This is a genomic window from Microbacterium sp. NPDC089190, assembly GCF_040701795.1.
Taxonomy (GTDB): Bacteria; Actinomycetota; Actinomycetes; order Actinomycetales; family Microbacteriaceae; genus Microbacterium; species Microbacterium galbum.
Map to the genome: position 1 here is coordinate 618,402 of NZ_JBFBHF010000001.1, position 57,671 is coordinate 676,072.

The 57,671-nt window shown below is 71.5% G+C and carries 44 protein-coding genes and 1 riboswitch (2 of these 45 cut by a window edge); of the genes, 21 read left to right on the forward strand and 23 right to left on the reverse strand.

Annotation, left to right across the window (positions count from 1 at the left end; genetic code table 11):
* Positions 1-1,016 carry the 3' portion of an MFS transporter gene (locus AB0230_RS03110; RefSeq protein WP_315993390.1) on the forward strand. The gene continues 436 nt to the left of window position 1, outside the view, so 1,016 of the gene's 1,452 nt are visible here — the last part of the coding sequence; the start codon falls outside the window, past its left edge; the stop codon is at positions 1,014-1,016.
* Positions 1,017-1,324: 308 nt separating this feature from the next.
* Entirely contained in the window at positions 1,325-3,199 is a 1,875-nt protein-coding gene (locus tag AB0230_RS03115) for an ABC transporter ATP-binding protein (RefSeq protein ID WP_315993391.1), read from the forward strand.
* Positions 3,200-3,338: 139 nt separating this feature from the next.
* Here the strand turns inward: AB0230_RS03115 and AB0230_RS03120 are convergent, their stop codons facing one another.
* On the reverse strand, positions 3,339-5,228 hold the full coding sequence (locus tag AB0230_RS03120; RefSeq protein WP_366373908.1) for a phosphoenolpyruvate carboxykinase (GTP): 1,890 nt from the start codon (positions 5,226-5,228) through the stop codon (positions 3,339-3,341).
* A 117-nt stretch (positions 5,229-5,345) separates the two neighbouring features.
* Between AB0230_RS03120 and AB0230_RS03125 the strand changes: the two genes are divergently transcribed.
* Entirely contained in the window at positions 5,346-6,785 is a 1,440-nt protein-coding gene (locus AB0230_RS03125) for a helix-turn-helix domain-containing protein (protein WP_315993393.1), read from the forward strand.
* Positions 6,786-6,930: 145 nt separating this feature from the next.
* Here AB0230_RS03125 and AB0230_RS03130 read toward each other — a convergent pair whose 3' ends face one another.
* Complete coding sequence (locus tag AB0230_RS03130; protein WP_315993394.1) at positions 6,931-8,403, reverse strand: NAD-dependent succinate-semialdehyde dehydrogenase; 1,473 nt, start codon at positions 8,401-8,403, stop codon at positions 6,931-6,933.
* A gap of 255 nt (positions 8,404-8,658) precedes the next feature.
* Positions 8,659-10,494 (reverse strand): FAD-dependent monooxygenase, encoded by a 1,836-nt coding sequence (locus AB0230_RS03135; RefSeq protein ID WP_366373910.1) that lies wholly within the window; start codon positions 10,492-10,494, stop codon positions 8,659-8,661.
* Between the two features lie 96 nt (positions 10,495-10,590).
* On the opposite strand from AB0230_RS03135, the gene AB0230_RS03140 reads away from it, so the two are divergent.
* The 4 genes from AB0230_RS03140 to AB0230_RS03155 all read left to right on the forward strand — a co-directional run bounded on the left by AB0230_RS03140 (position 10,591) and on the right by AB0230_RS03155 (position 16,238).
* The gene (locus tag AB0230_RS03140; protein WP_315993396.1) at positions 10,591-11,295 is read left to right on the forward strand and encodes a helix-turn-helix domain-containing protein; all 705 of its coding nucleotides are present in this window, start codon (positions 10,591-10,593) and stop codon (positions 11,293-11,295) included.
* A 314-nt stretch (positions 11,296-11,609) separates the two neighbouring features.
* Positions 11,610-13,262, forward strand: coding sequence for a thiamine pyrophosphate-binding protein (locus tag AB0230_RS03145; RefSeq protein WP_366373912.1), 1,653 nt, complete (start codon positions 11,610-11,612; stop codon positions 13,260-13,262).
* Positions 13,259-14,728, forward strand: coding sequence for an FAD-linked oxidase C-terminal domain-containing protein (locus tag AB0230_RS03150; protein WP_366373914.1), 1,470 nt, complete (start codon positions 13,259-13,261; stop codon positions 14,726-14,728). The genes AB0230_RS03145 and AB0230_RS03150 overlap by 4 nt, the downstream gene beginning before the upstream one ends.
* Before the next feature lie 742 nt (positions 14,729-15,470).
* Positions 15,471-16,238: a hypothetical protein gene (locus AB0230_RS03155; protein ID WP_366373916.1), complete on the forward strand. Its 768-nt coding sequence runs from the start codon at positions 15,471-15,473 to the stop codon at positions 16,236-16,238.
* A 256-nt stretch (positions 16,239-16,494) separates the two neighbouring features.
* Here AB0230_RS03155 and AB0230_RS03160 read toward each other — a convergent pair whose 3' ends face one another.
* Positions 16,495-17,877, reverse strand: coding sequence for an MFS transporter (locus AB0230_RS03160; protein WP_363578670.1), 1,383 nt, complete (start codon positions 17,875-17,877; stop codon positions 16,495-16,497).
* A gap of 118 nt (positions 17,878-17,995) precedes the next feature.
* On the opposite strand from AB0230_RS03160, the gene AB0230_RS03165 reads away from it, so the two are divergent.
* The 6 genes from AB0230_RS03165 to AB0230_RS03190 all read left to right on the forward strand — a co-directional run bounded on the left by AB0230_RS03165 (position 17,996) and on the right by AB0230_RS03190 (position 24,966).
* Entirely contained in the window at positions 17,996-19,648 is a 1,653-nt protein-coding gene (locus AB0230_RS03165) for a fumarylacetoacetate hydrolase family protein (protein WP_366373918.1), read from the forward strand.
* Positions 19,645-20,331 carry a GntR family transcriptional regulator gene (locus AB0230_RS03170; protein WP_315993402.1) on the forward strand — a complete coding sequence of 229 codons (687 nt, stop codon included), beginning with the start codon at positions 19,645-19,647 and terminating at the stop codon, positions 20,329-20,331. The genes AB0230_RS03165 and AB0230_RS03170 overlap by 4 nt, the downstream gene beginning before the upstream one ends.
* 73 nt (positions 20,332-20,404) lie before the next feature.
* On the forward strand, positions 20,405-21,925 hold the full coding sequence (hpaE, locus tag AB0230_RS03175; protein WP_315993403.1) for a 5-carboxymethyl-2-hydroxymuconate semialdehyde dehydrogenase: 1,521 nt from the start codon (positions 20,405-20,407) through the stop codon (positions 21,923-21,925).
* 71 nt (positions 21,926-21,996) lie between these two features.
* A complete protein-coding gene (gene hpaD, locus AB0230_RS03180; RefSeq protein WP_366373920.1) occupies positions 21,997-23,145 on the forward strand; it encodes a 3,4-dihydroxyphenylacetate 2,3-dioxygenase in 1,149 nt (382 codons plus the stop codon).
* Positions 23,146-23,395: 250 nt separating this feature from the next.
* The gene (locus AB0230_RS03185; protein ID WP_363393253.1) at positions 23,396-24,181 is read left to right on the forward strand and encodes a fumarylacetoacetate hydrolase family protein; all 786 of its coding nucleotides are present in this window, start codon (positions 23,396-23,398) and stop codon (positions 24,179-24,181) included.
* Positions 24,166-24,966, forward strand: coding sequence for an HpcH/HpaI aldolase/citrate lyase family protein (locus AB0230_RS03190; RefSeq protein WP_315993406.1), 801 nt, complete (start codon positions 24,166-24,168; stop codon positions 24,964-24,966). Before AB0230_RS03185 ends, AB0230_RS03190 begins: the two co-directional genes overlap by 16 nt.
* Here the strand turns inward: AB0230_RS03190 and AB0230_RS03195 are convergent.
* Positions 24,960-25,799, reverse strand: a complete 840-nt coding sequence (locus AB0230_RS03195; protein WP_315993407.1) for a helix-turn-helix transcriptional regulator — start codon at positions 25,797-25,799, stop codon at positions 24,960-24,962. The genes AB0230_RS03190 and AB0230_RS03195 overlap by 7 nt on opposite strands.
* 102 nt (positions 25,800-25,901) lie before the next feature.
* Between AB0230_RS03195 and hxlB the strand changes: the two genes are divergently transcribed.
* Together hxlB and hxlA are read left to right on the forward strand one after the other, a co-directional pair.
* The gene (hxlB, locus tag AB0230_RS03200; RefSeq protein ID WP_366373923.1) at positions 25,902-26,474 is read left to right on the forward strand and encodes a 6-phospho-3-hexuloisomerase; all 573 of its coding nucleotides are present in this window, start codon (positions 25,902-25,904) and stop codon (positions 26,472-26,474) included.
* Positions 26,475-26,503: 29 nt separating this feature from the next.
* Positions 26,504-27,127 carry a 3-hexulose-6-phosphate synthase gene (hxlA, locus tag AB0230_RS03205; protein ID WP_366373925.1) on the forward strand — a complete coding sequence of 208 codons (624 nt, stop codon included), beginning with the start codon at positions 26,504-26,506 and terminating at the stop codon, positions 27,125-27,127.
* A 70-nt stretch (positions 27,128-27,197) separates the two neighbouring features.
* Here the strand turns inward: hxlA and AB0230_RS03210 are convergent, their stop codons facing one another.
* From AB0230_RS03210 to glyA, 3 genes are all read right to left on the reverse strand, one after another.
* A complete protein-coding gene (locus AB0230_RS03210) occupies positions 27,198-27,680 on the reverse strand; it encodes a cytochrome C5 (RefSeq protein WP_366373927.1) in 483 nt (160 codons plus the stop codon).
* Between the two features lie 149 nt (positions 27,681-27,829).
* Positions 27,830-28,711, reverse strand: coding sequence for a bifunctional methylenetetrahydrofolate dehydrogenase/methenyltetrahydrofolate cyclohydrolase (locus AB0230_RS03215; protein WP_366373929.1), 882 nt, complete (start codon positions 28,709-28,711; stop codon positions 27,830-27,832).
* A 255-nt stretch (positions 28,712-28,966) separates the two neighbouring features.
* Positions 28,967-30,241, reverse strand: coding sequence for a serine hydroxymethyltransferase (glyA, locus tag AB0230_RS03220; RefSeq protein ID WP_363578664.1), 1,275 nt, complete (start codon positions 30,239-30,241; stop codon positions 28,967-28,969).
* A 57-nt stretch (positions 30,242-30,298) separates the two neighbouring features.
* A riboswitch (ZMP/ZTP riboswitch) is annotated at positions 30,299-30,384 on the reverse strand.
* A gap of 352 nt (positions 30,385-30,736) precedes the next feature.
* On the opposite strand from glyA, the gene AB0230_RS03225 reads away from it, so the two are divergent.
* From AB0230_RS03225 to AB0230_RS03235, 3 genes are all read left to right on the forward strand, one after another.
* Positions 30,737-31,123 carry a YrdB family protein gene (locus tag AB0230_RS03225; RefSeq protein ID WP_315993412.1) on the forward strand — a complete coding sequence of 129 codons (387 nt, stop codon included), beginning with the start codon at positions 30,737-30,739 and terminating at the stop codon, positions 31,121-31,123.
* Entirely contained in the window at positions 31,120-32,523 is a 1,404-nt protein-coding gene (locus AB0230_RS03230) for an FAD-linked oxidase C-terminal domain-containing protein (RefSeq protein ID WP_363578663.1), read from the forward strand. The genes AB0230_RS03225 and AB0230_RS03230 overlap by 4 nt, the downstream gene beginning before the upstream one ends.
* Positions 32,524-32,647: 124 nt before the next feature.
* Positions 32,648-34,048: a L,D-transpeptidase family protein gene (locus AB0230_RS03235; RefSeq protein WP_315993414.1), complete on the forward strand. Its 1,401-nt coding sequence runs from the start codon at positions 32,648-32,650 to the stop codon at positions 34,046-34,048.
* 381 nt (positions 34,049-34,429) lie between these two features.
* Here the strand turns inward: AB0230_RS03235 and AB0230_RS03240 are convergent, their stop codons facing one another.
* On the reverse strand, positions 34,430-36,649 hold the full coding sequence (locus AB0230_RS03240) for an NADP-dependent isocitrate dehydrogenase (protein WP_363393270.1): 2,220 nt from the start codon (positions 36,647-36,649) through the stop codon (positions 34,430-34,432).
* 114 nt (positions 36,650-36,763) lie between these two features.
* Positions 36,764-37,309 (reverse strand): hypothetical protein, encoded by a 546-nt coding sequence (locus AB0230_RS03245; protein WP_366373932.1) that lies wholly within the window; start codon positions 37,307-37,309, stop codon positions 36,764-36,766.
* Positions 37,310-37,437: 128 nt separating this feature from the next.
* On the opposite strand from AB0230_RS03245, the gene AB0230_RS03250 reads away from it, so the two are divergent.
* Entirely contained in the window at positions 37,438-37,890 is a 453-nt protein-coding gene (locus AB0230_RS03250) for a GNAT family N-acetyltransferase (protein WP_315993417.1), read from the forward strand.
* 328 nt (positions 37,891-38,218) lie between these two features.
* Here AB0230_RS03250 and AB0230_RS03255 read toward each other — a convergent pair whose 3' ends face one another.
* From AB0230_RS03255 to AB0230_RS03270, 4 genes are all read right to left on the reverse strand, one after another.
* Positions 38,219-40,036, reverse strand: a complete 1,818-nt coding sequence (locus AB0230_RS03255; protein ID WP_315993419.1) for an ABC transporter ATP-binding protein — start codon at positions 40,034-40,036, stop codon at positions 38,219-38,221.
* Positions 40,033-41,952 (reverse strand): ABC transporter ATP-binding protein, encoded by a 1,920-nt coding sequence (locus AB0230_RS03260; RefSeq protein ID WP_366373934.1) that lies wholly within the window; start codon positions 41,950-41,952, stop codon positions 40,033-40,035. The genes AB0230_RS03255 and AB0230_RS03260 overlap by 4 nt, the downstream gene beginning before the upstream one ends.
* Positions 41,953-42,238: 286 nt before the next feature.
* Entirely contained in the window at positions 42,239-42,736 is a 498-nt protein-coding gene (locus tag AB0230_RS03265; RefSeq protein ID WP_366373936.1) for a methylated-DNA--[protein]-cysteine S-methyltransferase, read from the reverse strand.
* Positions 42,733-44,541 carry an AlkA N-terminal domain-containing protein gene (locus AB0230_RS03270; RefSeq protein ID WP_366373938.1) on the reverse strand — a complete coding sequence of 603 codons (1,809 nt, stop codon included), beginning with the start codon at positions 44,539-44,541 and terminating at the stop codon, positions 42,733-42,735. Before AB0230_RS03270 ends, AB0230_RS03265 begins: the two co-directional genes overlap by 4 nt.
* 287 nt (positions 44,542-44,828) lie before the next feature.
* On the opposite strand from AB0230_RS03270, the gene AB0230_RS03275 reads away from it, so the two are divergent.
* Both AB0230_RS03275 and AB0230_RS03280 read left to right on the forward strand, forming a co-directional pair.
* On the forward strand, positions 44,829-46,256 hold the full coding sequence (locus AB0230_RS03275; RefSeq protein ID WP_315993423.1) for an NAD(P)/FAD-dependent oxidoreductase: 1,428 nt from the start codon (positions 44,829-44,831) through the stop codon (positions 46,254-46,256).
* 64 nt (positions 46,257-46,320) lie between these two features.
* Positions 46,321-46,836 (forward strand): DUF1697 domain-containing protein, encoded by a 516-nt coding sequence (locus AB0230_RS03280; RefSeq protein ID WP_366373940.1) that lies wholly within the window; start codon positions 46,321-46,323, stop codon positions 46,834-46,836.
* Here AB0230_RS03280 and AB0230_RS03285 read toward each other — a convergent pair.
* From AB0230_RS03285 to nirB, 9 genes are all read right to left on the reverse strand, one after another.
* The gene (locus AB0230_RS03285) at positions 46,817-47,743 is read right to left on the reverse strand and encodes a DMT family transporter (protein WP_366374517.1); all 927 of its coding nucleotides are present in this window, start codon (positions 47,741-47,743) and stop codon (positions 46,817-46,819) included. The two genes, AB0230_RS03280 and AB0230_RS03285, sit on opposite strands and share 20 nt — an antisense overlap.
* A 386-nt stretch (positions 47,744-48,129) precedes the next feature.
* A complete protein-coding gene (gene purH, locus AB0230_RS03290; RefSeq protein WP_315993425.1) occupies positions 48,130-49,740 on the reverse strand; it encodes a bifunctional phosphoribosylaminoimidazolecarboxamide formyltransferase/IMP cyclohydrolase in 1,611 nt (536 codons plus the stop codon).
* A 62-nt stretch (positions 49,741-49,802) separates the two neighbouring features.
* Positions 49,803-50,402, reverse strand: a complete 600-nt coding sequence (purN, locus tag AB0230_RS03295; RefSeq protein WP_363393297.1) for a phosphoribosylglycinamide formyltransferase — start codon at positions 50,400-50,402, stop codon at positions 49,803-49,805.
* Positions 50,403-50,541: 139 nt separating this feature from the next.
* Entirely contained in the window at positions 50,542-52,032 is a 1,491-nt protein-coding gene (locus AB0230_RS03300; protein ID WP_363393300.1) for a DUF6350 family protein, read from the reverse strand.
* A 40-nt stretch (positions 52,033-52,072) separates the two neighbouring features.
* Positions 52,073-52,978, reverse strand: coding sequence for a CbiX/SirB N-terminal domain-containing protein (locus tag AB0230_RS03305; protein ID WP_366373943.1), 906 nt, complete (start codon positions 52,976-52,978; stop codon positions 52,073-52,075).
* On the reverse strand, positions 52,975-54,114 hold the full coding sequence (locus AB0230_RS03310; RefSeq protein WP_366373945.1) for a uroporphyrinogen-III synthase: 1,140 nt from the start codon (positions 54,112-54,114) through the stop codon (positions 52,975-52,977). Before AB0230_RS03310 ends, AB0230_RS03305 begins: the two co-directional genes overlap by 4 nt.
* A complete protein-coding gene (gene cobA, locus AB0230_RS03315; RefSeq protein WP_366373947.1) occupies positions 54,111-55,370 on the reverse strand; it encodes a uroporphyrinogen-III C-methyltransferase in 1,260 nt (419 codons plus the stop codon). The genes AB0230_RS03310 and cobA overlap by 4 nt, the downstream gene beginning before the upstream one ends.
* The gene (gene nirD, locus AB0230_RS03320; protein WP_366373949.1) at positions 55,367-55,897 is read right to left on the reverse strand and encodes a nitrite reductase small subunit NirD; all 531 of its coding nucleotides are present in this window, start codon (positions 55,895-55,897) and stop codon (positions 55,367-55,369) included. Before nirD ends, cobA begins: the two co-directional genes overlap by 4 nt.
* A protein-coding gene (gene nirB / locus AB0230_RS03325) for a nitrite reductase large subunit NirB (protein WP_366373951.1) crosses the window boundary here: on the reverse strand, positions 55,894-57,671 show its 3' portion. Its footprint extends 802 nt past the window's final position; only the last 1,778 of its 2,580 coding nucleotides appear in the window; its start codon lies beyond the right edge, outside the window — the gene reads right to left on this strand; it ends in the stop codon at positions 55,894-55,896. The genes nirD and nirB overlap by 4 nt, the downstream gene beginning before the upstream one ends.

The window sequence follows — 57,671 nt, forward strand, 5'->3', positions numbered from 1 at the left end:
TCGTGGCGACCGAGAACGCTCCGAAGGGCAAGCGCGCCCTGTTCGGCACGTTCCCCCAGCTGGGCGCCCCCATCGGCTTCATCATCGCCAACGGCATCTTCCTCATCATCAACTTCGCCCTGCCGCACCCCGACGGCACGGCGCAGCGCTCCGCGGAGTTCCTCGCGTGGGGCTGGCGCGTGCCGTTCCTCTTCTCGGCCGTCATGGTCATCGTGGGCCTCTGGGTGCGCCTGCGGCTCGTCGAGAGCGAGTCGTTCTCGAAGGCCGAGAAGAGCGGCGTGATCCGCAAGTTCCCGCTCGGCGAGGTCATCCGCCGCAACTGGAAGCAGCTGATCCTCGGCACGTTCATCATGCTGGCGACCTACGTGCTCTTCTACCTCATGACCAGCTTCACGCTGTCGTACGGCACCAAGCCGACCGCCGAGGGCGCGGCGGCCGCCGCGGAGAAGGCCGGAACCGCCTTCGACGCCGCCGCCTACGTTCCGGGCCTGGGCTTCGGCTACACCGACTTCGTCATCATGCAGATCATCGGCGTAGTGTTCTTCGGCGTCTTCACGATGTTGTCCGGGCCGCTCGCCGACCGCTTCGGTCGCAAGCGCCTGCTCATCGTGGTGACCGCGGCGATCATCGTGTTCGGTCTGACCTTCGCGTTCTTCCTGCTCCCGCAGGCCGACGCGACGCTGACCCACGTGTACGTGCAGGCGTTCCTCATCATCGGGTTCCTGCTCATGGGCTCGACGTTCGGCCCCATGGGTGCCGTGCTGCCCGAGCTGTTCCCCACGAACACGCGCTACACGGGTTCGGCCATCTCGTACAACGTCTCGTCGATCCTGGGCGCGGCGCTCGCACCCATCGTCGCCGTCGCGCTGTGGGCCGCCGGTGACGGCAACCCCTGGCTGGTGGGCGTCTACCTGTCGGCGATGGGTGTGCTGACCCTCGTCGCCCTCGTGCTCTCGCCCGAGACGAAGGACGTCGACTACGACGACAACATCGCCGCCGGAGCGACCGCACCGTAACGCGGAGTTCTCGACGACGGATGCCACGGGGCCTCGGCCTCGTGGCATCCGTCGTTCCCGGCGCGGGACTCCTGCTCATCCGGCACCGATGGGTCGTGACGGGCCGGAGGGGCCGCCTTCGCCGGAGGTGTGCGCCGAAGGACCGTTCCGCCGCGATGGGCCCTCCGCCTCGTCGGCGCGGACGGGCGCTGCACTCCTCCCCACCCGGGGCCCCCACCGAGTTCTCCCCCATCACGCCTCGCGGGGGCGAAGCGCACAGCCGCGGAAGGTACGGTCGAAGTACCCCGATCCCTTTCCCGAGGATGAGCATGTCTTCACCCGCTCTCGCGCGCGGTCGGCGCGGCCGCCGCACCCCCGAAGGTCCGCGCGCGTCGTTCCGTCAGCTGCTGCCGTTCCTGCTCGAGCACAAGCGCACGCTCGCTGTGGTCGCAGTCCTCAGCGTCCTCGGGGCGGGGGCGACGCTCGCCCAGCCGCTGCTGGTCGGTCAGGTCATCACGCGCGTGCAGAACAGCATCCCGCTCGGCGCCCTCGTCTGGCTGCTGGTCGCGTTCGTCGTGCTGTCGTCGGTGATCTCGGGCTTCCAGCACTATCTGCTCCAGCGCACCGGCACCGCGGTGGTGTACTCCTCGCGGCGCCGGCTGATCGCGCGCATCCTGCGCCTGCCCATCAGCGAGTTCGACGCGCGTCGCACGGGCGACCTCGTCTCGCGCGTGGGCACCGACACCACGCTCCTGTACGCCGTGCTGACGCAGGGCTTCGCGGATGCCGTGGGCAACGCGCTGATCCTGCTCGGCGCCGTCATCGCGATGGCGTTCATCGACCCCCTGCTGCTGGTGCTCATCGTCGTGGTCGTCGGAGCGTCGCTCGGCATCGTGGTGCTCCTCAGCACGCGCATCCGCGCGGCATCCGCGATCCAGCAGGAGAAGGTCGGCGAGCTGTCGTCCGGTGTGGAGCGCGCGGTCGGGTCGGTCCGCACCATCCGCGCATCCGGCGCGACCGAGCGTGAGACCACCGCCGTGACGGAGAGCGCGACCGCCGCCTACGACGCGGGAGTGCGCATCGCCCGCGTGTCGGCGCTGATCGTGCCGATCGCCTTCGTCGCCCTGCAGGTGTCGTTGCTCGTCGTGCTCGGTGTCGGCGGGTACCGCGTGGCATCCGGGGCCATCGACGTCGCCTCGCTGGTGACGTTCGTGATCTTCCTGTTCCTGCTCGTGCAGCCGCTCGCCTCGGCGATCGGAGCCATCACGTCGGTGAACCAGGCCCTCGGCGCGCTGGGGCGCATCCAGGAGGTGCTCGACCTTCCGCTCGAAGACGACGGCGATCGACCGACGTCGGCGGCGACGGTTCCGGATGCCGCGGCGATCGCGTTCCGCGACGTGCGCTTCCGCTATCCCGACCACGTCGTCCGGGCACGGGAGGCGGCGGCGAAGGAGGCCCGATCGGTGCTCGCCGAGGTGCACCTGGACGCCGCCCCGAGCGAGGCGCCGGCTCCCGAGACCGACCGCGACGTGCTGCGCGGAGTGTCGTTCACCGTGCCGCGCGGCGCGCGCGTCGCTCTGGTCGGGCCGTCGGGGGCGGGCAAGAGCACGATCCTCTCGCTCGTCGAGCGCTTCTACGACCCCACGGACGGGGAGATCCTCGTCGACGGCATCGACGCCCGCGACCTTCCGCGCGACGACCTGCGCGCCCGCTTCGGCTACGTCGAGCAGGACGCCCCGACCCTGGCCGGAACCATCGCCGACAACCTGCGTCTGTCCTCTCCCGACGCGACCGACGCCGACTGCGAGCGCGTGCTGCAGGCCGTGAACCTCGGCGAGGTGCTCGAGCGCAACCCGCTCGGCGTCGACGCCCCCGTCGGCGAAGACGGCGTGATGCTGTCGGGCGGAGAACGTCAGCGCCTCGCGATCGCCCGTGCGCTGCTCGCCGCTCCCCCGGTCCTGCTGCTGGACGAGTCGACGTCGTCACTCGACGGCGTGAACGAACAGCGCATGCGCGAGGCGATCGACGCCGTGGCGACCGGGCGCACGCTGCTCGTCATCGCGCACCGCCTGTCGACGGTCGTGGACAGCGACCTCATCGTGGTGCTCGAGAACGGCCGCGTCGTCGGCCAGGGCACGCACAGCGAGCTGGTGGCATCCACTCCCCTGTACCGCGACCTGGCGAAGCACCAGCTGCTCGTGTGAGCAGCGGCGTGGGGCCGCGGCTCCCTCGAACGCACCGACGCCCCTCCCGCGCGCCAAGAACGGGAGGGGCGTCGATTCCAGGGCTCGCCCCGCGGCGCGGCACGGGTCAGGACCGTGCGGCGCGGCGGGCGAGCCGGTCTCAGGAGCGCTGCAGGCGGTAGCGCAGCGACGCGAGCTCGGCGCGCAGCGCGGCCGGCAGGTGCGCGCCGAAGGTGTCGTAGAACTCCTCGGTCAGCTCGGCCTCCGCCAGCCACGAGTCGCGGTCGATCGCGAACAGTTCGGCGAGGTCGGCGGCGGGCAGGTCCAGGCCCGACAGGTCGAGGTCTTCGGTGCGGGGCAGGCGTCCGATCGGGCTGTCCACGGCATCCACCTGTCCGTCGACGCGACGGATGATCCAGTCGATCACGCGGGCATTGTCGCCGAAGCCGGGCCAGAGGAAGCGGCCGTCGTCGCCCTTGCGGAACCAGTTGACCTGGAAGATGCGCGGTGCGCGGTCGAAACGCAGCTTCTCGCCGACCTTCAGCCAGTGGCCGAAGTAGTCGCCCATGTTGTAGCCGCAGAACGGGAGCATGGCGAACGGGTCGCGGCGGAGCTCCCCGACGGTGCCCTCCTGCGCGGCCGTCTTCTCGCTCGAGACGGTCGAGCCCAGGAAGACGCCGTGCGACCAATCGGTGGCCTCGAGCACGAGCGGGACGTTGGTCGCGCGGCGACCGCCGAACAGGATGACGTCGAGGGGCACGCCCTCGGGGGTCTCCCAGTCCTCCGCGATCTGCGGGCACTGCGCCGCGCCGACGGTGAAGCGCGAGTTGGGGTGGGCGGCGGGGCGGCCCGACGCGGGCGTCCAGGGGTTGCCCTCCCAGTCGGTGAGGTGCGGGGGCGCCTCGTCGGTCAGCCCCTCCCACCAGACGTCGCCGTCGGGACGCAGGGCGACGTTCGTGAAGATCGTGTTGCCCCAGAGGGTCTCGATCGCGGTGACGTTGGTGGACTCGCCGGTGCCGGGTGCGACACCGAAGAAACCGGCCTCGGGGTTGATCGCCCAGAGGCGTCCGTCCTCACCGGGGCGGATCCATGTGATGTCGTCGCCGAGCGTTTCGACGCGCCACCCCGGGATGGTCGGGCGCAGCATCGCCAGGTTGGTCTTGCCGCAGGCCGAGGGGAATGCGGCCGCGACGTGGTACGCCTTGCCCGTCGGGTCGATCACGCGGATGAGCAGCATGTGCTCGGCGAGCCAGCCCTCGTCGCGACCGATGACCGACGCGATGCGCAGGGCGAAGCACTTCTTGGCGAGGATCGCGTTGCCACCGTATCCCGACCCGAACGACCAGACCTCGAGGGTGTCGGGGAAGTGCACGATGTACTTGTCGTCGTTGCAGGGCCACGCCACATCCGCCTGGCCCGGGCCCAGAGGGGTACCGACCGAGTGCACGGTCTTGACCCACGGCGCGCCCTGGGCGATCTGCTCCGTGACGGCCGTGCCGACGCGGGTCATGACGCCGATGGATGCCACGGCGTAGGCGCTGTCGGTGATCTGCACGCCGATGTGGCTGAGGGGGCCGCCGACGGCGCACATCGAGAACGGCACCACGTACATCGTGCGACCGCGCATCGAGCCCTCGAAGACGCCGTTCAGCGTCTCGCGGATCTCGGCCGGCGCGATCCAGTTGTTGGTGGGGCCGGCGTCCTCTCCGCTCTCGGAGGCGATGTAGGTGCGCGACTCGAGGCGCGCGACGTCGCCGGGGTGCGAGCGGGCGAGGTAGGAGCCGGGGCGCCACTCGGGGTTCAGCTTGATGAGCTTGCCCTCGTCGACCATCTCGCGCAGCAGCGCGTCGTTCTCGGCGGCGGAGCCGTCGACCCAGTGGATGCGGTCGGGCTTCGTGAGGGCCGCGACCTGGTCCACCCACGCGGTGAGGGCGGCCAGGCCGGGACCGTCGACGGCCGGCTTCACGCCGTATCCGGGACGGGCGGGGGCTGCGGCGACCGCGGCGGCGCGGCCGGTGGAGCGGGAAGCGAAGATGTCGGCGAGAGCCATGTCGTTCTCCTCGGTTGAGAGCGAATTCGGTGTTCTCCCCCATCTTGAGGGCCTGGTCGCCGGTCTTTCGAGGAAGATTGCGTGTAAGAAACTCGGTTCTTTCGATATGGTCAAGGAATGGCCTCGTCCTTCGAACTCACCACGCTCGGTCACCGCATCCGCCATCATCGACTCGCGCGCGGGTACACCCTCGACGAGCTCGGCGCACTGGTGGGCGTGGCCGGCAGCCAGCTGAGCCTCATCGAGAACGGCAAGCGCGAGCCGAAGCTCTCCCTGCTGCAGGAGATCGCGCGCGCGACCGAGACCGAGGTGACCGAGCTCCTCTCCCGCGAACCTCCGAACCGTCGCGCGGCCCTGGAGATCGAGCTCGAACGGGCGCAGACCAGTCCGTTCTTCCACCAGCTCGGCATCCCGCCCGTCAAGGTCACCAAGGGCACCAGCGACGAGACCATCGAGGCGGTCCTCGGCCTGCACCGCGAACTCCTGCGGCGCGAGCGCGCGACGATCGCGAGCCCCGAGGAAGCCCGTCGCGCCAACACCGAGCTGCGTCTGCGGATGCGCGAGACCGCCAACCACCTGCCCGAGATCGAGCGCCTCGCCGAGAAGCAGCTCAAGGCGGCGGGCCACTCGACCGGCGCTCTCACCCACCGCACGGTGAGCATCATGGCCGAGCAACTGGGCTTCGAGCTCATCTACGTCGCCGACCTCCCGCACTCGGCGCGATCGGTCACCGACCTCGAGCACGGCCGCATCTACCTGCCCCCCGCGTCGATTCCGGGCGGCCACGGCCTCCGCTCCATGGCGCTGCAGGCGATGGCGCACCGGCTCCTCGGACACCGTCCTCCCACCGACTACGCCGACTTCCTCCAGCAGCGGCTCGAGATCAACTACTACGCCGCCTGCTGCCTCATGCCCGAGACCAGCGCGGTGGCGTTCCTCGCGCAGGCGAAGAAGGACCGCAACCTCGCGGTCGAAGACTTCCGCGACGCGTTCGGCGTCACCCACGAAGCCGCCGCGATGCGCATGACCAATCTGATGACCACGCACCTCGGCATCCATCTGCACTTCCTGCGCGTCGACGGCGACGGGGCGATCTCGCGCGTGTACGAGAACGACGGACTGCCGCTGCCCACCGACGTCACGGGCAGCGTCGAAGGCCAGGTCGTGTGCAAGAAGTTCTCGGCGCGCTCCGCGTTCGCCGAGCACAACCGCACGACGGAGCACTACCAGTACACCGACACCCCCGCCGGGACCTTCTGGTGCTCGACGCAGACGGGGAGCACCAGCGACGGGGACTTCTCGATCACCGTCGGCGTGCCCTTCGACGACGCGCGGTGGTTCCGCGGTCGCGACACCGCCAAGCGCGGCGTCTCGCATTGCCCCGACGAGTCGTGCTGCCGGCGCCCCGACGCCGAGGCCGCGGAGCGCTGGCAGGGCAAGGCCTGGCCGAGCGCGCGCGTGCACCGCCACATGTTCTCACCGCTGCCGCGGGGCATGTTCCCCGGCGTCGACGACGCCGAGGTGTTCGCCTTCCTCGACCGTCACGCGGACGGCTGACGCCCCCTTCCGGCGAGTCGCCATTTCTTGTCGCTTCGCACGGCCCGGAAGCGACAAGATCCGGCCACTCGTGCGGGAGCACGGAACGACGGATGCCACGACCCCGGGCCCTCGCGGCGCGCCGGGATCGTGGCATCGAAACGTGTTACGCGTAGGGGTTCGCCGTCAGCGTGTACTTCGTCTGCAGGTACTCGTGGATGCCCTCGTCGCCGCCCTCACGGCCGAGGCCCGACTGCTTCCAGCCGCCGAAGGGAGCGGCGGCGTTGGAGACGACGCCGACGTTCAGGCCCATCATCCCGGTCTCGAGCTTGTCGATCATGCGCTGACCGCGCGAGAGCGACTCGGTGAAGACGTACGAGACGAGACCGTACTCGGTGTCGTTGGCGAGGCGCACGGCGTCGTCCTCGTCGTCGAAGGGGATGATCGCGAGCACCGGCCCGAAGATCTCCTCCCGGAGGATGTCGCTGCCCGGCTTCACGTCGGACACGACGGTCGGCTCGAAGAACGTGCCGGGGCCGTCGATGGGCGAACCACCGACGGTGACGGTCGCGCCGCGCTCGACGGCATCCCCCACCAGCGTCTTGGCCTTGTCGACGGCGCGGTCGTCGATCAGGGGCCCGATCTGCACGCCCTCCTCGGTGCCGCGACCGACCTTCATGCCCTGGACGCGCTCGGTGACGCGTCGGGTGAACTCCTCGACGACGCTGCGCTGCACGATGAAGCGGTTGGCGGCGGTACAGGCCTGGCCGATGTTGCGGAACTTCGCGAGCATCGCACCCTCGACGGCCTTGTCCAGGTCGGCGTCGTCGAACACGACGAAGGGGGCGTTGCCGCCGAGCTCCATCGAGGTGCGCAGCACGCCCGGGGCTGCTTGCTGCAGCAGCTTCACGCCGACCGGGGTCGAGCCGGTGAACGAGAGCTTGCGCAGGCGGGGGTCGGAGATGATGCGCTCCGACACGGGGCCGGTGTTCGTGGTGGTGACGACGTTCACGACGCCGGCGGGGAGCCCGGCATCCTGCAGGATCTGCGCGAAGAAGAGCGTCGTCAGCGGCGTGAGGGTGGCCGGCTTGATGACGACCGTGCAACCGGCGGCGAGCGCGGGGGCGATCTTGCGGGTGGCCATCGCGAGGGGGAAGTTCCAGGGGGTGATGAGGTAGCAGGGACCCACGGGGTGCTGCGAGACGATCATGCGACCCGTGCCCTCGGGGTTCGCGCCGTAGCGGCCCTGGGTGTGGGCGGTGACCTCGCTGAACCAGCGGAGGAACTCCCCGCCGTAGCCGACCTCGCCGCGCGCTTCGGCGAGCGGCTTGCCCATCTCGAGCGTCATGAGCAGCGCGATGTCCTCCTTGCGCTCCTGCAGCAGGTCGAACGCCCGGCGGAGGATCTCGGCACGCTCACGCGACGGAGTGGCCGCCCACGACGGGAACGCCTCGGCCGCGGCATCCATCGCCGCGATGCCGTCGTCGATGGACGCGTCGGCGATCTCGAGCAGGACGTCACCGGTGGCGGGATCGTTCACCGCCACGGTCTTGCGGGCCTCGGCTGTGCGCCACTCCCCGTTGATCAAGAGGCCGGTGGGTACGGATGCCAGCAGTTCGCTCTCGCGCGAATCGGTCATGAATCCTCCTGGATCGGGGCGGGGTGTCCCGCCCATTCTCGTCAGCCCGCGAAGCGGTGCCGATATACGTCGTGTACAAACCGGATGACGCGGTGGCCTCGGTGGACACGCGGAGGGAGCGAACCGGCGCATGCCGCGACACTCCGCCCGAGCGTCTCCTCCCGGGTCGCTCCACGCACCCTGCGCGTGTGAACGCTCCGCACCGGGAGGAACGCCATGTCACCGCGTTTCTGGCTCGGGGGAGCGTTCACAGGGTCAACCCGCCGTCGGCTCCGCCATCGCCCCGGCGAGGAAGCGCTCGAGGCCGGCCGGGTCGGTCAGCGGCAGCACGTGCGCCACGTACTGGTCGGGGCGCACGAGCACCACCGCCCCCTCCGGGCCGATGCCGCGCTCTGCGAAGATGTCGGCGGTCGTCCAGGCCGACGGTGCGGCGGCGAAGACCTTCTCGAGATCGGTCAGGCCCAGCGGCCCCGAGCGCGGGCGGAAGAGCGCGGGCGCGTCGACCACGTCCTCCCATCGGCCGGGGAACACCGCCTTCACGTCGAACACCGCGTCGAGGTCGGCCCCTGCGGGCGTGAACCGCTCGACGATCTCCTGCGCGGCTTCGGCCCAGGCGCGCAGGGCCGAGCCGTCGGCATCCGCGAAGGCATACACGCGCCACCGGCCATCGGCCTTCGCGTGATGGCCGAGGTGCACGGCGTTGCCGTCGCACACCCGCACGACCTCGACGCTCTTGAAGCGCTTGCCGACCGGGAATCCGGATGCCAGGTCCTGAGCGGGCGCGTCGGAGGTGATCGCCGAGGGGGCGTACTGCGTCATGAATCCCGAGGGGAACTCGGCCGTGGCCAGGTAGTAGGTCGACAGCTCCGCGGGGTCGGTGATCTCGCCGGGCTTGCGCGCCATGAGCGATGACCACTCCCGGTCGAAGTCGATGAGCTGCTGGGCCACCGGGCGCCGCTCGTCGTCGTAGGTGCGCAGCAGATCGGCGGGAGCCAGGCCGGTCAGCACGTGACCGAGCTTCCAGCCGAGGTTGAACCCGTCCTGCATCGACACGTTCATGCCCTGGCCCGCCTTGGCGCTGTGGGTGTGGCAGGCATCGCCGGCGAGGAAGACACGCGGGGCGTCGAGGTCGTCGACGAACCGGTCGGTCACCCGGTGCCCCACCTCATACACGCTGTGCCACGCGACCTGCTTCACGTCGATCGAGTAGGGGTGCAGGATCTCGTTGGCCCGCCGGATGACCTCCTCGATCGGGGTCTGACGCACGCGGTGGTCGTCGTCGGCCGCGACCTCGCCGAGGTCGATGTACATGCGGCTGAGATAGCCGCCCTCGCGCGGGATGTGCAGGATGTTCCCCGCCGCGGCGTTGATCGCGCACTTGATGCGCCAGTCGGGGAAGTCGGTCTCGACGAGAACGTCCATCACTCCCCACGCGTGACGGGCGGCGGCTCCGACATGAGTGCGGCCGATCGCCTGACGCACGCCACTGCGCGCTCCGTCGCACCCCACGACGTACCGCGCGCGGACGGTCCGCTCGCCCGCGGCATCCGCCACGCGCACCTCGACGCCGTCGTCGACGACCGTCAGACCGCGGAACTCCACGCCGTAGTCGCGCACGATCCGCGCGGGACCCTGCGCGGCCGCCTCGGCGAAGTAGTCGAGCACGCGCGCCTGATTGACGATGAGATGCGGGAACTCGCTGATCTTCAGGCCGTAGTCCTCGGTGCGCGTCGTCCGCACGATGCGGTCGGGGTTCTCGGGGTCGGGCGCCCAGAAATTCATCCAGCCGATGTTGTACGCCTCGGCGGTGATGCGGTCGGCGAAGCCGAAGGCCTGGAAGGTCTCGACGCTGCGGGGTTGGATGCCGTCGGCCTGACCGAGCGCGAGACGACCATCGCGTTTCTCGATGAGGCGCGTGGTGATCTGGGGGAACTGCGACAGCTGCGCCGCGAGCAGCATCCCCGCGGGGCCCGAGCCCACGATGAGCACGTCGACCTCGTCGGGCACCGCCGCGGGGCGGTCGACGCCGGTGCCTGCGGCATTCTGCACGCGCGGATCGCCAGAGACGTAGCCGTGGTGGTGGAACTGCATCGTTTCTCCTGACGTCGATGTCGGGTTGCGGCACCCTCGTCACTGTTCTATATTCGAACGCAACGTTCCGCTATCGAACGAGAGGCTAACCGACCGATGCCGCCACGGCAAGACGCCGCTCCCGCCTCGCAGACGCTGAGCCGCGGCATCCGCCTGCTCGAAGAGCTCGCCGATGCGCGGACACCGCTGTCGATCGACGACCTCGCAGCCCGCGTCGACCTGCATCGCTCCGTCGCGTATCGATTGCTGCGGACGCTCGAGGACCACGGTCTGGTGAGCCGGGATTCCGCGGGGGCCGTGCGCCTGGGGACGGGCCTGGCGGCGCTGGCCGCCGGGGTCGCCGCCGACCTGCAGGCCGAGGCCCTGCCCGAACTCACCGCGGCCGCCAACGATCTCGGCATGACGTGCTTCCTCGTGGTGCTCGATCACGACGAGTGCGTGACCCTCGCGAGCGTCGAACCCCGGCACACGGTGACGGCGGTGGCGCAGCGGCCCGGGTCGCGGCATCCGGTCACCCGGGGTGCCCCCGGGCGCGCGATCCTCGCGCAGCTCCCGCCGCGCCGCTGGCCCGACGAGGTCGATGCGCGGCTGGCGTCGGAGGTGGCGGATGCCGCGGAGCGCGGCTGGGCGACGAGTCATGACGAGGTGATCCCGTCGCTGCACGCCGTGGCGGTCCCCCTGCAGGTGCAGGGGCGGGAGCCCGCGGCGATCGCCGCGGTGCACGTGGCGACCGACCTCGACGAGGCGGCGATCGCCGCGCGGCTCGGGGCCGCGGCATCCGCGATCCGGGGAGCGCTGTAGGTCGGGTCCCGCACGCGGTGCGCCGCCCGGGTTCTTCGTCCGGAGCCCGCGCCCGGGATCCGCCGGGACGGCATCCTGCTGACGAGCCCGCATCAGCCCGCACGGGCGTGTCGGCGACGAGCGGTCTCGTCTCCGAGGGCGGCAGCCTCGGTCACGCGCCCCGCGGACCCCACGGGGCCCGAGCGATCGTATATGATCGCTCCCGTCAGGCGCACGAGGTCGTGCGTCGCTGCTCGAAAAAGGGGCACGTAGCGCGAGACCCGCGCGAGACACATACGGCTCATTCCCGTTCCTGTTTCGCGAAAGGCTTCCGCATGCCCATCGTCTCCGCGCACGTCGCCCACACCCTCGGCCGCCACCTCGACCACGTCTTCGGCGTGATGGGCAACGGCAATGCGTACTTCCTCGACGCCCTGCACCGGCACACCGATGCCGTCTTCACCGCGATGCGGCACGAGGCCGGCGGGGTCGTCGCCGCCGACGCGCACTATCGCGCGTCGGGTCGCATCGCCGCCGCCACCGCCACCTACGGCGCCGGCTTCACCAACACCCTGACCGCTCTGGCCGAGTCGGCGCAGGCGCGCATCCCCCTGCTGCTCGTGGTCGGCGACGAGCCCACCTCGGGCCCGCGCCCGTGGGGCGTCGACCAGGTCGCGCTCGCCTCGGCCGTGGGCGTGCGCACCTACACCGTCGGCGACCGCGACGCCTCGGCCACCGTGCTCATCGCGCTCGAGCACGCGCTGACGTATCGCGTCCCCGTGGTGCTGGCGATCCCCTACGACGTGGTCACCCGCGAGGCCGGAGAGCTGACGGATGCCGGGACCGTGACGATCCCCGCTCCCCTGGCCCCGCAGGGCCCCTCGGCGAGTGCCGCGCTCGACCGCATCGCCGATGCCCTCGCCGGAGCCGAGCGCCCGTTCCTGCTCGCCGGCCGCGGAGCCTGGCTCGCCGACGCCGGCCCCGCGCTCGGGCGCCTCGCCGAGACGACCGGGGCGATCACGGCATCCACCGCCCTCGGCCGGGGCATCTTCCCCTCGTCCGAGCACGACCTCGGCGTCACGGGCGGATTCGGCGCCGCGGGAGCGATGGAACTCGTGCGCGAAGCCGACGTCGCCGTGGTCTTCGGCGCGGGGCTCAACCAGTTCACGATGCGGTTCGGCGAGCTCTTCGCCCCGGGCACCGATGTCTTCCAGGTCGACGTGGCGACCACCGCGACCCACGCCCAGGTGGGGGGATTCGTGCGGGCGGATGCCGCGGTGGCGGCCGAGGAGATCACCAGCCGCCTGCGCTCCCGCGGCGCGATGTCGTCGGGCTGGCGCGATCGCGTCGACGTCGCCCCGCTGCGCGAGCAGGAGGCGGGCGAGGGCCTCGCGCCGGATGGCCGACTCGACCCCCGCTCCGCCGCCGCACGGATCGGTGAGCTGCTGCCCGAGGACCGTATCGTCGTCTCGGACGGCGGACACTTCCTCGGCTGGTCGAACATGTACTGGCCCGTCGCCTCCCCCGACCGCGTGATGATGGTCGGCACCGCGTACCAGTCGATCGGCCTCGGCTTCCCCTCGGTCGCGGGAGCGATCGCCGCCCGCCCCGACGCGACGGTCGTTCTCACCACCGGCGACGGCGGTGGCCTCATGGCGATCGCCGACCTCGAGAGCGCCGTGCGCACGGCCGCCGGCCACGGCATCGCGGTGGTGTGGAACGACGCCGCCTACGGCGCCGAGATCAACCTCTACGGCCTGAAGGGCCTCGCCCGCGAGCCGATGCTCATCCCCGAGGTCGACTTCGCCGCGGTCGCCCGCGGCTTCGGCGCCGAGGGCGTGGTGGTACGCGAGGTCGCCGATCTCGAGGCGCTGGCGGAGTGGACCCGCCGCGACCCCGCCGAGCGGCCGTTCCTGCTGCTCGACCTGCGCATCAGCGGCGCCGTCATCGCGCCGTACCAGCGCGAGATCATCAAGGTGAACTCGTGAACGAGTCCGCGGCGGGGGCCGGTCCCGTACCGGGCTTCGCGGGCGCCGCCGGACACAGGCCCACGGGTGCTGCCGGCGTAGGGCACGACGCCTCGACCGCGTCCGCCGCGGACACCCCGACCGACACCCTCGGCGACCTCCGCACCGCCCTCGGCGACCGCCTCCTCACCGACGCGGACAGCCTCGCCGCCTACGCCGTCGACAGTTCGCGCGCGCAACCCGAGGGGCTGCCCCTCGCCGTCGTGCGGGCGACCTCGACCGGCGACGTGTCGACGGCTCTCGCGTGGGCGCACGCCCGCGGCATCCGGGTCTCCGTCCGCGGAGCGGGCACCGGGCTCTCCGGCGGGGCCGTGGCGTACGCCGGCGGCCTGGTCGTCTCGCTCGAGGCGATGACCCGCATCGTCGACATCGACGTCGACAACCGTCTCGCCGACGTCGAGGCGGGGGTGATCACCGCGGACCTGGATGCCGCAGCCCTGGCCCACGGCCTGTTCTTCCCGCCCGACCCGGCGAGTGCGCAGTGGTCGACGATCGGCGGCAACATCGCCACGAACGCCGGCGGCCTGCGCTGCGTCGCGCACGGCGTGACCACGGACGTCGTGGCCGCCCTCGAGGTGGTGCTCGCCGACGGCCGTGTCCTGCGCACCGGTGCCCGCACGCGCAAGAACACCACCGGCTACGACCTCGCGAGCTTGTTCACCGGCTCCGAGGGCACCCTCGGAGTGATCACCGCGGCAACCGTGCGCCTCAAGCCCGTGCCGCCGGGGCAGCCGCGTACCTTCCGGGCGAGCTTCGACGACATCGAGGATGCCGGACGCGCGGTCACCGCGATCGTCTCGGGACCGGCCGCCCCCGAAGTGCTCGAGCTGATCGATGCGCGCAGCGTCGAGATCATCGAGGCGTTCCACCCGAGCGGCCTCCCCTCCCCCGTCGCCGCGATGCTCGTCGGCCAGACCGTGGGACTCGCCGCGCCCGAGACCGCGGAGGCCATCGTGGAGATCTGCCGGACGCACGGCGCGGTCGAGACCGAGATCAGCGATTCCGACAGCCTGCTCGAGGCCCGCCGCCTGGCGAACCCCGCGCTCACCGCGCAGGGATTGCGCGTCTCGTGCGACGTCGGCGTGCCGGTCGCGCAGCTCGCGACCGTGTTCCGCGGCATCGGTGAGCTGGCCGAGCGCCACGGCCGACGCATCGCCGTGGTCGCGCACGCGGGTGACGGCAATCTCCACCCCACGGTCGAAGCGGGCGACACCCCCGACGAGTACGCCGCGGCCGAGCTCGTGATCGACGACATCACGCGCCTCGCGCTCTCGCTCGGCGGCACCATCTCGGGCGAGCACGGCATCGGGTCGGTCAAACGCCACGAACTCCCCTGGCAGCAGGACGCCGTGGCTCTCGACGTGCAGCGGGCGATCAAGGCCGCGCTGGACCCGCGCGGCATCCTGACACCGGGGCGGGCGATCTGAGCCCGGGCGTCGGGCCGCCTCTCCCCCTCCTCCCTTGCCGCAGACGGCCGCATCACGACCGTATGAGCGACGAACCGCGGCAAACGACGCTCAGCCACCGACGCTCACCTGACGCAGACGGCCGCACCACGACCGTGTGAGCGACAGACCGCGGCAAACGACGCTCAACCACCGACGCTCACCTGACGCAGACGGCCGCACCACGACCGTATGAGCGACAAACCGCGGCAAACGACGCTCAGCCACCGACGCTCACCTGACGCACACGGCCAGGCACTCGGCAAGAGGCGAGCCGAACCACCCGAGGCGAGGATCATGCGCTCGTCGCGGACGGGCCCGACCGCAAATGGCGCCGACAAGAGTTGAGCAATCGAAGACACGTATTGCCCGCTTGCCGCGCAGGACCGACGCTGAACCAGGGCGACCGACAATCTGAGGCGAACGAAGAAGCGGGCCGCGGCGCCCCCGGTCGAACGAATGGGCGGTTGTCCACAGATCGCGGATGCCGCGCCGCGGGCCACGCGCTCTGTGCGATGTTTCGGGAGTGAGAGCTGCACCCCTGCCCGCCGAGCTGCCCGAGGCCTTCTCGGTCGGTGCGGCAACGCAGCTGGGAGTGTCACGGCGACGACTTCGGGCTGCGGACCTCTCCTCTCCCTTCTCCGGAGTGCGGACGCGTTCAGCCCCGCCGGACGACGCGTTGGAGGCATCCGTTCGGCATCGATCAGCCGCCTACGTCGCACGGATGCGAGAGTGCGAGTTCTTCTGCCTGGTCGCCGCAGCAGTGGCGTGGGGCGCGCCGCTGCCCGCGTCGGTCTTCCACCACCGCGACGGGAACCGGCTCGTCGAGCGTCCCCTCGACGTCGGAGTGTTCCTGCCCTCGCGCGCGAGCAGGGCGCGGGGAGTGCGCGGCACCTCCATCTCGGAGGGGATGGGCAGCGTCCGCACCGAACCCGTGAGCGGGCTGCGGGTGACGAGCCCCGCGACGACCTGGGCCATGATGGGCGCCATGTTGTGCCGGGACGACCTCGTCGCGCTGGGCGACGCCTTCGTTCGCGAGCCCATGCGCAGGGGTGACCCGCCCGCGCTCGCGACGATCGCCGAGCTCGCGGCCTCGCTCGAGGCAGGTCGCCGACGGGGCGCCACGGCGCTGCGCGAAGCGCTCTCCCTGACTCGCACACGCTCGCGGTCGAGGAAAGAGACCGAGACCAGACTCGTGCTCGTGGCCGCGGGTCTGCCCGAACCGTCTCTGAACCATCCCGTGGTCGTCGAGGGGAAAGTGGTGGCGCTCGTCGACCTCGCCTATCCCGACCGCAAGGTCGGCATCGAGTACGAGGGTGAGCAACACCTCACCGACCCACGACAGTGGGCACGCGACATACGGCGCTACGAGATGCTCGCCGACCTCGAATGGCGCATCATCCGCGTGACCGCGTCCGACCTCGCGCAGCACCGCGAGGAGCTCGTGGCGAGGGTGCGCGGGGCGCTCTCCGGTGGAGTGCGCCCCGGTTGACCCGCACCGACGTCGGTAGCCCACGCATTCGTTCGCCTCGAATGGTCGGCCGTCCGAGCAACATCGACCATCTCAGGCAAATCAGCCGGCAGCCTCCGCGCTCACGTGCCGCAGACGGCCGGTCGCTCGCGCAACACCCACCATCTCGGGCAAACGGGCCTCGCCTCGCTGAGAACGGGCGAGCCCGCGCGCTCGAGTGGCAGCACCCACGGAACGGCCCCACCGCGCCGGAGCGCGACAGGGCCGTTCGATCGGGTCAGACCTTCGACAGCCCGCGGATCGGGCTCACCTCCTGCTCGGCCTCGTGATCAGGACCCAACGGGATGCCGCTGCGGTCGCGCAGCAGCAGCGTCGCGACGAGACCGAGCACGGCCATGATCGCCAGGTACACCGTGACCGACACGGTCGTTCCCGTCGCGTCGACGAGCGCCGTCGCGATCGTCGGGGCGAAGGCGCCGCCCAGGATCGCGCCGACGGCGTAGGCGATCGACACCCCCGAGAAGCGGATGGATGCCGGGAACAGCTCGGCGTACAGCGCCGCCTGGGGGCCGTAGGTCAGGCCGAGGCCGACGGTGAGCAGCATGAGGCCGACCGCCAGCAGCACGATGCTGCCGGAGTTGACCAGCGGGAACAGCGCCACGATCGCGACGAGCATCGAGATCCAGCCGATGATGTAGGTGTTGCGGCGCCCGATCTTGTCGCCGAGCCACCCGCCGAGCCACGTGAAGATCAGCCACGTCACGGCCGAGAGCGTCACGGCGCCGAGCACGTCGGCGGTCGCGAGCCCCAGAGGGCCGTCGGGGTTGGTCGCGTAGCGCTGGATGTAGCCGCCGGTGGTCATGTAGCCCACGGCGTTGTTGCCGGCGAAGACGAACGCGGCGATGATCACGAGCAGCGAGTGCTTGCGGAACAGCTGCACGATCGGCATCCGGGTCTGCTCCTTGCGCTCGGAGAGCTCGACGAACACCGGGCTCTCCTCGACCTTCTTGCGCACGTAGTAGCCGACCAGGATCAGCACGAACGACAGCAGGAACGGCACGCGCCAGCCCCACGCGAGGAAGGCGTCACCCGGGGCGATCAGCGCCATGAGCGCGAGCATGCCGCTCGCGAGCAGCAGACCGAGGGGCACGCCGAGCTGCGGCGAAGCGCCGAAGAGGCTGCGCTTGGTCTTCGGCGCATGCTCGACGGCCATGAGCACTGCGCCACCCCACTCGCCACCGGCCGAGATGCCCTGCAGCACGCGCAGGAGGATGAGCAGCACGGGGGCGGCGACGCCGATGACCTCATAGGTCGGCAGCACGCCGATGAGCGTGGTCGAGGCGCCCATCATGATGAGCGTCAGCATGAGCACGACGCGACGACCGTATTTGTCGCCGAGGTGCCCGGCGAGGAAGGCACCGAGCGGACGGAACAGGAAGCTCAGACCCACCGTGAGGAATGACAGGATCTGCGCGATCCCGGGGCCGGCGGGCGCGAAGAACAGCTGACCGAACACGAGACCGGCAGCCGAGGCGTACAGGAAGAAGTCGTACCACTCGACGGTGGTGCCGACGACCGTGGCGAAGACCACCCGGCGGCGGTCCGTGGACGTGGAGATGGTGCCGGTGGGGGTGAACCCCGGCGATTGCGAGCGGGACATGGAACTCCTTCGAGACGTCATCGTCAGACCCCCGGACGTCGTCGTCGGCGACGAGGCGTGGTCTTGCTGGGGTGGGCAACATCGTATACGATTTCGAATACGACGCAAGGGAGCATCTATGACCGACACCGACCCCCGGTTCACCGCCCTCGGTGAGCGCCCCGGCAAGATCGTGGCCGTCCACCTCTCCTACGCCTCGCGCGCCGATCAGCGCGGACGCCGCCCCGCCGCCCCGTCGTACTTCTTCAAGCCGTCGAGCTCGCTCGCCGCGTCCGGCGCCGAGATCGTCCGCCCGGCCGGCACCGAACTCCTCGCCTTCGAGGGGGAGATCGCGCTCGTCATCGGCGAGCCCGCGCGGTGGGTGACCCCGGATGCCGCGTGGTCGCGCGTGGCATCCGTCACCGCCGCGAACGACTTCGGCCTGTACGACCTCCGCGCGAACGACAAGGGGTCGAACGTCCGCTCCAAGGGCGGCGACGGCTACACGCCGATCGGCCCGGCGCTCATCGACGCCCGCGACATCGACCCCGCCGCCCTGCGCCTGCGCACCTGGGTGAACGGCGACCTCGTGCAGGACGACTCGACGGCGGGCCTCATCTTCCCGCTCGCCCAGATCGTCGCCGACCTTTCGCAGCACTTCACCCTCGAGACCGGCGACGTGATCCTCACCGGCACGCCGGCCGGCTCGTCGGTCGTCGTCCCCGGCGATGTGGTGGAGGTGCAGGTGGATGCCGGCTCCCTGACGACCGGCAGACTCCGCACAACGGTGGTCCCGGGCGCCCAGCCCTTCGATCCCGCGATCGGATCCGTGCCCGCGATCGACGAGACGCAGCGCGTCGAAGCCTGGGGCTCGGCCGAAGCGGCCGCCACCGCCGCCTCGAGAACAGGCGATGTCACCGCAACAGGCGAAAACCCGACGGATCAGCCTGTTCCCGTCGCATCCCCTGTCCTCGTGACGGATGCCGCGACGCCCCACGCCGCGCCCGAAACAGGCGATGTCACCAGAACAGGCGGAGATCCAGCGGATCAGCCTGTTCCCGTCGCATCCCCTGTTCCGATGACGGATGCCGCGGCCCCGCGCCTCTCCCCCACGCTCCGCGGCAAGCTCGAGCGCGTCCCGGTCGCCGCCCTCAGCGGACAGCTGCGCAAGCGCGGCCTCAACGACGTCACCATCGACGGCGTGCACGCCCTCACTCCCGGTAGCCGCTTCGTCGGCACCGCCCGTACGCTGCGCTTCGTCCCCCACCGCGAGGACCTCTTCGCCTCCCACGGCGGCGGGCAGAACGCGCAGAAGCGGGCGTTCGACGCGGTCGGCGAGGGCGAGGTCATCGTCATCGAGGCCCGCGGCGAGACCGGCTCCGGCACGCTCGGCGACATCCTCGCGATCCGCGCCCACGCGCGGGGAGCCGCCGCGATCGTCACCGACGGCGGAGTGCGGGATGCCGAGGCCGTCGCCGCTGTCGGCATCCCCGTCTTCACCGCCGGCCCGCACCCGGCCGTCCTCGGGCGTCGTCACGTGCCGTGGGAGACCGACGTCGCCGTCGGCTGCGGCGGCACCACGGTCGAGCCGGGCGACATCCTCGTCGGCGACGGCGACGGCGTGATCGTGATCCCGCCCGCGATCGCCGAGGAGGTGGCCGACGCCGCGCTCGCGCAGGAGACCGAAGACGCGTGGATCGCCGAGCAGGTGGCATCCGGTCACCCGATCGAGGGACTGTTCCCGATGAACGCCGAATGGCGCGCTCGCTACGAGAGCGAGGCCACCCGATGAGCGAGGTCACCGCGAGCAGGAGCAAGTCGCAGCAGGCCTACCACTGGATCAAGCAGCGCATCGCCTCTCAGGAGTTCTCTCCGGGCTACCGGCTCGTGCTCGGCACGATCGCGGGCGAGCTCGACATGAGCGTCGTCCCGGTGCGCGAGGCCATCCGCCAGCTCGAGGCCGAGGGTCTGGTGATGTTCGAGCGCAACGTCGGCGCGCGCGTGTCGATGGTCGACGACACCGCCTACCGGTTCAGCATGCAGGCGCTCAGCCTGCTCGAGGGAGCCGCGACAGCCCTGTCGGCGCGCGCACTCACCGCCGACGACGTGCGGCGCGCGCGTTCCGTCAACGACCTCATGGTCGAGACGCTCGAGCACTTCGACCCGCGCGCCTTCACCGCGCTGAACCAGGAGTTCCACGCGATCCTCTTCGAGAAGTGCGCCAACCCCCGCATGCTCGAACTCGTCCAGGCCGAATGGGCCCGCCTCGGGCACCTGCGCGACTCGACGTTCAGCTTCGTCCCCGGCCGCGCCGCCGAATCGGTGCGCGAGCACGAGAACATCCTCGTCCTCATCGAGAACGGCGCCCCGCTCGCCGAGATCGAGAAGGTGTCGCGCCGCCACCGCTCGGCCACTCTCGACGCCTACATGATCCACGAGCACCCCGATGAGGTGCTCGGCCTTCCCGCTTTCTGACGTTCCGCCCACCCGACATCGCCGTCGCGGATCGCCGGCCGCCGGCATCCACCCCTCCCACAAAGGAGCAGCCATGACCACCCCTCTCACCACCACACGCCGGACCCCGGCCGACCTGCCCGAGCACATCCAGCACTACATCGGCGGATCGTTCGTCGACTCCGTCGACGGCGACACGTTCGACGTGCTCGACCCGGTGACGAACCAGACCTACCTGCGGGCAGCCGCGGGCAAGAAGGCCGATATCGACCTCGCGGTCGCCGCCGCCCGGAAGGCGTTCACGGAAGGCCCCTGGCCCCGGATGCTGCCGCGCGAGCGCTCGCGGGTGCTCCACCGCATCGCCGACATCGTCGAGTCGCGCGACGAGCGCCTCGCGGAGCTGGAGTCGTTCGACTCGGGGCTCCCGATCACGCAGGCCCTCGGTCAGGCCCGCCGCGCGGCCGAGAACTTCCGCTTCTTCGCCGACCTGATCGTGGCGCAGACCGACGACGCCTTCAAGGTGCCCGGCCGTCAGCTCAACTACGTCAACCGCAAGCCGATCGGCGTCGCCGGCCTCATCACGCCGTGGAACACGCCCTTCATGCTCGAGTCCTGGAAGCTGGGACCGGCGCTCGCCACCGGCAACACGGTGGTGCTCAAGCCCGCGGAGTTCACGCCCCTCTCGGCATCCCTGTGGGCGGGGATCTTCGAGGAGGCGGGCCTGCCCGAGGGCGTGTTCAACCTCGTCAACGGCCTCGGCGAAGACGCCGGTGACGCGCTGGTGAAGCACCCCGATGTTCCGCTCATCTCCTTCACGGGCGAGAGCAGCACCGGGCAGCTCATCTTCGCCAATGCGGCTCCCTTCCTGAAGGGCCTGTCGATGGAGTTGGGCGGCAAGAGCCCCGCGATCGTCTTCGCGGATGCCGACCTGGATGCCGCGATCGACGCGACCATCTTCGGGGTGTTCTCCCTCAACGGCGAGCGCTGCACCGCGGGCAGCCGCATCCTCGTGCAGCGCGACGTGTACGACGCCTTCGTCGAGCGGTACGCGGCCCAGGCCGATCGCGTGAAGGTCGGGCTCCCCGACGACCCCGCGACCGAGGTCGGCGCGCTCGTGCACCCCGAGCACTACGCCAAGGTCATGTCGTACGTCGAGCTCGGCAAGACCGAGGGGCGCCTGGTCGCCGGCGGCGGCCGTCCCGAGGAGTTCCCGGAGGGCAACTTCGTCCGCCCCACGGTGTTCGCCGACGTCTCCCCCGAGGCGCGGATCTTCCAGGAGGAGATCTTCGGCCCCGTCGTGGCGATCACCCCCTTCGACACCGACGAAGAGGCACTCGCCCTCGCGAACAACACGAAGTACGGCCTGGCCGCCTACGTCTGGACGAACGATCTGAAGCGCGCCCACCTCTTCGCGCAGAACGTCGAGGCCGGGATGGTGTGGCTGAACTCCAACAACGTCCGCGACCTCCGCACCCCGTTCGGCGGCGTGAAGGCCTCGGGCCTCGGGCACGAGGGCGGCTACCGCTCGATCGACTTCTACACCGACCAGCAGGCCGTGCACATCACGCTCGGCCCCGCGCACAACCCCACGTTCGGCAAGGCGCAGGCGCACTGAGCCCCACCGGTGGCTGAGCCCGTCGAAGCCACCCCCGACCCGCAGAACACTCCACGCAAGGACGCGACCCCATGGCAAAGCACACCGAAGAACAGAAGACCTCCTCCGGGTTCTGGGTGACCGAAGAGGCACCGATCCAGTCGGACAACCCCATCCCCACGCCCACCTCACCGGCGCCCGACATCCTGCGCTGCGCGTACATGGAGCTCGTGGTGACCGACCTCGCGGCATCCCGTGTCTTCTACGTCGACATCCTGGGCCTGCACATCACCGAGGAGAACGACGAGGCGATCTACCTCCGCTCGACCGAGGAGTTCATCCACCACAACCTGGTGCTGCGTCAGGGTCCGGTCGCGGCCGTCGCCGCCTTCTCGTACCGCGTGCGCAGCGCCGACGACCTCGACAAGGCCGTCGCGTTCTACGAGGAGCTCGGCTGCGAGGTGCGCCGCCAGCCGAACGGGTTCACCAAGGGCATCGGCGACTCGGTGCGCGTGGTCGATCCCCTCGGCTTCCCAGTCGAGTTCTTCTTCGACACCGAGCACCAGGAGCGCCTGTCGTGGCGCTACGACCTCTATTCCCCCGGCGAGCTCGTGCGCCTCGACCACTTCAACCAGATCACCCCCGACGTGCCGCGCGCGGTGAACTTCATGCAGTCGCTCGGCTTCCGCGTGACCGAGGACATCCAGGACGAGGAGGGCGTCGTCTACGCGGCCTGGATGCGCCGCAAGCCCACCGTGCACGACACCGCCATGACCGGCGGCGACGGACCTCGCATGCACCACGTGTGCTTCGCCACGCACGAGAAGCACAACATCCTCGCCATCTGCGACAAGCTCGGCGCCCTGCGCCGATCGGATGCCATCGAGCGCGGTCCCGGCCGCCACGGCGTCTCGAACGCGTTCTACCTGTACCTGCGCGACCCCGACGGCCACCGCGTCGAGATCTACACGCAGGACTACTACACCGGCGACCCCGACAACCCGGTCATCACGTGGGACGTGCACGACAACCAGCGCCGCGACTGGTGGGGCAACCCCGTCGTGCCGTCGTGGTACACCGAGGGCTCGCTCGTGCTCGACCTCGACGGCACCCCGCAGCCGGTGCGCGCGCGCACCGACTCGAGCGAGATGGCCGTGACCATCGGCGCCGACGGCTTCAGCTACACCCGCGCGCCCGAAGAGGTCGGTGCCGGCGAGTTCAAGCTGGGCAACCAGCTCTGACCCGCCGCCGCGCCAGCCCTGCCAGCGCCGGCGCCCGCCCACCGATGTCCCACTTATGGCTGGTTGGGCGCCCCTCAACCAGCCGAATTCGGGACACGCTCCACCAAAAGTGGGACGCGCGCACAGCCGCAGCTCGTCCAGCCCATCCATGTCCCACTTCTGGATGGTTGGGCACCCCTCAACCAGCCAGAAGTGGGACACGCTCCACCAGAAGTGGGACGAGGTTCGTGAGACCGACCAAGGAGACCCCATGCTCACCGACGCACAGATCGACGCCATCGCGGCCGAGCTCGCCGAGGCCGACCGCACGCACGCGGTGATCCCGCGGATCACGGCGAGGTATCCGGATGCCGTGGTCGAAGACTCCTACGCGATCCAGGGCCGCTGGCGCGATACGCAGATCGCCGCGGGACGCACCCTCGTCGGGCGAAAGATCGGCTTGACCTCGAAGGCGATGCAGCAGGCGACGGGCATCACCGAGCCCGACTACGGCGTGATGTTCGACGACACGGTCTACCGCTCGGGAGACGAGATCCCGGTCGCCCTGTTCTCGAACGTGCGCATCGAGGTCGAACTCGCGTTCGTTCTGAAGACCCCGCTCGAGGGCCCCGACTGCACGCTCGACGACGCCCTCGCCGCGATCGACTACGCCGTGCCCGCGCTCGAGGTGCTCAACTCGCACATCGAGCTCGAGGGCCGCACGATCGTCGACACGATCAGCGACAACGCCGCCTACGGGGCGATGGTGCTCGGCGACGTGCACAAGCGCCCCGACGAGATCGACCTGCGGTGGGTCCCGGGCGTGCTCAGCCGCAACGGCGAGATCGAAGAGACCGGCGTCGCCGCAGGCGTCCTCGGCCACCCGGCGACCGGCGTGGCGTGGCTGGCGAACAAGTTCCACCAGCACGGCGCGCGCCTGGAGGCGGGCGAGATCATCCTGGCAGGATCGTTCACGCGCCCGATGTGGGTGTCGCAGGGCGACGACGTGCTGTGCGATTACGGACCGATGGGAACGATCTCGTGCCGCTTCGTCTGACCCCGACCTTCCGCGCCGCCCTCGCGGCATCCGATCGCTCCCTCGCGGGCATGTGGGTGTGTTCGGGTAACGCCACGATTACCGAGGTCGCCGCCGGCTCGGGCCTCGACTGGCTGCTGCTCGACATGGAGCACTCGGCGACCTCGCTCGAGTCGGTGCTGACCCAGCTGCAGGTGGCCGCGGCGTATCCGGTCACGCCGGTCGTGCGCGTGCCGTGGAACGACCCCGTGACCATCAAGCGGGTGCTCGACCTGGGTGCGCAGAACATCATCGTGCCGATGGTCTCGACCGCCGATGAAGCCCGCGCCGCAGTCGCCGCCACACGGTACCCGCCGCAGGGCGTGCGCGGTGTCGGCAGCGCCCTCGCCCGCAGCGCCCGCTGGAACCGCGTCGACGGCTACCTCACCGAGGCCGCCCAGCACGTCTCGCTCACGGTGCAGATCGAGACGACGACGGGAGTCGACAACGCGGCTGCGATCGCCGCGGTCGAGGGGGTGGATGCCGTCTTCGTCGGCCCCAGCGACCTCTCGGCCTCGATGGGCCTGCTCGGGCAGCAGTCGCATCCCGATGTCGTGGCAGCGGTGCATCGCGTGTTCGCCGCAGCGGCGGATGCCGGAACCCCGGTCGGCGTGAACGCTTTCGATCCCGCGGTGGCCGAGGCCTACCTCGACGCCGGAGCGGATTTCGTCGCGGTCGGCGCCGACGTCGCTCTGCTGGCCCGCGCGTCCGAGGCGCTGGCGGCGCGGTTCGTCACCGCCCGCGCGGAGCAGCGCGACAGCTACTGAGCGCGCGCCGTCCCGAGGGCCGCGAGCTCGGCCCGCGTGGAGACGCCGGCTTTGCGCAGCAGGTTCGACACGTGGAACTTCGCGGTGTTCTCGCTGATGCCGAGGCGTTCGGCGATCGCGCGATTGCGTGAGCCCGCGACGACCAGGCTGAGCACCTCGCTCTCGCGGGGGCTGAGGTCGACCGCCTCGTCGAGGAAGTCGGGGCGCGGGGGCGGATCGAGCGGCAGCACGACCGACAGCTCCGACCCCCACCCGGGAGTCGAGGCGACGTCGAACGCGCCGTTGAGCGCGCTGACCCGCTCGACGATCGGTCCCAGCGAGTCGTCGTGAGCGGTGAGGGTGCCCGCTCCGTCGTCGCGGATGCCGATGAGCAGGTTCAGCCCGTCGCAGTCCCATTGGATGCGCACGCGGTGTGGAGTGCCCCGGTCGAGTAGGGCGAGCACGGCGCTGCGGACGATCGCCCGGGCCTCGTGCGCGACTTCACCCGGCAAGGCGCGCCCGGTCGCCGGAGGCTCGACGAACTGCACGTCGAGGTCGCCGTGCCGGACGAGCGGACGGAGGTCGGTGCGCAACCGGGCGAAGGCCCCGGTGACGGGCTCGAGCAGGGCGCTGCGCTGCTGATCGGTGGAGGTCCGCAGCACGACGAGGGCGGCGGCCGCGGTCTCCACGGCGAGGGCGCGCGCGGCCCGGTCGTCGAGACGCGTGGACCGCAGGATCGCCAGCACCGATTCGAGCGTCACGGCGTGGCGGTCGGCCTGCTCGGCGACGACGCGTTCGTGCTCGATGACGAGGGCGCGGGACGCGGGAGACGACAACTCGGCGGACGACTTCACCCGCCCAAACCTAGCCGATGGAGCCGAACCTACCCGATCGGGTAGGTCGACCTCTGCCGTCGACCGGCCTCGCGCTCCGCTCCCCCGGCGAAGCATGGACACATGACCTCCCCCGACGCCGGCATCGCGGCATCCCTCACCCGCATCTCGGGCGAGCTGACCTCGGTCGTCGACAGCCTCGCCACCGGCGACGGCGCGGACGACGTGCTCGAGGTGCTGGGCGGCGCCGACCGCGTCTTCGTCCTCGGCGCCGGGCGCTCGGGCCTCGCGCTGCAGATGACGGCGATGCGCCTCATGCACCTCGGCCTCGCCGTGCACGTCGTCGGCGAGACCACCGCCCCCGCGATCCGCGCCGGCGACGTGCTCCTCACCGCCAGCGGCTCGGGGACGACGACCGGCATCGTCCGCGCCGTCGAGACGGCCATCGAGGTCGGTGCGCGCGTCGTTGCGATCACCACCGCGCCCGACTCGCCCCTCGGGCGAGCGGCGGACGCCCTCGTCGTGGTGCCCGCCGCGACGAAGCTCGATCGCTCGGGCACGGCCTCCACCCAATACGCCGGCGGTCTGTTCGAGCAGGCCGTCGTCCTCGTCGGCGATGCGTTCTTCGACGCGCTCTGGCAGCGCTCGGGCCTCTCGGCCGACGACCTGTGGCCCCGCCACGCGAACCTCGAATGACCCTCCACCCCGACAGTCAGGACCCCCGAATGAAGCTGCAGTTCGCCATGGACACCCTCACCACCGAGGCCGCCCTCGACCTCGCCGCCGCCGCGGCGCCGCACGTCGACATCCTCGAGCTCGGCACCCCGCTCATCAAGAGCGAGGGCCTCTCGGCCATCACCGCCATCAAGAAGGCGCACCCCGACAAGATCGTCTTCGCCGATCTGAAGACGATGGATGCCGGCGAGCTCGAGGCCGACATCGCCTTCGGCGCCGGAGCCGACCTCGTGACGGTGCTCGGCAGCGCCGGCGACAGCACGATCGTCGGAGCCGTCACCGCAGCCAAGAAGCACGGCAAGGGCGTCGTCGTCGACCTCATCGGGGTCCCCGACAAGCCGGCCCGCGCCAAGGAGGTCATCGCCCTCGGCGTCGAGTTCGTCGAGATGCACGCCGGCCTCGACGAGCAGGCCGAAGAGGGCTTCACCTTCGCCACGCTGCTGCGCGACGGAGAAGCCTCGGGCGTGCCGTTCTCGGTCGCCGGAGGCGTCAACGCGTCGAGCATCGCCGACGTGCAGAAGGCGGGCGCCCAGGTCGCCGTCGCCGGCAGCGCCATCTACAGCGCCCCCGATGTGGGCGCCGCCGCCGCCGAATTGCGCGCCGCGATCGTCTGAGCGCCGACCGCATCCCGAGAACGACGAAGGGCCGGACGATCGCTCGTCCGGCCCTTCGTGGTGTCGAGGGTCAGTCCTCGTCTTCGTCGTCTTCGTCGTCGTCGCCGACGATCTCGATGTCTTCGACCTCGAGCTCGGGCGTGAGCTGCACGTGCACGAGAGCGTCGGGGAACGAGGTCTGACCGGCGAAGACCACGATGATCGCGTCGACGAAGACGCCCACGCCGATCGCCTCGAGGTCGGTGCGCAGGTCGACGTCGGCATCGAGCTCGTCGTCGTCGAGGGCGTCTTCGATGTCGCTCGCGACCTCTTCGACGATCGCACGCCAGCGCTCCTCGCCGACCGAGAGCACGTCCTTGAGGTTGCTCATGATCGCGTCGAGGTCGGGGGCATCTTCCTCGTCGATCTCGGGGTCGAGGTCGACCTCCACCTCGACGCCGGCGGCATCCAGGTGTCCCGACCCGATGACGCTGTCTTCGTCGATCTGGGCGTCGTCGAGCAGGCCGCTCTCGGTGACGCGGCGGAGGAGGTCGTTCAGCACGGACTCAGTCATGTACAAACTCTGACACGTCCGGAGAGCTCTCGCCTCCCCCATTGCGGGCGATGCTCCGTGTGTTCAACCGGCGGCAGGTCGTGGTTCACCGTTCGGCGGTGGTGAGGGGACGCCGGCGACACCGCCCGGGAGCACGTCGGGCGAGACCGTCAGGCCGACGCGCGCTCCGCCGCCTCGACGACGTTCGTCATGAGCAGGGCGACCGTCATCGGACCGACGCCCCCGGGGTTCGGCGAGACGAACCCGGCGACCTCGGCCACGTCGGGGTGCACGTCGCCGTACACGCGGGACTTCCCGGTCTCGGGGTCGGTCTCGCGCGTGACGCCCACGTCGAGCACCGCGGCGCCCGGCTTGACGTCGGCGGCCTGCACGATGTGCTTCACTCCCGCGGCGGCGACGATGACGTCGGCCTCGCGCAGGTGCTTCGCCAGGTCGGCGGTGCCGGTGTGGGTGAGGGTCACGGTCGCGTTGATCTCGCGGCGGGTCAGCAGCAGCCCGATCGAGCGGCCGATCGTGACGCCGCGGCCGACGACGACGACCTCTTTGCCCTTCAGGTCGTAGTCGTTGCGCAGCAGCAGCTCGATGACCCCGCGCGGCGTGCACGGCAGGGGCGTGTGGATCGGCGCGTTGACGTTGAGCACCAGACGACCGAGGTTCGTGGGATGCAGGCCGTCGGCATCCTTCGCCGGATCGATGCGCTCGAGGATCGCGTCGGTGTCGATGTGCTTCGGCAGCGGCAGCTGCACGATGTAGCCGTGGCAGGCGGGGTCGGCGTTGAGCCGGTCGATGACGGCCTCGACCTCCTCCTGCGTGGCCTCGGCGGGCAGCTCGACCTGGATCGAGTTCATGCCGATAGCCTCGGACTGCTTGTGCTTCATGCCGACGTACAGCTGCGAAGCGGGGTCCGCGCCCACGAGCACCGTGGCGATGCCCGGCACGACGCCGCGTTCGCGGAGTGCCGCGACCCGCTCGGTGAGCTCGGCCTTGATCGCCGCCGACGCGGCCTTACCGTCGAGAATCGTCGCCGTCATGGCATCCCTCGTTCTGTGTGTGTCGTTCGTGTCATGAAGTGCTGCGGTGCCGCGCCCCGCCGCCGCCGGGTGGCACGGCACCGCAGCGATAAACGCTGATCCTCGTGAGACACGCGGCGTCGCACCGTGTTTCGACAGAATCAGCGTTTATCGCGGCCCTGCGCCGGACGAATGCGACGCCGGGGACCGCGCCGCGAAAAGCGGACACCGGATGCCGGGGCGGGGTCGGCTGCGCGACGCCCGCCCCGGCACGGCTCACTGCTGCAGGTCGGGGTACAGCGGGAAGGCCTCGGTCAGCGTCGCCACGCGGGCGCGGAGAGCCTCGACGTCGGCGCCCGGGATCAGCGCGAGGGCGATGATGTCGGCCACCTCGGTGAACTCCACGTCGCCGAAGCCGCGGGTCGCGAGCGCCGGGGTGCCGATGCGAAGGCCCGAGGTCACCATCGGCGGACGCGGGTCGTTCGGCACGGCGTTGCGGTTGACCGTGATGTGGATGTCGTGCAGCAGGTCTTCGGCCTGCTTGCCGTCGATCTCGGCCTCGCGGAGATCGACGAGCACGAGGTGCACGTCGGTGCCGCCCGAGCGCACGGCGATGCCGGCGTTCTTCACGTCGTCCTGGGTGAGACGGTCGGCGAGGATCGCCGCTCCGCGGAGCGTGCGCTCCTGACGTTCCTTGAACTCGGGCGTCATCGCGAGCTTGAACGCCGTCGCCTTCGCCGCGATGACGTGCATGAGCGGACCGCCCTGCTGCCCGGGGAAGACCGCGGTGTTGATCTTCTTGGCGATGTCGGCGTCGTTGGTGAGGATCAGGCCCGAGCGGGGGCCGCCGATCGTCTTGTGCACGGTGGTGGAGACGACGTGCGCGTGCGGGATCGGGCTCGGGTGCACGCCCGCGGCCACGAGACCGGCGAAGTGCGCCATGTCGACCCAGAGGAGGGCGCCTACCTCGTCGGCGATCGCGCGGAACGCTTCGAAGTCGAGCTGACGCGGGTATGCCGACCAGCCGGCGATGATGACCTTCGGCTTGTGCTCGACGGCGAGACGGCGCACCTCGTCCATGTCGATGACCGAGGTCTCGGGGTCGACGCCGTACGCGACGATGTCGTAGAGACGGCCCGAGAAGTTGATCTTCATGCCGTGCGTCAGGTGGCCGCCCTGGTCGAGGGCGAGACCGAGCAGCGTGTCGCCGGGGCGCGCGATCGCGTGCAGCACCGCAGCGTTGGCGGAGGCGCCGGAGTGCGGCTGGACGTTGGCGAACTCGGCGCCGAACAGCTGCTTGGCGCGCTCGATCGCGAGCGACTCGGCGACGTCGACCTCTTCGCAGCCGCCGTAGTAGCGGCGTCCGGGGTAGCCCTCGGCGTACTTGTTGGTCAGCACCGAGCCCTGCGACTGCAGCACCGAGACGGGCACGAAGTTCTCCGACGCGATCATCTCGAGGAAGCCGCGCTGGCGGTTCAGTTCGCGCTCGAGGACCTCGGCGATCTCGGGGTCGACCTCCGAGAGAGGGGCGTTGAAGTACGGATCGGTCATGCGATCTCCTTGACGATGGTTCCGGATGCCGCGGACTCGGCGAGTCCGCGGAGATACCGCATCGACCCAGGCGTGCGGTCGAATACCGTCAAGCGGTCGCTCCCCGGTGGTGTCCCACCTCAACGCCAGTCGCGACGGTGCCACTGTATCGCGTATCACGTGCGCGGCCTCGCGTGACCCGGCATCCACCGTTGCTCCACAGGTTCCTCTCGACGCGGAGGGGGCTGAGCCTGTCGAAGGCGCCACGGTCCGCGTCAGCCCTGTCCGACGCAGAGGTGGCTGGGCTCGTCGAAGCCACCGGGGCCTCCGCGGGTCCCGGTGGCTTCGACAGGCTCAGGGACCTGAGCTGGGCGAGGGGGCTGAGCGTGCCGACGCCGCCGCGGCCGGCGCGGGCCCGGTCTCTTCGACAGGCTCAGGGACCTCGGTTGCGGCGCGATCGGCTCGACGGTGAGCGATCCCGGATGCCGAGCCCGCGGGCCCGCGTAAAATGGCGGGGTGACCGACTCCCCCAACGTCCGCGCGCAGGCGCCCCTCGCTCCCGGCATGCGCCCGCGGCCGACGGCGGTCGAGATCGGCAGCGTCGTCTGCGGCCTCTTCGCCTTCGTGACGCTCGCCATCTGGGGCTTCACCGCGTGGCCGCTGCCGTGGAACATCGTGGCCGGCATCGGCGCCCCGGCCCTGGCCGTGATCGTCTGGGCCCTGTTCGTCTCACCCCGCGCGGTGCTCGCCGTGCACCCCTTCGTGCGCGCCATCGTCGAGCTGTTCGTCTACGCCGCGGCCACCGTGGCGTGGTGGAGCATGGGCCAGGCCTGGATCGGCCTCGGTTTCGCCATCGTCGCCGTCGTCTTCGGCGCCCTGAACGGCCGCCGGCGCCTGGCATGACAGACGAGACGGCGCACCTCACGCCGTCGCAGCGCGCGGGTGACGACGTCCTCGCGCTGCTCCGGGCCGAACTCGGCGCGCGCGTCGACACCGCCCCCGCCGCCCTCGAGGCGGCTCGCGCCGACAAATCGGGCCACGCGGCCGAGGGCCTCCCCCTCGCGGTGGTGCACGCGGCGTCCGTCGCCGACGTCCAGGCCGTCATGCGCATCGCCACCGCCACACGCACGCCCGTCGTGCCGCGCGGAGCGGGGACGGGACTCGCGGGCGGCGCCAACACCGGCGGCGGTGAGATCAGCCTGTCGGTGCGCGCGATGGACCGCGTGCTCGAGGTGCGCCCCGACGATCTGCTGGCCGTCGTCGAACCCGGCATCCTGAACGCCGACCTCAACACCCACCTCGAATCTCACGGAGTCTGGTGGGCCCCCGACCCCGCGAGCCGGGCCATCTCCACCGTCGGCGGCAACATCGCCACCGGTGCGGGTGGCCTGCTGTGCGCGAAGTACGGCGTGGTGCGCGACGCGGTGCTCGGCGTCGACCTCGTGCTCGCCGACGGCCGCCTCCTCCACCTCGGCCACCGCAGCGTGAAGGGGGTGACCGGCCTCGACCTCACCTCGCTCGTGATCGGATCCGAGGGCACACTCGGCGTGGTGGTGGGCGCGACCCTCAAGCTCCGCCGCCTCGTCGAAGGCGAGCGTGTGACCCTGACGGCCCTGTTCGACGGCGTGCGCGCCGCCGCCGTCGCCTGCGCCGCGGTCACGGCATCCGGAGTGCAGCCCGCGATCATGGAGCTGATGGATGCCACGAGCCTCGCCGCCGTGCACCGCCTGCTCTCGCTGCCCACCCCTCCCGCGGGCGCGGCGCAGGTGACGATCCAGACCGACGGCCCCGTCGCGGTCGATGAAGCACGGGCGATCGCCGCGGTGCTGGAGGCCGCGGGAGGACGCGTGTCGGTCGCGGCCGACGCGGCCGAGGGCGAGGAGCTGCTCGCGGTGCGGCGGGCCATGCACCCGGCGATGGAGACGCTCGGCACCCCCCTCATCGAGGACGTGTCGGTACCCCGCAGCGCGCTTCCCGACATGTTCGACGAGATCGCCCGCATCGAACGGCAGTACGGCCTCGTCATCCCCGCCGTCGCCCACGCGGGCGACGGCAACCTGCATCCGAACTTCGTCTTCGAGGGGCCCGAGGTCCCCCCGGTGGTGTGGGAGGCGGCGGAGGAGCTGTTCCGCGCGGCGCTCGCGCTCGGCGGCACGCTCACCGGTGAGCACGGCATCGGCGTGCTCAAGCGACGCTGGCTCGCCGAGGAGTTGGGCGACGATCAGTGGGCCCTGCAACGAGACATCGCCCGCGTCTTCGATCCCCTCGGCATCCTGAACCCCGGCAAGGTGTTCGCTCCCTGAGTCGCGCTTCCCGGCCGGCACGGCCGCGTCGCGCCACGGGCGTGATCAGACCGTGATATTGCTCAGGGCAGACGCGCAGTGTGCGCCTCTACCATTGGAAGACTGACTTCCGGGGGGTTTGACTATGACCGACGGCGCACCTGGCACCGACGGCGCGACGTACGCCTGGGCTCCCGCCGAGCCCCAGCCGCGCAAGAACCGCTCCGGCCTGTGGATCGGCATCCCCGCCGGTGCCACGGCCGTGGCCCTCATCGCCGCGTCGCTCGTGCTGATCGCCCCCGGGGCCTCGGTCGCCGGCGTGCAGATCGGCGGTCTCACGGCCGGCGCTGCGGCGCAGGCCATCGAGTCGCGTCTGGCGCAGACGGCCGTCACGGTCGAGAGCCCCGCGGGCGAGGTCGTCGTGACCGGTGCCGACCTCGGCGCGACCGTCGACGCGGCAGCCCTCGCCGACAAGGCCTTCGCCGACAACCCGATGTGGAAGCCCTCGTCGTGGTTCCCGCAGGGGACGGGCGTGTCCGTCCAGATCGACGAGGCCGAGGCCGCCGCAGCTCTTCGCGACAAGGCCCCCGGCGCGTACCGCGCTCCCGTCGACGCGACCGTCGCGTATGACGCCGGGTCGCAGGCCTACGTGACCACCCCCGCCGAGGCCGGCGAAGGCATCGATGTCACAGCGGTCACCGCGGCGCTGCAGTCGGCATTCGACGCCGGCACCGCTGCGACCACCGTCGAGGCCTCGCTCGTGCCCGTCGACGCCCCCGTCTCCACCGACGAGGCCGCGGCCGCGGTCGGCACGCTCAACGGCATCCTCGATTCGGCCGGCTTCTACGTCGGCGACGAGCGCACCGTCACCGTCGACCGCGCCACCGCCGCCTCGTGGCTCACCGTCACTCCCGACGGCAAGGGCGCGTTCGCGATCTCGGCCGACGAGGCCGCGATCCAGGATGCGGTCGCCGGGCTCCCCGCCGCGGTCGATCGTGGGGCGATCAACGCCGACGTGATCGTCGACACCGGCGGAGAGGTCATCCACACCAACACCGAGGGTCAGACCGGACGCTCGCTCGGCGACACCGCCGGCATCGCCGCGGCCTTCGCCACGCAGCTCGCCGAGGGCAACGGGCGGTACGCGCTGACCGTGGCCGAGACGCCGTTCGAGACGACGAAGACCGAGCGCCGTATCGACGTCAACCTCAGCACGCAGACCACGACGCTCTGGCAGAACGGGCAGGTGTACCGCACCTACACGATCTCGTCGGGCGCGGGCGACCACGCCACCCACACCGGCGAGTTCCGCATCGGCTGGAAGACGGCCATGCAGGACATGGGCTGCGTCCCCGGCTACGACTACTGCACGAAGGACGTCCCCTGGGTCGCCTACTTCAACGGCGACGAGGGCTTCCACGGCACCTACTGGCACAACAACTTCGGTACGCCGATGAGCCACGGCTGCATCAACATGACCATCCCGCAGGCCAAGGAGCTCTACGACTGGGCCTACCGCGGCACCGAGGTGTCGGTCCACTACTGAGCCCGGATCCTTCAGACGAGGGGCGGATGCCATTCGGCATCCGCCCCTCGTCCCGTTTCGGGGCCCCTCCCTCGAGTGGGCGTGCGACAGCCCGTCCGCTCACGCGGGCGCGACATCACGCGGGCCGTCCCCGTGGGCGCGACGCACCGCAGGAGTTTCCCTCCTCGGCCGGCCCGTCCGCCCCGGGATCGGGTCCCTCGCGCGCACAACTCCTGCGCTACGGCTCGGCCGAATGATCATCGCCAGCGGGAGCGGCGGCTCTGCAGGAGCTGTGCACGCCGACCCGGGCCGACGGATCGGCCCAGCGCACGGTCTCGGGGCGGGGCGACGACGAAAGAGGGGCGGATGCCGATGGCATCCGCCCCTCTCGGGATCAGGCGATCAACGCAGCGCGTCGATGACCGCGTTCAGCGTGGCCGAGGGGCGCATGACCTTCTCGACGAGCGCCGTGTCGGGGCGGTAGTAGCCGCCGATCTCGGCGTGGTGGCCCTGGACCGCGTTGAGCTCGGACACGATGGTCTGCTCCTCCGCCTCCAGCTTCTCGGCGACAGGGGCGAAGACGGCGGCCAGGTCGGCATCCGTCGTCTGCTTCGCCAGCTCCTCAGCCCAGTACAGCGCGAGGTAGAAGTGGCTGCCGCGGTTGTCGATCGTGCCGAGCGCACGACCCGGCGACTTGTCGTTCTCGAGGAACGTGCCGGTCGCGGCATCCAGCGTCTGCGCGAGCACGCGGGCGCGGTCGTTGCCCGTCGTGTCGGCGAGGTGCTCGAGAGAGGCCGCGAGGGCGAAGAACTCACCCAGCGAGTCCCAGCGGAGGTAGTCCTCCTCGACGAGCTGCTGCACGTGCTTGGGGGCGGAGCCACCGGCACCGGTCTCGAACAGGCCACCGCCCGCGAGCAGCGGCACGATCGAGAGCATCTTGGCGCTCGTGCCCACCTCGAGGATCGGGAACAGGTCGGTGAGGTAGTCACGCAGCACGTTGCCGGTGACCGAGATCGTGTCCTCACCGCGGCGGATGCGCTCGAGCGAGTACCGCGTGGCCTCGGCCGGAGCGAGGATCTCGATGGTGAGGCCCTCGGTGTCGTGGTCGGCGAGGTACTCGTGCACCTTGGCGATGAGGTTGCGATCGTGCGCGCGGGTCTCGTCGAGCCAGAACACGGCCGGAACGCCGGTCGCGCGGGCGCGCGTGACGGCGAGCTTCACCCAGTCGCGGACAGCCACGTCTTTGGTCTGCGTCGCGCGCCAGATGTCGCCCGTGCTCACCTCGTGCTCGAGCAGCACGTCGCCGTTCGAGGCGACGACCTGCACGCGGCCCGGGGCCGGGATCTCGAAGGTCTTGTCGTGGCTGCCGTACTCCTCGGCGGCCTGAGCCATGAGACCGACGTTCGGTACCGAGCCGATGGTCGCCGGGTCGAGCGGACCGTTGGCGATGACGTCCTCGATGGTCGCCTGGTAGACACCGGCGTACGAGGAGTCGGGGATGACGGCGAGGGTGTCGTCTTCTCCCCCGTCGGCGCCCCACAGCTTGCCGCCGTTGCGGATGAGCGCGGGCATCGAGGCGTCGACGATGACGTCGGAGGGCACGTGCAGGTTGGTGATGCCCTTGTCGCTGTTCACGTACGAGAGGCGGGGGCCGTTCTCGAGACCGGCGCGGATCTCGGCCGCGATGGCCTCGCCGCCCTCGACGTTCGCCAGACCCGCGAGGATCGAGCCGAGGCCGTCGTTCGGGGTGAGCCCGGCGGCCGCGAGGGCGTCGCCGTGACGGTCGAAGACATCGGCGAAGAAGGCCTTCACGACGTGACCGAAGATGATCGGGTCGCTGACCTTCATCATCGTGGCCTTGAGGTGCACCGAGTAGAGCACGTCGTCGGCCTTGGCCTCGGCCAGCGTGTCGGCGAGGAACGCGTCGAGGGCCGCGGCCGAGAGGAACGTGGCATCCACGATCTCGCCCTGGAGGACCTTGAGGCCGTCCTTGAGGGTCTTCGTGGTGCCGTCGGCCGAGACGTGCTGGATGGTGAGCACGTCGTCGTCGGCGATGACGACCGACTTCTCGTTCGAGCGGAAGTCGTCGTGGCCGAGGGTCGCGACGCGGGTCTTCGAGCCCTCGCCGAACGCCTTGTTGCGGTGCGGGTGCTTCTTGGCGTAGTTCTTCACCGCCAGGGGCGCGCGGCGGTCGCTGTTGCCCTCGCGCAGCACGGGGTTCACGGCCGAGCCCTTGATGCGGTCGTACCGGGCGCGGACGTCCTTCTCATCGACGCTCGACGCCTCGTCGGGGTAGTCGGGGATGTCGTAGCCCTGCGCCTGCAGCTCGGCGATCGCCGCCTTGAGCTGAGGGATGGATGCCGAGATGTTCGGCAGCTTGATGATGTTCGCCTCGGGCAGCGTCGCGAGACCGCCGAGCTCGGCGAGGGCGTCGCCCACCTGCTGCTCGGGAGTGAGGCGCTGCGGGAAGGCCGCGAGGATGCGGCCGGCGAGCGAGATGTCGCGGGTCTCGACGTCGACGCCCGCCTGCTTCGTGACGGCCTGCACGATGGGCAGGAACGACGCGGTGGCGAGAGCCGGCGCCTCGTCGGTGTACGTGTAGATGATGGTGGAATCGGGCACGTCAGATCTCTCCGTAGAGGCGGCCAGGGTTGCGAACCAGCCTATCGCACCAGGGCAAAGTCTCTTGATGTCGAGATAGTTCCACTCGGCGCCCCCCTGTCGTGTGGACCCCGTTCAAGCGCGGATGCCGTGCTCCCGGGCCGTCTTCGGATGCGCCATGGTGTCGCGAGGAAGGTCGGCGACGCGCATCCACCCCGGCCCCTCGATCCGGGCGCCCTTCGCGGCGAGACCGTCGATCGCAGCATCCACCTCGCGGGAGATCTCGTCGGCGAGCTGACTGCCGACCACCATCGACACGATCACGCGGCACTCCTCTCGCTCGACGCGCGACGTCACGACGACCACGGCCTTCAGGGAGAACGGTCCGATACGCGTCGTGAAGAGGGACAAACCGGTGTTGTCCAACAGCGCCTCGCTGACGACGTCGCCGCGCTCCCACACCCAGAGGCTCTCGCCCGTCGCCCCCGGATCGGCGGAGCTCGTGCGTTCCGGCGCCGGGCGCAGGTGCGCCCGCGCCAGGGCCGCCGACACCGCGTCGACCGTGGCGCCCTGCGCCTCCCGCGCCACGTGGAGGACGCACGCGCGGGCGATCTTCCATCGGACCGCCGGTCCGTCTTCGGCGCGGGCAGGTCGCGCGGGCGGCGGGGTGGCGGCATCCATCGATTCAGCCTACGGCGGGTGTCCGGGGCGGGGCGGCGGGCGGGCGGGGGCGCGAAAACCATGACGCCGAACGCATGCGGTGGCATGGGATCTTGGGGCCGGGACGACGGTGCCGCTAGCCTGGGCGCATGGCTGACCTGCGTCTCGTCGAACTGTCCGCCGCCACGATCGTGGCCGTGAACAATCTCTCGCTCAAGCCCGGCCAGGAGCAGTTCCTCGCCCCGGTCAGCTACGGCATCGCCGCGACCGTGATGAACCCGTCGACGTCGTGGCAGCGCGTCGTGCTCGACGGCGACGAGGTCGTCGGCTTCGTGAGCGCCAACTTCGACGGCGAGGCGCCCGAGGAGCACTTCCGTTCCGTCCTGTGGCGCATCAACGTCGACGCCGACGACCAGGGCCGCGGTGTGGGCAGCTTCGCGCTCGGGCAGCTCCTCGAAGAGGCGCGCCGTCGCGGCATGGACCACGTCGATGTCATCTACGAGCCCGGCGTCGGCGGCCCGGAGGCCTTCTTCCAGCGCGTCGGCTTCGAGCCCGTCGACGAGACGGAGTACGGCGAGGTCATCGCGCGCGTTCGCGTGTGAGGCGAACCACCTCTGCTTCCCGGGTGAGGTTGTAGCCTCCGGGCGTACGGAGGATCCGCTTCCTCGTACGGTGTCCCCGTGTCCGGACCGTGGTTCTCCATCCCCTTCGGGGTCGCGCTCGCGGCCTACAGCCTCGTTCATCTAGGCTCGACTCCGCACTGGTGGAGCATCGCCACCACGGCCATTCTGCTTTCCGCTGCCGTGATGTCCGTCCTGCGGGGCGTCCTCGACCTACGGGCTCGCCGCCGCGCTCCGCGTGACTGACGACGGATGCCACGCGCCCCGCGTCAGGCGGGGGCGTGGCATCCGATGTTCTCGGCGCCCGGGGTCAGACGAGCGACTCCCGCCAGGCCGCGTGCAGCTGCGCGAACTTGCCCGTCCCGGCGATGAGGGCGGCGGGGGTGTCGTCCTCGATGATGCGACCGTGCTCCATCACCAGCACGCGGTCGGCGATCGCGACCGTCGACAGGCGGTGCGCGATGATGATCGCCGTGCGGTCGGCCAGCAACGTCTGCAGCGCATCCTGGATGAGACGCTCGCTCGGGATGTCGAGCGACGCCGTCGCCTCGTCGAGGATCAGCACCGCGGGGTCGGCGAGGAAGGCGCGCGCGAAGGAGATCAGCTGACGCTGGCCCGCAGAGACCCGACCGCCGCGCTTGTTCACGTCGGTGTCGTAGCCGTCGGGCAGCTTCGAGATGAAGCCGTCGGCGCCCACCGCACGGGCGGCGGCGCGGATCTCGTCCATCGTGGCGTCGGGCTTGCCGAGCGCGATGTTGTCGGCGACCGTTCCGCTGAAGAGGTACGCCTCCTGGGTGACCATGACGATCGCGCGGCGGAGATCCTTCGGGTGCAGGCGACGCAGATCGACCTCGTCGAGGGTGACGGCACCCTGCGTCGGGTCGTAGAAACGCGAGATGAGCTTCGCGAGCGTCGTCTTGCCGGCGCCGGTGGTGCCGACGAGGGCGATCGTCTGCCCCGCGGGGATGTCGAGCGTGAAGTTCGGCAGGATGACCCGACCCTCGGTGTAGCCGAAGGTGACCTCGTCGAAGCGGACGTGCCCGCGGGCACTCCACAGGTCGACGGGGTCGGTCGGGTCGGGAACCGTCGGCTCCTCCTCGAGGACGCCCGACACCTTCTCCAGGGCCGCGGTGGCGGACTGGTAGGAGTTCAGGAAGAACGCGACCTCCTGCAGGGGCGAGAAGAAGTTGCGCACGTACAGCACGGCGGCCGTCAGTACGCCGATCTCGAGCGGACCGGCGATGACGCGACCGCCGCCCCACAGCAGCACGACGGCCACCGAGACGGCGGCAACCGCCATGATCCCCGGCTCGAACGTTCCGAACAGACGGATCGAGCGCATGTTGACGTCGCGGTAATCCGCGGCGAGCGCGCCGAACTCGGCGTCGTTGCGGGGTTCCTTGCGGAACGCCTTCACGGCGCGGATACCCGTCATGGTCTCGACGAACTTGACGATGACCTGCGCACTGATGACGCGCGACTCCCGGTAGATGACCTGCGAGCGCGTGTAGAACCAGCGCATGAGCAGGTACATCGGGATGCCCATGACGGTGAGGATCAGCCCCGACTGCCAGTCGATGAGGAAGAGCGCGGCGAGGGTGAACAGGCCGTAGAGCACCCCCGACACCAGCTCGTTCAGTCCGCCGTCGAGCAGCTCGCGGATGGTGTCGAGGTCGCTCGTCTGACGCGAGATGATGCGGCCGGAGGTGTACGACTCGTGGAATTCGAGGCTGAGCTTCTGCGTGTGCAGGAAGATGCGCTTGCGCAGGTCGAGCATGATCGCCTGCGTCAGACGCGCGGCGACGACCACGTACCAGCCGATCAGCACGGCACCGCCGATGCCCGCGAGCAGGTACACGCCGACCACGCCGTAGGTCGGCATCCAGTCGCTGCGCTCGATGACGGCGGGGAGCGCGTTGTCGATGCCGTAGGCGATCAGCGCGGGACCGGCCACACGCAGTGCCGTCGAGACGACGAGCACGGCCGCAGCCAGCACGAGCTGCCACCGCAGCGGCGACACGAGCGATCCGAGCAGGCGGAGGGAGCGCTGCCGGATGGCCTTGCTCTCGGCGCGCGTGTAGTCGGAGCGGTCTTCGCCGCTGGTCCCGGACACGGTCGCGGTGCTCATCGGGTCGCCTCCTTCTCGGTGAGGGCGTCGTCGGTGGGGGCGTCTCCGGATGCCGTGGCCCGGCGCCCGTCGGTGTCCGCGAAGTCCTCGTCGGGAGCGATGATCGAGATGGCTCCCGTCCGCGCCTCGCGCTCGGCTTCCTCGAGGCTCGAGATGACGTAGCGGTAGTGCTCGCTCTCACGCAGCAGCTCGGAATGGGTGCCGACCGCCGTGACGCGCCCGTCCTCCAGCAGCGCGACGCGATCGGCCAGGGTGACCGTCGAGGGCCGGTGGGCGACGACCAGGGCCGTCGTCTCGCTGAGGACCTCGCGCAGGGCGTCTTCGACGAGGGCCTCGGTGTCGACGTCGAGCGCCGACAGCGGATCGTCGAGCACGAGGACGGCGGGGCGGGCGGCGACCGCTCGCGCAAGGGCGAGACGCTGACGCTGGCCGCCCGAGAGGCTGAGCCCCTCCTCGCCGATGACGGTGTCGACACCGTCGGGCAGGTCGTGCACGAACTGGGCCTGAGCGACCTGCAGGGCTTCGCGCAGGATCTCCTCCGCTTCGGGCGAGCCCGGGACGAGGTCTTCGCGCCCGAGGAGGACGTTGTCGCGCACCGTCTGCGAGAACAGGGTCGCGTCTTCGAAGGCCATGCCGACATGGCGCCGCAGCTCGGCGAGCGACAGCTCGCGCACGTCGACGCCGTCGAGCAGCACGCGTCCGCCCGTGACGTCGTAGAGCCGGCACGGCAGGGTCGTGAGCGTGGTCTTGCCGGAACCGGTCAGGCCCACGAGGGCCATCGTCTCGCCCGGGCGCAGCGTCAGATCGATTCCGTCGAGCAGATCGGGCTCGGTGCCGGCGGCATCCTGATAGCGGAAGTGGGCGCCCTCGAAGGTGAGCTCGCCGCGCGGTGCGGCGATCGAACGCGGGTTCTCCGGGTCGACGATCGTGTTCTGCTCGTCGAACACCTCGAAGATGCGGTCGGTCGCGGTGCGCGCGTCGAGCAGGAACGAGAAGAGGAAGCCGATCGACTCCATCGGCCAACGCAGCACGGTGGCCATGGCGAAGAAGGCCACGAGCTCGGCGACCTGCAGCTGCTCGAGTTGCGCCAGCACGATCCCCGCGCCGAGGCAGACGGCGAAGGCGATGTCGGGCAGCAGCACGAGCCAGAACCAGATCCAGCCGACCGCGCGGGCCTTGTCGATCTCGGTCTCACGCAGCGACTCCGCCTGCCGGGTGAACTTCTGCAGCGCGTGCTTTCCGCGGCCGAAGGCCTTGAGCACGCGGATGCCGTGGACGCTCTCTTCGACGGAGGTCGCGAGGTCGCCCGCCTGATCCTGGCTCTGACGGGTGAGGGCGCCGTACCGCTTCTCGAACCGGAAGCCGACGTAGATCACCGGGGCAGAGGTGACGAGGAACAGTGCTCCGAGCAGCCAGTGCCAGCGGAAGAGCAGGATCGCGCCGATCGCGATCGTCAGCATGTTGACGACGAGCAGGATGACACCGAAGGCGAGCCACCGGCGCAGCATGCTGATGTCCTGCATCATGCGCGAGAGGAGCTGCCCCGACTGCCACCGATCGTGGAAGGCGACGGGCAGCCGTTGCAGGCGCGAGTAGAACGACTGGCGCAGGTCGTATTCGACCTTGGTCGCCGGCGCGAGCACGAACCACCGACGCAGCCACACCATCGCCGCCTCGGCGAGGCCGAGCGCGAGCACGGCGAGAGAGCCCCACACGAGCGCGGCGGGGTCGAGGGAGGCGATGGGGCCCGCGACGATCTGCTCGAGGACGAGCGGGATGGCGAGGGCGAGGAGGCTCGCGATGAGCGCCGTGACGGCGCCCGCGATGAGGCGCGGCAGCACCGGCCGCGCGATGGGCAGCAACCGCGCGAGAGCGCGCGGCGTGGAGAGACGTTTCGGAGTCGTCGAGGTGGTCATGATCCTCAGTGGGTCGAAGCGGGCGCCGGGATCGGGCGCGGACAGGGAAGCCGAGGGCGCGACGGGTTTCGTCGGTCAGGGCGGAAGCGCGAGCGCCGGAGCGCGGACGCGGGCCCTAGGAGCGTCGGCCGGGACGCGTGGCGACGGAGAATGCGGCGGCCGGGGCGACGGGGGCGTCGATCTGGTCCATGGCATCCTCCTTGATCTGGTGAAGCCATCGCCGGGGGAACGACAGCCCTCCAGAGTATCCCTGTGAGAACGCTGAAGGCAAGGGTGTCTTCGCCGCTCAGGCTGCCGCTTCGCGCGCGAGGAGGCTCTGCTTGACCGCGGTGCCCCACGCGAATCCGCCCATCGTCCCGTCTCCCCGCAGAACGCGGTGGCACGGGACGAACAGGGCGACCGCATTGCGGGCGCAGACGGATGCCGCGGCCCGCACCGCGGTGGGCGAGCCCAGCGCCGCGGCGAACCCGGTGTAGGTCAGCGGGGAACCGGGCGCGATACGGCGCAGGCCCTGCCACCCGGCGAGCTGGAGGGCCGTACCGTGCTGCGCGACCTCGACGTCGTCGATCGCCACGACATCGCCCGCGTAGTAGGCGCGGACCGCCACGGCCGCGGCGGTCTCGCCCGGGGACACGAGGTCGGGACGGCGGTCGGGCCGCAGGCGGGCGAGGACGGCGTCGCGGTCGCCGGTCCATCCCGACACGATCACGCGATCGGCGGCGTCGGCGAGGATCGCGAACGGGCCGTCGGGGGTGTCGACGAACTGCAGGGTGGCCGTGGTCATGCGGGGGTCTCGCATTCTGCGTCGGGGGCGGGGATCGGTGCGGGGCGGGCGGGTCGCGCCGCGGCGGGTGCCGCGGTCTCGGGGACCGCGAAGGCAGGTGACGCGGGCGCGAGCACCGCGGAAGCGGGTGACGTGTCGCGAGGTGCGATGGCGCGGGCACCGTGCGGCGCGGATGTCGCGGATGCGCCGCGCGCGGGCGCCGCGGCATCCGGCACGGAGGCGGCGTCGCCGATCGCCACGGCGAGACCGTTCGCGACGACGTCGACCCCCGCGGCGCGGCGCCGCGGCCGGTCGACAGCCGCCGCAGCCGCCGTCTCGGCGGGCGAGCGCCAGGCCTGGGTCACCGGGGCCGCGTACCAGTAGTGCGCCATCGCGTAGCTGCGCCACGGAGCCAGGCGCTGCGACCAGGCGGTGAACCCGGCGGGATCGGACGGCAGACCGAGCTGCGCGGCACCGGCGCGCGCTGCGACGTCTCCGGGGAGCAGCACGTCGGGGTCGCCGAGGACACGCATGCGCACATAGTCGGCGGTCCACGGGCCGATCCCCCGCCGGGCGAGGAGCCGCTCCCGCTGCTCGGCGCCGTCGTCGCCGGGTCCGATCTCGAGTGAGCCGTCGGCCAAGGCTGCGGCGGCCTCGACGATCGCGCGCATGCGCGCGGCCGGCCCCCGCAGCACCTCGAGTCCGCGTTCGGCGATCACGGCCGGCGGGGGGAACAGCGTCATCGGCTCGGGCGCCACGCTCGCGGACTCACCCAGCTCGGCGGCGAGTCGCCCCTGCATGGTGCGGGCCGAGGCGACGCTGATCTGCTGGCCGATCATGGCGCGTAACAGCATCTCGTCGGCATCCATCGCCCCCGGCACCCGGACACCGGGGATCGCGGCGACGGCGGGAGCGAGTTCGGGATGCCGCGCGAGGGCGTCGTCGATCGCGCGCGGGTCGGCATCGAGATCGAACAGTCGCCTGACCCGTGCGATGAGCGTGCCGAGATCGGCGAGCGCGCTCAGCCGCGCGCGCAGGCGCAGCTTGTCGTCGGCGCGGCGCACCTCGAACCACGCGGGGCCACCGGGAAGGCGCACCACCCGTGCGAACGAGCGGTCGTCGCCGACCTCGACACCCGGGATCGCGTGCGCCCGCATCCATCCGAAGAGCCCGACCGTGTCGATGGGCCCGCGTACCGGAAGCGCCAGATCGATCTCGCCCGCCGCCGCCTCGGCGCGCGTGGTCGCCGAACGGCGCGCGCGCAGGGCGCTGGGCGTCATCCCGAACACCTCGCCGATGGTCTCGGTGAATTGACGGACGCTCGAGAATCCGGCCGAGAAGGCCACGTCGGCCGACGACAGGTCGGTGCCCACGAGCAGGGCCCGCGCGGTGTGGGCGCGATGGGCTCGCGCGAGGGCGAGCGGACCCGCACCGAGCTCGGCGGCGAGGAGTCGCGTCAGGTGACGCGACGAATACCCCAGGCGGCGGGCGAGGCCCGGGACGCCCTCGCGGTCGACCACTCCGTCGGCGATGAGGCGCATGGCGCGGGCCACGACGTCTCCGCGTACGTCCCACAGGGGCGAACCCGGGGCGGCCTCGGGCAGACACCTCTTGCACGCGCGATAGCCCGCCTCGTGCGCTGCGGCGGAGGTGGCGTAGAAGGTGACGTTCTCTTCGTTCGGGGTGCGCGCCGGACAGCTCGGACGGCAGTAGATGCCCGTCGATCGCACGGCCGTGACGAACTGCCCGTCGAAGCGCCGGTCGCGCGACTGGATCACGCGGTAGCGCTCGGTGAAGCCCGGCGCGTCGGCGGTGGTGGGGGTCATGGCATCCACCCTGCCATCGACCTCCGACATCGGCTGGCGGAAATCGGACACGGCCGTGGGCGGCCGCGAAAGCGCGGGCGGAGACGGGGTGGCGACAGGTGCGCAGGTGGCCCCGGGGCGACGGAGGTGGCCCTGGGGCCACCCTGCGCCCCGACTCGGCGCGCCCGACTCCCCCCGGGGCGACGGAAGTGACGCCGGGGCGGCCGCGCCGGCCCCGGGGCCATCCAGCGACGAGGCCGTCGCCGCAACCCCTCCCCGATGTCGGTGCCCGTCGCTAGCGTGAGGGGATGAGCGAACGCGAATACGACTTGATCGTCATCGGCGCGGGCCCCGTGGGCGAGAACGTGGCCGACCGCGCCGTGCAGGCCGGTCTCACCGCCGCCATCGTGGAGTCCGAGCTCGTCGGCGGCGAGTGCTCCTACTGGGCATGCATGCCGTCGAAGGCACTCCTGCGCAGCGGCGCGGCCCTCCGCGCCGCACGTGACGTCGACGGCGCGAAGCAGGCGGTCACGGGCGAGCTCGACGTGGCCGCTGTTCTGCGACGCCGCGACACGATGACGAGCAACTGGGACGACTCGGGTCAGGTGCAGTGGCTGCAGGGCGCCGGCATCGACCTCGTCCGCGGACACGGGCGGCTCACGGGCGAGAAGACGGTGCGCGTCACCGCCGCCGACGGCACCACGACCGATCTCGTCGCTCGGCACGCGGTCGCCGTGTGCACGGGTTCCGCCGCGCTCCTCCCCGACATCCCCGGCCTCGCCGACGTCTCGCCCTGGACCAGCCGCGAAGCGACCGCCGTCGAACGGATCCCCGGCTCGCTCGCCATCATCGGCGGTGGCGTCGTCGGTGCCGAGATGGCCACCGCGTTCCAGAGCCTCGGCGCACAGGTCACCATCATCGCGCGCTCCGGACTGCTGGGCGGAAACGAGCCGTTCGCCGGCGAGCTCGTCGCATCCTCCCTCCGCGACCGCGGTGCGACCGTCAAGACGGGGGCGGATGCCGCGTCGGCGCGCCGCGACGACGACGGCCGTGTCGTGCTCGAGCTGTCCGACGGCACGACCGTCACCGCCGACGAGGTGCTCGTGGCGACCGGACGCGTCCCCCGCACCGACGACCTGGGAGTGGAGGCCGTCGGCCTCGTCCCGGGCGAGTGGCTCGACGTCGACGACACCCTCCGCGTGCGGGGCTCGGATTGGCTGTACGCGGTCGGAGACGTCAACCACCGCGCGCTCCTCACCCACCAGGGCAAGTACCAGGCGCGGGCCGCGGGCGACGTCATCGCCGCACGCGCGAAGGGCGACGAGGTCGACGACGCCCCGTGGGGCGCTCACGTCGCCACCGCCGACCACGACGCCGTGCCCCAGGTCACGTTCACCGATCCCGAGGTGGCATCCGTCGGTCTCACCGCCGCGAAGGCGGAAGACAGGGGCCTCAACGTCACGGTGCTCGACTACGACCTGGCCAGCGTCGCGGGCTCGAGCGAGCAGTCCGACGCCTACGTCGGCAAGGCCCGCGCGATCGTCGACACCGATCGCGGCGTGCTCGTGGGGGCGACCTTCGTCGGCCCCGACATCGCCGAACTGCTGCACTCCGCGACGATCGCCGTGGTGGGCGAGGTCCCCGTGAAGCGCCTCTGGCACGCGGTGCCGTCGTACCCGACGGTGAGCGAGGTCTGGCTGCGCCTGCTCGAGACGTTGGGTCGCGACTCGGCGTGAGTCACAGCGCGGTGCTGTCGTCGGCCCCCTTCGAACCGACCGCTCGATGGAGGAGGGCCGCGCCATGTCGCGCGTCGTGGCGCTGATCCGCGGGGTCGGTGGCCCCACGGCCCTGAAGATGCCCGCGCTGCGGGAGGCGCTGGCATCCGCCGGCCTCGGAGACGTCGACACGCTGCAGGTCGCCGGCAACGTCGTGCTCGACGACGACGGGCGCGCCGCCGACGATCTCGCGGCGGTGATCCGCGACACCGTCCGAGACGCCTTCGGCTTCGATCTGCCCGTCCTCGTGCGCACGCACCGCGAACTCGCCGACGCCCGGGCGCGCAACCCCTGGGCCGATGCGGCCGAGGGGCGATGGGTGCAGACCGTGTTCCTCGACGGCGAGGCGACGACGACGCTCGAGCTGCCGCAGGGCGTTCCCGAAGAGGCGGTGGTCGACGGCCGTGAGGTCTTCGTGCGCTACCCGGAGGGGATCGGCGGATCGAAGCTGCAGGCCGGGTGGTTCGAGAGACGTCTCGGCGTCGTCGGTACCGCGCGCAACAACAACACCGTCGCGAAGCTCATCGAGATGAGCGCGTGAACGCGGCGGCATCCGTCGCGCCCCGAGTCGGCACGCTCGCTCGAGCCGTCGATCGCTGACGGACCGTCACGGCGATCGCCGCGCACGCGATCACCGCGAGTCCCCCCACGACGGTGGCGGCGGTCAGCTGCTCCCCGAGCAGCAGAGCCGCCCAGGCGAGGGAGAGCACCGGTTGAGCGAGCTGGAGTTGGCTGACGCGGGCCATTGGTCCGATGGCGAGCCCGCGGTACCAGGCGACGAATCCGAGGAACATGCTGACCACGGCGAGGTAGGCGAACGAGCCCCACGCGGCCGGGTCCGCCATGATCGGCGTGCGCATCGCGGAGACGGCGGTGAGGGCCACCATGACCGGGCTCGACAGCACCAGGGCCCACGAGATCGTCTGCCAGGCGCCGAGCTCGCGAGAGAGCACCCCACCCTCGGCGTAGCCGATGGCGGCGGCGACGACCGCTCCGAGCAGCAGCAGGTCGGAGGCGTGCACGCCACCGGCACCCCCGGCCAGGGCGAAGGTCACGGCGACGACGGCCCCGACCACCGCCGCGATCCAGAACGCCCGCCCCGGCGACTCCCGCGTGCGGATGACCGCGGCCACCGCGGTGGCGGCGGGGAGCACGGCGATCACGACGGCGCCGTGGCTCGCCGGTGCCGTGGTCAAGGCGAACGAGGTGAGCAGCGGGAACCCCAGCACCACTCCCCCGCCCACGATCGCGAGCCGCGCAGCCTGGCGGGGTGACGGGAGCCGCGACCGCGTCGCGACGAGCGCGATCCCCGCGATCGCCGCGGCAACCACGGCCCGCCCCGCGCCCACGAAGAGCGGATCGAGCTGCGCGACCGCGATGCGGGTGAAGATGACCGTGAACGAGAAGGCGAGCACGCCGAGACCACCCCACACGAGCCCACCCCGCATGAGGCCACCCGTCACGGGGCCCCCGCGCACCACGGAACCGGACGCTCTCTGCATCCGCCCACTCTGCTGGCCGGGTGCCGCGCATCGCGCGGTCCACTCGCCGTCGCGTGGCATCCATCGCCTCCCGCCCCGACCTCGTGCCGCGCCCCGCCGAGGGCGACCGAGCCGGTTCGACGCGCGCGGGCGTCCGGGGCGCACGCGCCGCGGAAGGCGGCCGAGCCTGTTCGGGGCGTCATCGCGCGTTCGGGGCGGGTACCTTCCGCCCCGAACGAAAGAACACGGCCCTTACCCAGCCCACACCCGCACCGCCACGACGGAGCACGCCCCGCACACGCGACGACGCCGCCGCAACCGGAGCTGCGACGGCGTCGAACGACGACCGGAGGTCAGTGGAAGAAGTGACGCTCCCCCGTGAAGAACATGGTCACCCCGGCGGCGCGCGCGGCGTCGACGACCTCGGCATCCCGCACCGATCCACCGGGCTGGATGATCGCCGAGATGCCCGCGTCGATCAGCACCTGCGGGCCGTCGGCGAAGGGGAAGAACGCATCGGATGCCGCGATCGAACCGCGAGCGCGGTCGCCCGCACGCTCGACGGCGAGACGGCATGAGTCGACACGGTTGACCTGGCCCATGCCGATGCCGACCGTGGCCGAGGCCTGGGCGAGCACGATCGCGTTGGACTTCACCGCGCGGCACGACTTCCACGCGAAGATCAGGCTCTCCATGTCGGCCTCGGCAGGACGCTCGCCCGAGACGAGCTCCCAGTTCTTCGCGACCGACTCGATGTCGTCGGGGAAGCGGTCGGCGTCCTGCAGCAGCAGTCCGCCCGAGACCAGGCGCACATCCATGCGCTCCTGCTGCCAGTCGGTGGGCAGCTGCAGCACGCGCAGGTTCTTCTTCAGCTTGAACACCTCGAGCGCTTCGGGCTCGAAGTCGGGGGCGATGATGACCTCGGTGAAGATGTCGCGCAGGTTCTCGGCCATCTTCAGCGTCACGGTGCGATTCGCCGCGATCACGCCGCCGAACGCCGAGACGGGGTCGCACTCGTGCGCGCGCAGGTGCGCCGACGCGATCGGGTCGAGGGCATTGGGCGCCGCGACCGCGATACCGCAGGGGTTGGCGTGCTTGATGATCGCCACCGCGGGCTTGACCATGTCGAAGGCCGCGCGAAGGGCCGCGTCGGCGTCGACGTAGTTGTTGTACGACATCTCCTTGCCCTGCAGCTGCGTGGCCTGGGCGATGCCGTGTCCGCCGACGCGCGTGTAGATCGCGGCGCGCTGGTGCGAGTTCTCGCCGTAACGCAGGGTCGACAGGCGCTCGGCCTGGATCGTGAGGTGCGCGGGCAGATCGATGTCGTCGCCGAGGGTGCCCTCGGCGAACCAGGTCGACACCGCGGTGTCGTACGCGGCGGTGTGCGAGAAGGCCCGCGCGGCGAGCTCGCGGCGCTGCACGAGAGTGGTTCCGCCCTGCGCCTGCAGCGCGTCGATGATCGCGGGGTACGACTCGGGCGAGACGACGATGGCGACGTTGGCGTGGTTCTTCGCCGAGGCGCGCACCATGGCGGGGCCGCCGATGTCGATCTGCTCCACGACGTCGTCGCCCTCGGCACCGGATGCCACGGTCTCGACGAACGGGTAGAGGTTGACCACGACGAGCTCGAAGGGACGGATGCCGAGGTCCTCGAGCTGCGCCTCGTGCGACGCGAGACGCAGGTCGGCGAGCAGGCCCGCGTGGACGTTCGGGTGCAGCGTCTTCACGCGCCCGTCGAGCGACTCCGGGAAGCCGGTGACGGCCGACACGTCGGTGACGTCGTATCCGGCCTCGCGCAGCAGCGTGGCCGAGCCGCCGGTGGAGACGATCTCGACGCCGGCGGCGGCGAGGGCCTCGCCGAGGGCGAGCAGGCCGGTCTTGTCGCTCACCGACACCAGCGCGCGGCGGATCGGGACGACGTCGCGGGGACGGTAGTCGGCGGGGTCGTGTCGGGGTCCGGCCATGGCGTTCGGCTCCTGTGTCTCGAGTCGGGTTCGATCGCGGCGGGCGAGCACCCGCCGCACGGTCAGGCGGTTCGGGATGCCGAGTCGGCGAGGTCGAGCTCGCCCTCGGCGATGCGTCGCACCACGTCGATCAGCAGACGCCGTTCGACGGGCTTGATGCGCTCGTGCAGGGTGTCCTCGTCGTCGCCGGGGAGGACGGGGATGCGCTCCTGGGCGAGGATCGGACCGGTGTCGACACCCGAGTCGACGACGATGACGCTCGCCCCCGTCTGGTCGACGCCCGCGGCGAGCGCGTCGCGCACACCGTGCGCGCCCGGGAACTCGGGCAGATACGCGGGGTGGGTGTTGATGATGCGCGGCTCCCACGCGGCGACGAGGTCGGCCGGCAGCAGGCGCATCATGCCGCTGAGCACGACGAGGTCGGGGTTCCACACCGACAGCTGCTCCCCGAGCTCCGCGCCCCACTCCTCGCGCGTGGCGAACGAGCGGAAGGGCACGAGGAAGGTGGGGATGCCGAAGTGCTCGGCGTGCGCGAAGCCCTCGGCCTCGCGATCGGCACCGACCGCGACCACGCGCGCCGGGAAGTCGGGGGCGGAGGCCGCCTCGAGCAGGGCGCGGAGGTTGGAGCCGGTGCCGGAGATGAGGACGGCGACCGTGAGCACGGAGGTCAGTCTACGCAGGTGCGCCGGAGCGCGCCGAGCGGGGCGGCGGGAGGCTCAGGAGCGCGGGCTGCGCTCCGGAAGCGGAGCCCGCGGCTCCTCCCCCGGAGCCGGATCGGCGCGCTCGCGCGCGGGGTCCGGCTCAGCGCCGGGGCTCGTCGTCGTTCGACTCGGCCCAGGCGGCACGGATGCGTGCCCGCACCTCGTCGTCGCCGGCGGTGGACGGGCCGGCGGCGGACGGGTCGGAGTCGTCGGGTCCGCGGTAGGAGCTCGGCCACACGTCGTGCGCGATGCCCGTCCCGGGAGCGGACACGGCCGGGGCGGGACCGGTGGCGTGCTCGTCGCGGTCGAAGGGCGTTCGATCGCGCGGCGCGAACGAGAACGCGGGGGCCTCGTCGCGGTGCGGGGCGAAGACGTCGGCGTCGTCGGGGCGGGCACCGAAGCGCGGGCTCAGCAGCAGGATGGCGAGGCCCACCAGCACCTCGATCCCGAGGGCGAGGGCGAGCGGCCCCGGCTGCGGTCCCGTGTCGGCGAGCCGACCGGGTCCGATGGCCCCGGCGGAGGCCAGAGCGGCGAGGGCGCCGACCCCGCCGGTCAACGCGGCGACGGCGAGAGCGACGACGAGACGCGGCGCGAGTGGTTCGGGCTCGACGCTCGACGGCATCCGCGATCGCAGGATCCACCCGGTCAGCGCGCCGACCCCCACCGGCAGCAGCACGAGCAGCAGCAGCCACGACGACGTGGAGTCGGGCACCGCGCCCAGCACCGGGATGCCGGGGAGCGCGCCGACCTGCGTCGCGGCGGGCGTGACGGCGGTGTCGGTGCCCAGGGCGAACCCCGGTCCGGCGGTGAAGGCGACCGCCCACAGCAGGAGGGTCGGCAGGTATACGAGCTGGCCGAGTGCGATGACGGTCGCGCCGATGCCGTCGGCGTTGCTGGCCTGGTAGAGCCCGATCACCTGGGTCGAGCGCGTGATGAGACCCGCGACCACGACGACGCCGCCGACGGCGACGAGGCCCAGCGTGGTGAGGGCGAGTCCGCGCAGCACGAGTCCGGGCACGGGCGCCCAAGCGGCGGGCATCCGTTCGATCCGATCGCGGACGGCGTCGACCGGACCGTCGTCGCCCACGCGCCAGGCACCGACGACCGCGCCGATGAACGACGGGACGAGGAAGAGCAGCGCCGGCAGCAGGATCGCCAGCCACGTCTCGGATTCCACGAGGTCGGCGTTCGAGGTGAGGGCGACGAGGCTCGCCAGCCCGGCGAACACCAGGGAGCCCGACAGCCAGCCGGTGACGGCGGCGCCCGCCTCACCGGCGCGCACGCCCGAGCGGGCGGCGAAGAGGGCGGTGAAGGCGGCGAACGCCAACGGGGCGAGAGAGAGGGTGAAGGTCGCGAACGACGGATCGATGCCGGTGGCGGCCAGATACGCGTCGGGCAGCGTCACCGTCACCGGGACGAGGTGCCCGAGATGCCACACGGCCGCCGACGCCGGCCACAGCGCTCCCCAGTCGGGGGCGCCCAGTCCGAAGACCCACAGCAGGGTGAGGGGGGCGAGCACGACGGCGATGCCGCCCGCGGCGGCCAGGACGGCGTCGAGGGCGGCCAAGAGGGCGACGAGGAGGCGATGCATGGGCGACTGCGACCCTACCCGCGCTGCCCCGGAGCGCCGCTCAGGCGCGGCGGCGAGCGCGCGAGAACAGCGCAAGCAGGCGTGCGCGCGCGCCGCGGGGCGTGCCGGCGGAGGACCCGACACCCACCGAGGACCCTGAGCCCGTCGAAGGGTCCGGACCCACCGCACCGCCGGGGGCTTCGACGGGCGCCGCCACCTCCGCCCGTGACGCCACCGCACGATCGGAGGCTTCGACAGGCGCAGCCGCGTCGGCGGCGTCGGGCTCGCGCACCGCGCCGCGCGCGGCCGCCCACCGCTCCCACACCACCGTGGCCAGGCGCGGATCCGCGCCGATCGGTGCCGAGGTCAGGTCGGCCTCCGCCTTCTCGATCACGCGTGAGAAGTGCCCGGGCGCCAGCACGTAGCTCGCGGCCACCGTGCGCCGCCCTTCCGCGCGCGCCGCGTGCACGGCATCCGGGATCCGGGGCTCTGAGGCGGCGGCGTAGGCCGTCACGACGGGGCCGGCGATGCCGGCTGCGCGCATCAACCCGGCCATGCGCTCGACATCGACGACCGCACCGGGGCGCGTCGACCCCGCAGCGGCGAGCACGACGGTGTCGTCCGGTCCCGCGCCCGTCGCCTGGACGCGATCGACGAGGATCTCGGCCAGCACGGGGTGCGGCCCCAGCGCGGGAGCGACGGGGAGGCCGTCGGCGGCTTCCACGAGGTCGACCTCGGTGTGATACCCCGTCGAGAGCAGCAGCGGCACGATGACGATGTCGTCGGTCCGCTCGCGCGCGGCGGCCACCACGTCCGTGACGTACGGCCCGTGCACATCGACGTAGGCCTCGTGCACCTCGACGCCCGCGGGGGCGGTCGCCCGCAGCACCTCGAGCAGTTCGCGCACGACGACGCGTCCCTCTTCGAACCTCGTGCCGTGTGCGCAGGCGATGAGCACCGCGGTCATGCGTCCTCCTCGTCGACGATGTCGAGCCGGTATCCGCGCTTGTACACGGTGCGGATGAGGTCGATCCCCCCGAGCGCCTCGCGGGTGCGCGCCACGGCGACCTCGACGGCGTGTCCGCTCGCGTCGGCGGTCGGCAGCGCGGCGATCAGGTCGGCGCGCGAGACGACCGCTCCGGGGTGTCGGGCGAGCGCCCGCAGGATCTCGACGCCGGTCCGCGGCAGGGCGGTGAAGACGCCCTCGAGCACGATGCCCGTCGAGCGGATGCCGAGCCGCCCGGCGCTCGTGCGCAGCACGGCCGCGTCGGGGCCGCCGTAGTGCGTTACGACGGCCCGGACGAGAGCGCCCAGGCGCCCGCGATCGGGGACGAGCGGGTCGATGCCGACGTCGCGCAGCGGTCCGGCGGTGATCGGGCCGACCGCGGCGACGAGCACGCGACCGTCGGCGGTGCGGGCGGCGACCCCCGCCAGGGCGTCGGCGCGGTCGGCGGCCAGGACCCACTCGCGAGCCGCGGGTGCCGAGGTGAACAGCACGGCGTCGATCTCGCCGCGCGCGACCTGACGGGTGGAGGCGGCGACGACCTCGGGGGCGGGGGGTGGCCCCCACCGGTAGATCGTCAGGCTCGTGACGCGGGCGCCCGCCGCCTCGAACGCCTCGTCGAGGCCGTCGGCTCCCGAGCCGTGGTGCTGCACGGCGACGTGCAGACCCTGCACGCCCTCGGCGACGAGGAAGTCCCGCAGCTCCGCCGAGGTCTCGCTCTCGGCGACCCAGTCGGCGTCGAAGCCCGCCTGCTGGATCGCCCCGCGCGCCTTCGGGCCGCGGGCGACGATGCGCGCCCGGTCCATCACGGCGCTGAGCTCGTCGTGCAGGCCCGCTTCGTCAGCGGTCTCCATCCATCCGCGGAACCCGACCCCGGTCGTGGCGACGACCACGTCGGGCGGGTCGGTGACAAGGCGCCGCGTCTGGGCGATGAGGTGCTCGTCGTCGACGTGCGGCACGATCGTCAACGCCGGCGCGACGCGGACGCGCGCGCCGTGGCGCTCGAGCGCGGCCGACAGCTCCCCCGACCGGCGATCGACGGGAAGCAGCACGGTGCAGCCCTGGAGCACCGTGCTGATCGTCCGCGCGGGTGTCGTCACCCGATGCCTTCCCCGCGCGCCCCGGCCGAAGCCGCGGCCGCAGCGGGCTCCACGGCCGGGAGCAGCAGGTCGGGTCGGGCGACCTCGCCGAACACCAGGACCGCGGGATTCGCGAGGCGGTGGATATCGGCATCCTGGATCGCCGTTGCGAGCGTCGTGCGGATCGTCCGCTGCGCGGGCGTGTGTCCGTTCTCGATGAACGCGACGGGGCGGGCCGCGGGGGCCCCCGCGGCCCGGGCCGCCGCGACGAAGCGCGGCAGGGCGCTCACGCCCATCAGCGCGACGACCGTGGCCGAGTCGTCGCGGAGGGCCGCGAGGGTGGCCTCGCTCGGCGTCTCCTGACCGTTCACGACGTGCAGCGTACCGGCCACGCCGCGGTGCGTCACGGGGATCCCGGCCGCCGACGGCACGGCGATCGAGCTCGAGATGCCGGGAACGACCTCGACCGGGATGCCGGCCGCCCGGCACGCCAGGACCTCTTCGCCGCCGCGTCCGTAGACGAACGGGTCGCCGCCTTTGAGGCGCACGACCCGCAGCCCCCGGGCGGCGCGGTCGACGAGGATCGCGTTGATCTCGTCCTGCGGCACGGGGTGGTGCTGCGGGCGCTTGCCCACGTCGATCAGTTCGACGTCGTCGCCGAGCTCGGCGAGCACGCCGGCGGGGCCGAGGCGGTCGTGCACGACGACGTCGGCCTCGGCGAGCAGAGCGCGAGCGCGGACGGTCATCAGGTCGATCGGGCCGGGGCCGCCGCCGACGAGCGCCACGCTCCCCACGAGCGGGCGACGTCGGCGGCGGAGCGGAAGGGCGCCTTCGGCGAGGCGCTGGGCGATGGCGTCGCGGACCGCGACGGTGCGGCGCGGGTCGGCGCCCGCTGTCGAGACGACGCCGACCATGACGTCGCCGCTCGTGGTCTCGGCGGCGAGGCGCGCAGTACCCCTGCCCCCGTGCCCGGCGTTGACGCACCACACCCGGCGGGCCTCCGCCGCGGCGACGACGGACGCGTCGACGGATGCCGAGCCGGTGGCGGTGTGGCAGAACCAGGCGTCGTCGAGATCGCGGGGTTCGAAGGCGCGCTCGTGCCACTCGATGTCGCCGGCGCCGGCGAGCGCGGTGAGCCCCGCGGTGGCGACCGGCGCGACCAGGCGCACGCGGGCACCGGCGGCGCGGAGCCGCGCGATGCGCTTCTCGGCGACGGAGCCTGCGCCGACGCACACGACGAGCCGGTCGGTGAGGTCGAGTCCTGCGAGAGCGATCATCGGGGGTCCTTTCCTGCGCCGGCGGCATCAGCCGCGGGGGCGAGCTTGACGAACACGACGCCGTCGGTCACCGCGACCGGGTGGACCCGGACGCTCAGCGGCTCCTTGCCCTGCGTGTCGAGGCACTGGCCGGTGCGCAGGTCGAACACCTGCTTGTACATCGGGGATGCCACGGTGGGCACGCCCGCGCGATCGCCGACGATCCCCCGCGAGAGGACGGCCGCCCCGCTGAACGGGTCGATCTGGTCGGTCGCGTAGATGCGACCGTCGAACGTACGGAACAGCGCGATCTGGTGCCCGTCGACGAGAGCGGCCGCCCCGCGCTCGACCAGGAGGTCGTCGACGCGGCAGATGCGGGTCCACCCGTGCGGTGCGTCGGCCGCGGGCGTTGCGCTCGCGTCGTCGCCGGGTCCTGCGGTCGTTGCCGACCCGGCGGCGGGGGCCGTCACGCCGGGGGCGGCGGGCGCGGGGCTCGGCGTCGCGGCCGGGGTCTCGGCATCCATCGTCATCGCCTGCGACGTCGTCATGGCCGCACCGCCAGCGTCGTTCCGCCGATGAACACGGCGCCCGACGCGCGCTCCTCGTCGGTGGCGGGGCGGGCCTGGCCGCGCTCGGCGACGTAGGCGAGCGAGGGGTCGGCGACCTCGGGGGCGTTCACGAAGCTCTGGAAGCGCGTGAGCTTCTCGGGGTCGGCGAGGGTCGCGGCCCACTCGTCTTCGTAGGCGTCGATGTGGGAGGCCATGGCGCGGTCGAGATCCTCGGCGATGCCGAGGGAGTCGTCGAAGACGACGGCCTTGAGCGCGTCGAGGCCGCCCTCGTATTCGGCGGCCCAGGGAGCGGTGCGCTGCAGCCGGTCGGCGGTGCGGATGTAGAACATGAGGAACCTGTCGATCGCGCGCAGGAGTCCCTCGTCGTCGAGACCCTCTGCGAAGAGAACCGCGTGGCGGGGCGTGAAGCCGCCGTTGCCGCCGACGTAGAGGTTCCAGCCCGCCTCGGTCGCGATGACCCCGATGTCCTTCCCGCGGGCCTCGGCGCACTCGCGCGCGCAGCCCGAGACGCCGAATTTCAGCTTGTGCGGCGAGCGCAGGCCCCGGTAGCGCAGCTCGAGCTGCACGGCCATGCCGACCGAGTCCTGCACGCCGTAGCGGCACCAGGTCGAGCCGACGCACGACTTCACCGTGCGCAGCGACTTGCCGTAGGCGTGGCCCGACTCGAAACCGGCGTCGACGAGGCGCTTCCAGATGTCGGGCAACTGATCGAGGCGGGCGCCGAACAGGTCGATGCGCTGGCCCCCGGTGATCTTCGTGTACAGCCCGAAGTCGCGCGCGACCTCGCCGATCACGACGAGCCCCTCGGGGGTGATCTCGCCTCCCGGGATGCGCGGCACGACGCTGTAGCTGCCGTCGCGCTGGATGTTCGCCATGACGTGGTCGTTGGTGTCCTGCATCGTCGCGAGCTCGCCGGCGAGCACGTGTTCCGAGTAGAGGCTGGCGAGGATGCTCGCGAGCGCCGGCTTGCAGATGTCGCAGCCGCGTCCCGTTCCGAAACGCTCGACGATGGCCGTGAAGGTCTTGAGCCCCGACACGCGCACGGCGTCGAAGAGCTGCGCCCGCGTGAACGAGAAGTGCTCGCACAGGCCGTTCGAGACCTCTTTTCCGGATGCCGCGAGCTCGGTCGCCACGAGCTTCTTCACCAGCGCGAAGCACGAACCGCACGCCGCCCCGGCCTTGGTGCAGGCCTTGACCTCGGCGGCATCCGCGCACTGGTGTTCGGTCACCGCGCCGCGGACGGTGCCGGCCGTGACGCCGTTGCACGAGCAGACGATCGCGTCGTCGGGGAGGTCGCCCTGCGGGGCCGGCGCGAGGTCGCTCGGCATGAGGTACGCGGCCGGGTCTCCGCCCAGCGCGCGACCGACGAGCGGACGCAGTGAGGTGTATGCCGAGGCGTCGCCGACGAGGATGCCACCGAGCAGAGTCTGTGCGTCGTCGCTCAACACGAGCTTCTTGTACACGCCCGACACCGGATCGGCGTAGGTGACGTCGAGGGCGTTCGGCGTCTCGGCGAACGCGTCGCCGAAGCTGGCGACCTCGACACCCGAGAGCTTGAGTTTCGCCGAGGTGTCGAAGCCGTCGAACGCGGCCTCCCCGCCGAGCAGGCGGGTCGCGGCGACCTCCGCCATCGCGTAGCCCGGAGCGACGAGACCGATGCACTGACCGTCGAAGCTCGCGACCTCGCCGATGGCCATGATCGCCGGGTCGGACGTGTCGCAGCCCGCGTCGATCACGACGCCGCCGCGCGCGT

Bases quoted from the DNA above. Each gene is read 5' to 3' on its own strand.
- AB0230_RS03115 (WP_315993391.1), top strand. From the start codon at position 1,325: ATGTCTTCACCCGCTCTCGCGCGCGGTCGGCGCGGCCGCCGCACCCCC.
- AB0230_RS03120 (WP_366373908.1), bottom strand. From the start codon at position 5,228: ATGGCTCTCGCCGACATCTTCGCTTCCCGCTCCACCGGCCGCGCCGCC.
- AB0230_RS03125 (WP_315993393.1), top strand. From the start codon at position 5,346: ATGGCCTCGTCCTTCGAACTCACCACGCTCGGTCACCGCATCCGCCAT.
- AB0230_RS03130 (WP_315993394.1), bottom strand. From the start codon at position 8,403: ATGACCGATTCGCGCGAGAGCGAACTGCTGGCATCCGTACCCACCGGC.
- AB0230_RS03135 (WP_366373910.1), bottom strand. From the start codon at position 10,494: ATGCAGTTCCACCACCACGGCTACGTCTCTGGCGATCCGCGCGTGCAG.
- AB0230_RS03140 (WP_315993396.1), top strand. From the start codon at position 10,591: ATGCCGCCACGGCAAGACGCCGCTCCCGCCTCGCAGACGCTGAGCCGC.
- AB0230_RS03145 (WP_366373912.1), top strand. From the start codon at position 11,610: ATGCCCATCGTCTCCGCGCACGTCGCCCACACCCTCGGCCGCCACCTC.
- AB0230_RS03155 (WP_366373916.1), top strand. From the start codon at position 15,471: ATGCGAGAGTGCGAGTTCTTCTGCCTGGTCGCCGCAGCAGTGGCGTGG.
- AB0230_RS03160 (WP_363578670.1), bottom strand. From the start codon at position 17,877: ATGTCCCGCTCGCAATCGCCGGGGTTCACCCCCACCGGCACCATCTCC.
- AB0230_RS03165 (WP_366373918.1), top strand. From the start codon at position 17,996: ATGACCGACACCGACCCCCGGTTCACCGCCCTCGGTGAGCGCCCCGGC.
- AB0230_RS03170 (WP_315993402.1), top strand. From the start codon at position 19,645: ATGAGCGAGGTCACCGCGAGCAGGAGCAAGTCGCAGCAGGCCTACCAC.
- hpaE (WP_315993403.1), top strand. From the start codon at position 20,405: ATGACCACCCCTCTCACCACCACACGCCGGACCCCGGCCGACCTGCCC.
- hpaD (WP_366373920.1), top strand. From the start codon at position 21,997: ATGGCAAAGCACACCGAAGAACAGAAGACCTCCTCCGGGTTCTGGGTG.
- AB0230_RS03185 (WP_363393253.1), top strand. From the start codon at position 23,396: ATGCTCACCGACGCACAGATCGACGCCATCGCGGCCGAGCTCGCCGAG.
- hxlB (WP_366373923.1), top strand. From the start codon at position 25,902: ATGACCTCCCCCGACGCCGGCATCGCGGCATCCCTCACCCGCATCTCG.
- hxlA (WP_366373925.1), top strand. From the start codon at position 26,504: ATGAAGCTGCAGTTCGCCATGGACACCCTCACCACCGAGGCCGCCCTC.
- AB0230_RS03210 (WP_366373927.1), bottom strand. From the start codon at position 27,680: ATGACTGAGTCCGTGCTGAACGACCTCCTCCGCCGCGTCACCGAGAGC.
- AB0230_RS03215 (WP_366373929.1), bottom strand. From the start codon at position 28,711: ATGACGGCGACGATTCTCGACGGTAAGGCCGCGTCGGCGGCGATCAAG.
- glyA (WP_363578664.1), bottom strand. From the start codon at position 30,241: ATGACCGATCCGTACTTCAACGCCCCTCTCTCGGAGGTCGACCCCGAG.
- AB0230_RS03230 (WP_363578663.1), top strand. From the start codon at position 31,120: ATGACAGACGAGACGGCGCACCTCACGCCGTCGCAGCGCGCGGGTGAC.
- AB0230_RS03235 (WP_315993414.1), top strand. From the start codon at position 32,648: ATGACCGACGGCGCACCTGGCACCGACGGCGCGACGTACGCCTGGGCT.
- AB0230_RS03245 (WP_366373932.1), bottom strand. From the start codon at position 37,309: ATGGATGCCGCCACCCCGCCGCCCGCGCGACCTGCCCGCGCCGAAGAC.
- AB0230_RS03250 (WP_315993417.1), top strand. From the start codon at position 37,438: ATGGCTGACCTGCGTCTCGTCGAACTGTCCGCCGCCACGATCGTGGCC.
- AB0230_RS03255 (WP_315993419.1), bottom strand. From the start codon at position 40,036: ATGAGCACCGCGACCGTGTCCGGGACCAGCGGCGAAGACCGCTCCGAC.
- AB0230_RS03260 (WP_366373934.1), bottom strand. From the start codon at position 41,952: ATGACCACCTCGACGACTCCGAAACGTCTCTCCACGCCGCGCGCTCTC.
- AB0230_RS03265 (WP_366373936.1), bottom strand. From the start codon at position 42,736: ATGACCACGGCCACCCTGCAGTTCGTCGACACCCCCGACGGCCCGTTC.
- AB0230_RS03270 (WP_366373938.1), bottom strand. From the start codon at position 44,541: ATGACCCCCACCACCGCCGACGCGCCGGGCTTCACCGAGCGCTACCGC.
- AB0230_RS03275 (WP_315993423.1), top strand. From the start codon at position 44,829: ATGAGCGAACGCGAATACGACTTGATCGTCATCGGCGCGGGCCCCGTG.
- AB0230_RS03280 (WP_366373940.1), top strand. From the start codon at position 46,321: ATGTCGCGCGTCGTGGCGCTGATCCGCGGGGTCGGTGGCCCCACGGCC.
- AB0230_RS03285 (WP_366374517.1), bottom strand. From the start codon at position 47,743: ATGCGGGGTGGGCTCGTGTGGGGTGGTCTCGGCGTGCTCGCCTTCTCG.
- purH (WP_315993425.1), bottom strand. From the start codon at position 49,740: ATGGCCGGACCCCGACACGACCCCGCCGACTACCGTCCCCGCGACGTC.
- AB0230_RS03300 (WP_363393300.1), bottom strand. From the start codon at position 52,032: ATGCATCGCCTCCTCGTCGCCCTCTTGGCCGCCCTCGACGCCGTCCTG.
- AB0230_RS03305 (WP_366373943.1), bottom strand. From the start codon at position 52,978: ATGACCGCGGTGCTCATCGCCTGCGCACACGGCACGAGGTTCGAAGAG.
- cobA (WP_366373947.1), bottom strand. From the start codon at position 55,370: ATGATCGCTCTCGCAGGACTCGACCTCACCGACCGGCTCGTCGTGTGC.
- nirD (WP_366373949.1), bottom strand. From the start codon at position 55,897: ATGACGACGTCGCAGGCGATGACGATGGATGCCGAGACCCCGGCCGCG.